Consider the following 57,671-nt stretch of genomic DNA (forward strand, 5'->3'; position numbering starts at 1 on the left):
AAGGTTTGACCCTCCCTATAAAACGCTGTAACTGTTATACAGTAAGGGTTCTAGCCTCTAATATTATTATCCCATATTTATATCAACTTGTTATAGTACTTATGTACGTATTACACAAAATTACTTTACGTAGTATGTTGACACGGGTTAAATTTGGGTTAAAGTAGGTTTTATAGAGTTTGGGTTAAACCCATAAATTTCCTAGAAGTCTTATATAGTATCAAAGCGGGTAACGCGATTCGAACGCGCGACATTCACCTTGGCAAGGTGACGCTCTACCACTGAGCTATACCCGCAACTTTCATCTAAAATCTAGAATCTCAGATATATTTTAATTTGTCAACCCCTAATTTAAATTTAGTGCTGAGTGCTTGGACTCAGCACAATGCAAGGGTTTCAGCCTATTTCTTCTGACTCTGCGGACAAGTTGCTCAAATTTTTACCAGAAAAAGATGCTGGCAAAGACTGCCCATTGTGGGGGTATGACTCGGTGAGATTAGAGCGCAATTGCCGCATCAGGGTAGCCATTTCTAGAGCGTTCATGGCGTAGTCCCAGCCATGATTAGCTTTAATCCCGGCTCGTTCTAAGGCTTGCTGCATAGTATCCACTGTTAAAATGCCAAAAATCACCGGCACACCAGTTTGAAAGCTAGCAGCAGCAATGCCCTTAGCAACTTCAGAAGATACATAATCAAAATGAGGTGTTTGTCCCCTGATCACAGCACCCAAACAAATTACAGCATCATAACGATGGGAAAGTGCTAGTTGTCTGGCTACCACAGGTACTTCAAAACTCCCAGGAACCCAAACATAGTCAACCTGACTCCCGTAGGGATCTGGGTCTACACCGTGGCGTTTCAAGCAATCTTGACAACCCTCCAGCAACTTCCCGGTAACGAGGTCGTTGAATCGACCAATAACCACTGCTAACCGCAACGGTTCCGTTTGAACAAAAGTTCCTTCAAAAACTGCCATGACTGCCTCTTCATCAACTATACAGTAGCCAATATACATTTCGTTTTTAAACGCCGAAGAGCAGGAGAGCACATTTAAGTTAATAGAACAAGAAAACCGGAAAATCTTGTTCTTGGCTCTTCTGCTCCTGTAGTTCCTATGCTGTTTTCAAGGGATACCAGCGATCGCTTAAACTACAAAAAAGTTCAATATACCCACTAGAAGCACTAAAGCAATCCAAACTCCAGAACCAAGCCACAGCAATTTTTTCGATTCCACCCAATTTTGCGGTGTAGCATAGGCAACAGGAACGCCGATCACCAATACAAAAGATGCCACAACTAAAGATATCAAAGCGAATTGAAATATTATGGTCATTTTCCTTCTCTCAAACTAGCACAAATAATTCTCAATTTGACACCTCCCCTGGTTGAAACACAGGGGATTTTAAACTGATGTTGCTACGCGGTCATCAGACAAGCTACGCAACGTTCACCATATGATTTAATAAATCATATTCTCCTGGGAGTGTCAAAGCTCCCCTACTCACCTTGACTAAGATTATACTTAGCTGTGTGACTAATTGAGTTGGCATCTTATGGGTTTTTCACCAATTTGTGGATGCTTTTTTTATTTTAACTGAACACAAATGCTTCGTAAATACTCATCGCTTTTTGTTAGGGATACGACAGGATAAATCCTGTTGAGCCGCGTTTCATCTCATGGGCTTTAGCCTAGGGGTTCTCACGCTCCCACTATGTTTTGATAGAATATCCTAAAGGGCGAAACTTAAATTTCTTACTTACTTGTTAAGCTAGCGGAAATTGCCTCACCAGAGTAACTCAATTTTAGTTGGTAGTGAGGGTTTGAGTCTTGCTCAGTCACGCTTGTTAATAACTATGGACTTAATTCTTTGTCACACAACCGCCGATTTTGATACACTAGCGGCTGCGGTGGGGCTTACCTGCCTGTTACCAGGCAGTAAGATTGTACTAAGCGGAGGCGCACATCCACCCGTCAGAGACTTTTTAGCACTGCACCGGAATGAGTATTCCCTGATTGAAAGACGCGCGGTTAATCCTGACAATATTCGTTCTATAAGAGTTGTAGACACACAACAGCGCCATCGTCTGGGTAAGGCTGCTGAATGGTTAGAATTACCCCATGTTAAAGAAATAATAGTTTATGACCATCATTTAAGTCAACATATAAACATCCCGGCCACAGAATCTCACATTGAACCCGTGGGGGCCTGTACAACTTTAATAGTCGAACAATTGCAGCAACAGCAAATTTCCCTGACTTTATCTCAAGCCACAGTCATGGCTTTAGGGATTCACGTGGATACAGGTTCATTAACATTTGACAATGCCACCCCTAGAGATGCCCTCGCCTTAGCTTGGTTAATGCAGCAAGGAGTCAGTTCATCAGTAATTTCCACCTATCTTGACCGGGGTTTATCCCCTCAACTACAGCAGCTATTAACCACAGCACTGGAAAAATTAGAATATTTTTGCTTACGCGGATATACTCTTGGCTGGGTAACACTGCAAACAGATGATTTTGTGCCGGGGTTATCAGGTTTAGCTTCGCAACTGATAGAATTAACGGAAATAGATGCCTTACTACTGGCAAACCAATACACTAATAAACCAGGTGACTTGCGTTCAACAATCATCGGACGCAGCCAAATTCCCGGTGTCAATCTCCATCTTTTATTCCAAATCTTTGGCGGTGGTGGACACTCTCAAGCTGCATCATTAAGTTTACGCCAAGTAGACACACAGCAAATATTACAACAACTTCTAGACAGCATCAAAGCCTCAATTCCTCATCCGCCCACCGCGAGGGACTTAATGTCCTCCCCTGTCCGCACCATTCGCCCCGACACCACAATTTCCCAGGCACAAAGCATATTATTACGCTATGGACACTCTGGTTTATCTGTAGTTGAAAGTCAGGGAGAATTAGTGGGAATTATTTCCCGACGGGATATTGATATTGCCCTACACCACGGATTTAGTCATGCACCTGTCAAAGGCTACATGACCACTAAAGTTAAAACAATTACACCAGATACCATCCTGCCGGAAATTGAAGCCCTGATGGTAACTTATGATATAGGACGCTTACCAGTATTGGAGAAAAATCATTTAGTAGGAATTGTCACCCGTACTGATGTATTGCGGGAATTACATCAAGCCCACCCAGAAAATAAATACACAATACAAAATACACAACACCAAATCAACTTTAATACTGAGTTACAAAGTCGCCTAGCCCCCCAACTATGGCAACTACTCACCGTAGCATCCCAAGCAGCCCAAAAACGAGGTTGGCATCTTTATCTGGTAGGCGGTGCTGTGCGAGATTTGCTGTTAGCTGAATCAGCCGCAGGAACATTAATGATTACAGATATAGACCTTGTAGTTGACGGCTTTCACCAAGCAGCAGATGTTGGTGCGGGAGTAGAACTAGCAAAAGCACTCCAGGAAATTTATTCAGGGGCGCGGTTAGAAATTCATGGTGCTTTTCAAACTGCTGCTTTACTATGGCACAAAGACCCTGAATTAAACTCATTATGGATGGATATTGCCACCGCTAGAACAGAATTTTATCCTTACCCAGCTGCAAATCCTGAAGTTGAAGCTAGTTCCATTCGTCAAGACCTATATCGCCGGGACTTTACCATCAACGCCCTAGCCATCCGCCTCACGTCTCCCCGTCCAGGAGAATTACTCGATTTCTTCGGCGGTTTACTAGATATACAAGCCAAGCAAATTCGGGTTTTACACCCCAATAGCTTTATTGAAGACCCTACCCGCATTTATCGGGGTGTACGGTTCGCTGTACGCTTTGGATTTGAGATTGAATCACAAACAAAAGAATTTATCCACTATGCCATTAACAGTGGCGTTTACCATCGCACCACCGAAACAAACATCAAAACCCCAGCCCTACAAACTCGACTCAAAGCAGAATTAAAATACATCCTCCAAGCCCCTTATTGGCAATCAGCCTTAGAACTACTCAATCAATTAGGGGCGTTGCAGTGTATTCATCCCCAACTCAACCTAGATAAATCACTTTTACGACAGTTGCGACTGTTAGAAGGTTGTTTACGAAGATTTGACCACCAACAAGCCCTGACACAATGGGAAATGCGCCTAGAAGCCTTAATTGCCCACTTAGAACCACAATATCGCGGGAAAGTAGCCCAGAATCTCCATCTACAAGAAAATGCTATTAAACGCCTGCAAAACTTAGATCAAGCCCAAACTAAGGTGATGGAATTATTACCAACTTGTCAGCATCCCAGTCAAGTAGTGCAATCACTACAACAGTATGACTTACCCATGCTGATTTTAATTGCTTTGCCGAGTCCGCGATCGCTAAGACAGCAGATATGGCATTATTTAAGAGTTTTAGCCAATGTACAGCCCATACTCAATGGTCATGATTTAAAGCAATTAGGCTACAAACCAAGCCCACAATATCGGCAAATCTTAGATCATTTACTCGCTGCCACCTTAGATGGAATAATTAAGGATAGAACTGGGGCTGAAGAGTTTTTAATCAAGCACTACCCTAATCACTGATCTCTAAACTGTATCAGGGTCAATATCTAACTCTCGCAGTTTGGCCGCCAAACGCTCGGCTTTTTGTGCCGCAAGTTCGGCTTTTTGTACCGCAAGTTCGGCTTTTTGTGCCGCAAGTTCGGCTGTCTCTTCCGGTGTCGGCACTAATTCCCCATCATGGGTAAAAAATCTTACCATTTCTTCATAAACTCCCAGATATAACCCTAGCTGGTGACTCCACAAATGTCCTTGTTCATTTGCTTCTAGCGGTTGATATTCTCCATCTACTAAATGAAATCCTGCCAACTCTAATGTGTATGGGTCATACCAAAAGTAATCAGGTGTGCGGAAAGTATCTTGATAAATTTGCTTCTTTAATTCTTTGTCTGTCTTGGCTGTGGAATTAGAAATAATTTCCACAATCACATGGGGATATTTACCGTCTTCTTCCCATACCACCCAGCTTTTGCGAGTTTTGCGTTCTGTTCCCAACACCACAAAAAAGTCCGGACCGCGAAAGTCTTGTGATTTGCGTTGATGGGGGCTGTAGTAAATAGTCAGGTTTCCCGCCGCGTAAAAATCATTTCTCTCTCGCCACAGCCATTTTAAGCATTTCAGCAAGAGCATCATTTGTTCTAAATGTAGTTCAGTTTCCAAGGGGGGTTCATCACTATATAAATCACCAGAGGGAAAGATCACATCATTACAGATGCCTGTTTGAGATTCTAATTCAACAGCAAGAGTCATAGAATGAGTCCGGCATCATACATTTATGGTTTGATTGTAGCAGGGTAATGGTGAGGGATGGACTGGCGTTAGCTGGTGGTAATCCCAGATGCGATTGGCCACACATCAATCAGATTCACTTTATCTAACAAGATGTATAAAATATATATGTTAAAAAAATTGGGAATTTATGATCTCTAGTTTTCCAGCAGAAGTCGCAAAGCGGTCAGGCAAGTTATAATTCTCTTGCGGAGCAACGTAACAAAAATTTATGAATAAACCTCTTTTACAAGCCTTTTTTGTGGGCAGAGCTGTGGCAGAAGTAATTAATGAGCGCTTAGAGGTGGCTATTACAGACGCTTTAAGCGATTTAGGCAAATTTGACGCCGAAGTTAGAGAGCAAATGCACCAGTTCACACAAGAAGTCCTGGAACGGGCAGAGCGAGCAGCAGAAGCTGCTAATGCTGGTGAAACCGCTTCTAGGGGCGGTCACTCCAGTTCTGATTCTGTTGACTTACAAGCAACCATAGATGAACTAAGGGCAGAAATTGCCCTCTTGCGAAATGAATTACAACGTTATCGCAGCAGTTCTGTATAAAGTTGTTTGTTTAGTCAGTACACATGACGCTGTGTTTTTTCATCCAACTGATTTGGTTAAAAACCAACGGTACAAAAAAAATATGGAAACAGGTTATTCAGATCAAGCATACCGTTGGAATCGGGAAAACTACTCTAGCAGACGGCGGTTTGTGGACATTTGGTCATTTGTCTTGACCTTAATGTTCAAGCTTTGGCGTTACAACAAATCTTGGAGTTACCCTGGTGGTGTCACTGAGACCAAACAAGTTGAACGACGCAAAGCCCAAGCCGTCTGGATTCGTAACACACTACTGGACTTGGGACCAACTTTTATTAAAATCGGGCAGTTGTTTTCTACCCGTGCTGACATATTCCCCGGCGAATATGTGGAAGAGTTGGCCAAGTTACAGGATAAAGTGCCTGCCTTTAGTTATGAGCAAGTAGAAACGATAATTGAGCAAGAGCTAGGCAAGAAAATTCCCGAATTATTCCAGAGTTTTGAACCTATACCCCTGGCGGCTGCTAGTTTGGGACAAGTACACAAAGCAGTACTACACACTGGCGAAGCAGTTGTAGTCAAAGTACAGCGTCCTGGACTCAAGAAGCTCTTTGAAATCGATTTACAGATTCTCAAAGGCATTACCCGTTACTTTCAAAACCATCCTAAATGGGGACGGGGGCGAGATTGGCTGGGGATTTATGAAGAGTGTTGCCGTATTCTCTGGGAAGAAATTGATTATCTCAATGAAGGTCGTAACGCTGATACATTCCGCCGTAACTTTCGCGGCTATGAATGGGTAAAAGTCCCTAGGGTTTATTGGCGTTACGCTTCACCTAAAGTATTAACTTTAGAATATCTCCCCGGAATTAAAATTAGTCAATACGAAGCTTTAGAAGCCGCTGGTTTAGACCGCAAAGTCCTGGCACGTCAAGGCGCTCAGGCTTACTTGTTGCAGTTGCTAAATAACGGCTTTTTCCATGCTGACCCCCATCCAGGCAATATTGCTGTTGGACCTACTGGGGATTTAATCTTCTACGACTTCGGTATGATGGGGCGAATTAAATCCGATGTGCGTGAAGGGCTAATGGAAACACTCTTTGGCATTGCTCAAAAAGATGGCGATCGCGTTGTCCAATCTCTGATCAATCTAGGCGCTATCGCACCTACAGAAGATATGGGACCTGTGCGCCGTTCTATCCAGTATATGCTGGACAATTTCATGGATCAGCCTTTTGAAAATCAATCTGTGGCCGCTATCAGTGACGATCTGTATGAATTAGCTTATAATCAGCCATTTAGATTTCCCGCCACCTTCACTTTTGTGATGCGGGCTTTTTCCACCCTGGAGGGGGTGGGCAAAGGCTTAGATCCGGAATTTAACTTTATGGAAGTTGCCCAACCATATGCAATGGAACTAATAACAAATATGAATGGTGCTGATAACAATAGCTTTATCAATGAGTTAAGTCGCCAGGCAGTCCAAGTTACTACAACTGCTTTTGGGCTGCCCCGGAGACTAGAGGATACACTAGAAAAATTAGAACGTGGAGATGTGCGGGTGCGTGTCCGTTCCATAGAAGCCGAACGCCTACTACGTAGGCAAAGTAATATCCAACTGGGCACAAGTTACGCTTTAATAATTAGTGGATTTACTCTTTCTGCCACAATTTTATTGGTTAATCGTTATGTATGGTTGGCCGTGCTAGCTGGTTTAATTGCCGCCGCAGTTTCCTTTATGCTAATTCGCTTGCTATCACGCCTCGACCGTTATGACCGAACCTATTAATGAATCGTTGTCAAAAATTATGAAACTTAACTTTACGGGTTCCACTGATCCGGGGCTTGTTCGTTCTAGTAACCAGGATGCTTATCATATCGATCCCAATGGGCGATTTTTTATTGTTGCTGATGGTATGGGTGGTCATGCAGGAGGCGAACAAGCAAGTCGCATCGCCACGGAGGAAATTAAAGAGTTTTTGCTCTCCCACTGGGATGCACCAGACCCCACTCCTACATTACTAGAAAACGCCCTCAAAAAAGCCAATCAAGCTATCATAGAAGACCAGCAACAGCACCCAGAACGATCTGATATGGGTACTACTGTGGTGGCTGTGATTTTTCGCTCTCCAGATTCTCCTTGGTGCGCTCATGTTGGTGACTCTAGGTTATATCGGTTTCGGGAATCTCAATTACAACAGGTCACAGAAGATCATACCTGGGTGGCTAGAGCAATCAAACTGGGTGAAATTACTGAAGAAGAAGCCCGAAATCACCCATACCGTCATGTACTGTCCCGTTGTTTGGGAAGGAAAGAGTTACATCAAGTTGAACTGCAACCTCTAGATATTAAACTAGGCGATCGCCTAATTCTATGTAGTGACGGTTTAACCGAAGAACTGAACAATCAGAATATTGCTGAACAGCTCCGCAATTCCCCAGTTTTGGAAAAAGCCTCCCTTGCCCTCATCGAAGCCGCCAAAGAAAAAGGGGGTCATGATAACATCACAATTGTGATGGTTTCACTATCAGAAAACCCTCCCCAATAGTGAACCTGTGCAATTTTGGATTTTTACCACCCAAAAGCGGATCAGGATAATTGATGTTTAATCCGTTTCTATGAAAACATAGTGGGAATTGAAAATCCAAAATTGCTAATTTGCTAACTTATATTTTTTGGTACATATACTTAACAATTTGTTCAGCCTGAGCATTTTTTTTATTTACAACCTGATAAAAATACTTTCAACCGACAACTTTATACACTGGAGGCTAACACTGCACAATTTAACTAGTTATACCGGCTAAGAATGATTTTTGCCCAAACCTCATTATAGCAAACCCTGGTTATACATCAATTGGTTGAAGTGCAAAATATCAAAGCCGGAATTTTACCCATAAGGATGTGGGCAATTGGCCAAACAATTGTTATCTTTCTTAATATAAAGATGCAACTGTATCCAACACATTGTCCATCTTATTATACCTTTGCTAATTCCGTAATAAATCTAAATTTCCCGCGTTGTTTTTCTCGGAGTATCTTATGAACCAACCAATCCAACTGTCTTTAGAACAGCAATTTAGTATCCGCTCCTTTGCTAACCAAGTACAGCACATGAGCAGCGAACAAGCTAAGGAATTTTTGGTCAAGCTTTACGAACAGATGATGGTCCGGGAAGCAACTTATCAAGAGTTGCTCAAGCACCAGTGGGGCTTAGATTCAGGTTCCACTATGGCATAGATTACTTTGGTTTGTGTGTCGCAGTGGGCGACCTCCTTCTCTTGCTCAGTTCCAAGGAGGAAAGGAGCCAGGGTTGCTGGGGCGTCAACTCACCTAGATAATCAAATACCAACCATGCCAAAGCTAAAGGCGTAATTTCCCATCCACTCATAATTATATTTTTTATAAATCAAGCTTACAACTAGATACACATTTTGCTTAACAAAATTTAACATCTAGCAAGTGTGAAACTGAGATGCAGCATTACTGGTTGAAATTGCCAGATTTGCCCGCCTATGTGATGCATTGTTTCACTTAGCCGATAAATCCCTGGCAATTGTTTCCAACCTAGCCAGAATTTTAGGTTTAATTTTTTCGTACTCACTTTTAAGTAAATCTTTACTCATTGTGGCATTGGCAGTTACTTCAGAACCTTTACTCATTGCTACCCACTGTTGCAATCGTTGGGGCTGGGCTGGGTCAATACCGGATTCTAAAACCTGAAAACAGCGTTGTGGTGCTTGCTTGGCAAAGAATAACAAATAATAAGAACCTGCTTGTGCTATTAGGGAAGCAATATCTTGACCAAGACTAGTTTTCATATCTAGGTAATAAGGTAACCATTTAGCACCATTTTGGCGATTGTAAATCACAGTAATCCAGAGCAGCATAGGATAGGGAGTAGCAATAAACAAAAATTGATTATAAACATGACAAATTAGGCGTTTAACAATTTCTTCCTGTGGTAGCATCACCCAGAGGGCTGGCAGCATCTTCCCATTGAACCGAATAGATTTCGGGAAAACAATATCAGCAATTGGTTTATTAGCAGGCCAACAAGCAGAGTTAACAATATCAAACTCATCCTTGGCTTTTTTCTTCGGCTCCAGCGCACAGCTATACAGTGAAGTGGTGTGCAGGCGAGCATCATATTCTAAAGACTCTAAAATCTGGAGAATATCACCGATGCTTTGGGGGCGATCGCTTGGTAATTTAGCCAAACAACTCATCACTAAACTTTGGGCTGGTTCGGGAATTTCCAGGTTAGGAGCAGCCTCAGCAAAGGAGAGTGGTTGTTGATGGTGATGTGTTTTATACCATGCACTAAACGACTTAGTTGATGGTGATAAAGGCATTTTGCCTGTCAGCATTTCAAACATCATCACCCCCAAACTGTAAATATCAGTGCGTTGGTCTAATTCCTGACCGTCCATTTGTTCAGGAGAGGAATAAGCCATGGTTCCTAAATAGTATTTACTCTGGTCGCTATCAGCCTGTAGTAACTTAGCAACCCCAAAATCTAGAATCTTGATTAATTCACCAAAACTAGGATCTTGAATGACTAAAACATTGCTGGGTTTGATATCACGATGAATAATGGGGTAAACCATACCATCAACCGGGATACCATCATGAGCGCTCTGCAACCCCAAGCAGATTTGACGCACCATATTCAAAAATCTGGGGAAAGATAGACTTTTTTGGTAGATAATGTGAGTGAGGCTATCTCCTTCTAAGTATTCCATCACATAGAAAGGAGTGTTATTTTCATCTAAACCGTAGTCCATAACTCGGACAATGTGGATGCTTTTTTGTCCCAATAAAGCACAGGTTTTCGCTTCTTGCTCAAAGCGCTTTCGGAACTGGATCTTTTGATTTTCTATGGACAGGGATAAAAACTTGACCGCTACAGGTACGCCACCCAACAAAATATCCTGAGCAAGATAAACCTTACCCATAGAACCACTACCAATTAACTTTTGAAGCTGGTAGCGTTGACTAAGTAAGCGACCAATGTTGGGGTCTGACATGGGGGAATTAAGACTTATATACTTCTAGTTTGCCTAATTTTCACTGAGTAAATATCGCCTGTCAAGGAAACACAAACAGTAAAGAACGATAGTTGATATTTTTCTAACTCGTTCTTGATAAGTGAACTTCTCCCAAAAGTATTTCACCAGGTGCGCCAGTGACAGCAGGTAAATTACCGGGAAGCCCCAGTTGTCGCCAGTGGGCTAAAACAGCAAAGGCGATGGCTTCTTTAAAATCCCCATTCAATCCTAGTTCATCTGTAGTCAAAACTGGTGCTGATGGCAGCAATAACTGTAACCTTTGCTTCAAATAAAGATTACGACTTCCTCCACCGCATAATAACACCTGCTGGGGCATTTGGGGTAAAAAGGTATGATAACTATGAGCAATAGAAGCGACTGTCAGTTCTGTGAGTGTAGCCAGTAGGTCAGCAGGGTTGAGTTGGTACGGCGCAGCATCTTGTAAACAGTGATGTAGGTAAGCCACACCGAATAATTCACGACCTGTAGATTTAGGGGGGGGTAGATGAAAATAATCTTGTTTCAGCCATTCTTCTATTAATGAATAGCAAGGAACACCATTAGCTGCCCAGTTACCATTTTCATCATAGGACTTAGCACCATTAGTTAAATGTTGTACTGCCAAATCCAGTAAACTATTTCCGGGTCCAGTATCCCAACCGCGAATTTTTCTCAGCCAGTCATCACTACGAGGCGGAATGTAAGTAACATTGCCAATTCCACCAATATTTTGAACACAACGCCCATGAAGAGAATCACTTAATAAAAAAGCGTCTACTCTCGGTACAAGGGGCGCACCATGACCACCGATATTTATATCGCCAACACGAAAATTACTCACAGTAGTAATTCCTGTCAGATGGGCAATTAAAGCACCGCGACCTAATTGTAAGCTATAACCTAGAGCGTGGGGAGAATTAAAATCCAAGACATTTTGAACTTCCTGTACGGCTGGTCGATGGTAAACAGTTTGACCGTGGGAACCGATCAAAGTTGCTGGCTGATGACCGACTTGGATATTTTCAGCAGCTTGAGCAAAGGCAAAGGCGATGGCATCATCTAATGCTGCCAATTCTGCCATGTCTATGGCAGCACCAGCGCCAAGGGCTAAAATTTTTCCTCTTAATTCAGGATTGTAGGGATAGGTTTCCCCTGCTAATAAAGAAACCTTCAAATCCACATCACTACCAGTAATCTCTACCAAAGCAGCATCTATACCATCTACGGAAGTACCGCTAATTAAACCGATAACACGAACAGGTACGGTAACTTTGATGATTTTGTCCATTGCAATAGTATACTCAATTTATATTACCGTTGTTTGCCAAATATTCAGTTCACACTGCCTACTGCCAAGAGTAGGATGGAAGGAAGAATCAATTAGCTTTCCTCGTCATGAATCAGGCTGAAACTTCCAACAACGAAAATACTCACAATCCCCTTCTCACCCTTAACTATGAACCAGCTTTGGCATCTTTGGGTGATGATTACTACGACGAGGTAATGGCGGCAGATTTTCCCCAAACCATACTACGCTGGCGTAATGATGCACTGCTACCTCTGTTAGGACTACACCCGCAAACAGTTACAGATCAAGATTTTATCCACGCCTTTGGTAAATTCCAGGGACGCAAACCATTTTTAGCATTGCGTTACCACGGTTATCAGTTTGGGGAATATAATCCTCACTTGGGTGATGGTAGAGGCTTTCTCTATGGACAAGTACGCGGTACTAATGGCGAATTGTACGACTTTGGTACAAAAGGTTCGGGGAAAACACCCTACTCTCGTGGGGGTGATGGAATGCTCACACTTAAAGGCGGAGTGCGAGAAGTGTTAGCAGCAGAAGCACTACATCAATTAGGAGTACGCACTTCACGCTGTTTAACAATGATTGAAACTGGTTTATCTCTATGGCGCGGTGATGAACCTTCACCTACTCGCTCATCTGTCATGGTGAGGCTGAATAGTTCTCATATACGTTTTGGCACTTTTGAGCGCTTGCATTATTTACAGCGACCAGATTTAACTACAAAACTCCTCGATCATGTAATTCAGTATTATTACTCTCATTTACTGAGGGAAAAAAATCAATATGTTTTATTTTATGCTGAATTAGTTAAACGGGTGGCAGAACTAGCAGCTCAGTGGATGGCTTCTGGTTTTTGTCATGCAGTTCTAAATACTGACAATATGTCAATTACAGGGGAAAGCTTTGATTATGGACCCTATGCGTTTATTCCCACCTATGACCCCTACTTTACTGCTGCTTATTTTGACTACTATAGACGCTACTGTTATAGTCATCAACCAAGCATTTGTCAGTTGAATTTAGAAATGCTCCAGGAAGCATTAAAGGCAATTATTGATCAAGCTGAAATGGAGTCAGCATTAGCAAAATTTAATGAGTATTACCAAAATCAATACCGCTTGTTAATGTGGAAAAAGTTAGGCTTTGAGCAGTTACAGTTACCAGCAGCAAATGAACTGTTAAATTTAACTATTCAGTTTTTACAAGATAGCCAAGTTGGTTATCATCATTTTTTCTCGGAAATAGCCCTTACCTTTGCTTCTCCATGGCGAGATGACCCAGCTTTAGTACTGAAGGGTTCCGATATTATACCAACCTCAGAAGTTTCAAATATTTTTGAGAATTGGTGTGTACTGTATCATAAAATTCTCAATTCTTTTGCACCGGAACACATGGATGTAATTGCCCAAACTCTGGCTGAGAACAACCCACAAACGGTGTTATTAAGACCAATTATCGAATCAGTTTGGGAACCTATCGCCCAAGAGGATAATTGGCAACCGTTTAATGATTTAGTACAGAAAATTCAGTCTAAAAGTTAGTAACGCTGGGCTGTTAAATAATTTCCAGTTTTGCATTAAAAGATGCTCATACTGTGGTCAGGATTAATTGAAACTACTAAATCAATCCCTAAGCGCGATTTTACCAACGGTGTAATGAATAATTCCGGGTGCAGCGATCGCCAAAAATAGTTGACAAATTCCTCAACTTGTGCATCAGACATTCCCGATTTACCAGCAGCGATCATTTGTTGTTCTGCTTGTTTACGCCATACCATGGAGTAATGGTAGTCAGTGGGATGTAACACTATTAAACTGTCTAATCGTTTCCACAGTGGCAGATAATCATTTAGTCGCCGATTCATATCACGAGCAAATCTCTGATCTTCATCTGTGGAAATTGGCGGCGGTGCATGATTAAATACATCATCGTTAATCGGTTGCACCCCCACAAACCAACCTTCAAACAAGACAATATCAATGTTTTTGACAATTTCTGGATTAGTGCGATCGCCTGCACCGTTGTATATAGATTTATCGAACCGGGGAACAGTAACTAAACTTTGACCCTGACGAATTTGATCCAATACTTGTAAACCTAAATCTATATCATGGGTTCCTGGTGGACCACGCCAAATCAACCTGGGGTCTTGTTGAGTTAAAACCAGGCGATCGCCATAAGTTTTATACAAGTCATCTAAAGATAGACTCAGAGTATTATATCCTAACTGTTGGAGAATCAAACCCAGAACCCGGCACATTGTGGTTTTACCAGTACCTTGTCCACCTAAAATTCCCTGAATTAGCGGTCGTCCCAATCCTTGACGATGTGATGCTATTTTTATACTCAATGGTAGCCATAAGTCCCACAACACCCCCAACATTTCTTCTGGTGGTTTATCTAGATGAGTGTGGCAAAATTGGTTAAAAGTTGGCAAGATAGAATTTAGTAAACCTGCCTTTGTAGTCTCTGTATCACTAGCCCAAAAATTCATAATTATGAACCAAGTTTAAATGACTCGACAAACATACTATAAATAAAACCCACCTTGAGAACATTTAGTGATTCAATCAAGAGTAATCGCTGAGACAAAAACCCAGGGCTGTAAAATATTCTACTAGTTACCTCTGTTAATACCACCAAAATACCAGCTATCACAATATCTAATAAACCTCTTTGTCCAGCTATAGTAGAAATTGCCGTTCCCAGAAAAAAACCAAAAAAGAAACTAATCAAGAGTAAAGACAAACGTCGCCAAGGATTTAAAAACCATTGCCCCAAACGCCTAGCAATGGAATCGAATAAATTAGTTAGACGAGTATTTTGCATAAAACTGTAACAATTTTCCAATTCTCATCTTAACAAGAGTAGGTAGGGAATCGAAGCAGTTGTATTGTTAACAATTCCAGAATTATATGGTGAAAATGAGATTTTTTATATACTACATATACTCAGCATCCCAGAGGATAACCTCAATTACCGATCCAGATCATAGGTTAATATTTGCTTAACCCTAGAAAAAGACTATTGCTAATAATTATCAATATGAGACTTACAGTATATCGTAACGCTATTATTGTAGCTTGTGCTTTGGGCTTGCTTGGGTTCATGGTGGGATGTTGGGAAATAAGTGTTTCTTTTGAAACCCTAGATTCTCATAAATCTTCTGCCGTTTCAGAAGATACAGAAAACCAGGATGTAATTACCTTAAATGCCAAAACTAACCAAACCAACAAAATTAAACTCAAAGACACTCACATTTTGACAGATCGTCAACACCCAACTGCTGATGATCAAAATCAGGGGAGTTTACGCATGAGTAATCAAACAGATCAGCCAGTGCGCCTGGCCTTACTAGCTCAACAATCCCGGAGAAAAAAATCTGGTGAGCAAAGTAACTATGATGTTCCCGCCCATTGGGATTTTGATCCCCAAGAAGGTAGTGAACAAGGATTGATTCTATCCTTACCTGATGAGGAACTAAAATTAGAAAAAGGAGATATTATAGTCGCCTTCGCACAAGATGGTTCTCGGCGTTACTGGGGTCCCTATGTTGTTGGGGAAACGTCTTTGCCTCAATGGAACACGGAAAAGCGAGAATGGTTATTGGTACTAAGTCCTTGACAAAAGGCGCGATCGCTCACTTCCCCGTTTTTTATGGAAGAACAAAAAACAGCTAGTCAACGACTTAAGACCATGACCAATGACCAATGACTAATGACCAATGAGAATAAAACTGAGTGTTCCGGGTACTGTTAACGAGTGTTACCACAATCTAATCAAAAGTCCAATCTTTGCGGTAACTATACTAATTCTGCTAACTTGGCTGGCTTATGGGTGGAACTTAGGCAGTGTAGGTTTAATTGATGAAACAGAACCATTATTTGCTGAAGCTTCCCGTCAAATGTTAGTTACAGGTGATTGGATCACTCCAGTTTTTAATGGACAAACTCGTTTTGATAAACCAGCCTTAATATACTGGTGTCAAGCCATGGCCTACTCAATTATGGGAGTTAACGAATGGTCTGTGCGCCTACCTTCAGCCATTGCAGCTGTTGGAGTCATCGCCTTAACCTTCTACACCGTACATTGGTATTTATCCACCAAAGACCAAATACAAAAAAAATTACACCCCACTCAGCCCAACTTAACAGCCTTGATTGCAGGTGCTATGCTGGCACTCAATCCAGAGATGATTGTCTGGGGAAGAACGGGTGTATCTGATATGATGCTCACCGGTTGCATAGCATCAGCATTATTATGTTTTTTTCTAGGGTATGGGGGTAAGCATGAGCAAAAGCCGGGATCTTTTTCAGCCCTATTCCCCAACAAGTGGTATTTGGCTTGTTACGTGCTAATTGCTGGAGGGATTTTAACTAAAGGTCCAGTGGGGTTTGTTCTCCCCGCATTGATCATTGGCGCATTTATTGTATATGTTGGCAAGGTTAGAGAAGTATTAACAGAAATGCGGATTCTTATGGGTATGCTGATTATTTTCTGTTTGTCAGCCCCCTGGTATGTTCTAGTCGCTTGGCGTAATGGTTGGGATTATATAAATTCTTTTTTTGGCTATCACAATATAGAACGTTTCACAGAAGTGGTGAATGGTCACTCAGCACCTTTGTATTTCTATTTTGCAGTGGTTTTAGTCGGTTTTGCGCCCTACTCTGTGTATTTACCCCTGGCAATAGCTAAACAGAAGTTTTGGCAGCGATCGCATTGGTTATCTCAACAACGCTCTCAACAATTTGGTTTATTTGCCTGCATCTGGTTTATTACTATTTTTGTTTTTTTTACCATCGCAGTTACCAAGCTTCCCAGCTATGTATTACCTTTAATGCCAGCAGTAGCTATTTTAATAGCCCTGTTATGGAGCGACCTTAACCAAGATCCGCCCTCCGTTTCCTTTTCTCTCAAACTCAGCGCCTGGATTAACATTATCTTCATCACAGCACTAGCAGCAGTACTCTTTCACATCAACTATGTCATCAATGATAATTCCGTTGCTCCCGGTTTCCTCACACTGATTCAAAAAGCAAATTTACCAACACTGGGGGGAATGATTTGGTTGCTTGGTGCCATAATAATTGCCGCTTTGACCATCCATCACCATTGGTACAAAATTATTAAAGTTAACTTACTCCTGTTTACGATGTTTTTAATTACTGTCCTCATGCCGGCTTTACTTTTGATGGATCAGCAGCGTCAACAACCCTTAAGAGAGTTATCTGCTTTCATAGTCCAAGAAAAACAACCACAGGAAGAATTAGTCATAGTTGGTATCAACAAAACAAGTGTAGTATTCTACACACAACAACAAGTAAATTATATTAAACTCACTCAGGATGCTGTAGAGCATATTAAAAATCGCACCTCTCAACCGGCACAACCACCTTCAATGCTCCTCCTCGCCAAACCTAAAGCTCTTGTGAAAATGGACTTACAACCAGATACTTATGATATTTTACACACCACAGATAGTTATCAGTTAATTCGAGTTAACTGGAAAAAAATCAACAAATTGGTTACAAACAAACAATATTCATCCACTCTTACCGGTCAAATGGCTCATTTTAAACCTAAAGCTTGATTAATCTGAGTTAATAAATCCTCCATTGAGATAGAACGGGGCAAAATCTGAGCGGTGGTCTCTTCTTTGCTCCTCACCGAGACACCACCTGGTAAGCGCTGGTTCCGCGAGGCTTGATGTGACCCTATACTAACTACAAAGTCCGCCAACTCACTCATGAAATTTTCTGGTGGAGAAATATGCCCCTGAGAACGTGTCACAGTGTGATTTAACCCTTCATCAATGATTAAAATCGGTGGTAAATCCCCTGGTAAATCCCCCAAAGTCTTTAATTTTGCCAGTAAATCCTGATCTACAGAAGAATCGCCCCAACAAATTAGCAGCAAATCAACACTTTGGTGAAGAATTTGTTGTAACACCTCGGTCCAAGAACGCCCCATAGCAGCCTTAAAACCGGCAGTCTGTAAATACTGAATTAAAGCCTGGAACCATTCAGCCCCCCGTTCGCTAGCCTCATGATTGAGTGAGGATTTTTTCACCTTTTTACCGCTAACGTCTTTACCGCGCATTTGTGGTGCATCATCTAGCATGGTTAAATCTACCACCAGAATACTGGGTGGACAACAAACACCAGAAGCAATTTGCAACACAGATAACAAAGGGTCTGGGGCGACACTCAAATTATTTTCATCTCCAGATGATGATATCAAACAAGGAAACACCGACAAACCAGGTATTTGTGAAGCAGCTAGAGTAGTAGCCACATCGCAAGTCACTAGGGGAATCTCAGCCAATATGGGATGTTGAATTAACCGTTCTAGATAACCTTCAGCCACAGAACCTGACGCATCCAGTAAAATTACATCAAACTTCCAAACCCTTGCCAAAAGTTCAGCTTGATCCAAATCATCAACCTCTATCACCCGGTGGTCTCCCAACGCAGGACGGGAGTCAACTGATTCTAAATTTGGTTCTACCAACCTCAAAATTCGCAGTGGAGTTATAGTTGGCGTGACTTGCTCATTGTCGAACCCCGAATACCCAACCGGTTGGGTGACTAAGTTTTCTAAAAGTGGTACTAAGTCCTGGTGCTTAACTGGTAAGTTGAGAAAACCATCGGAACCATTAGCAAAAGCTTGGTCTTTTTCCGCCCCGGTCGCCGTCACTATCACAGGAATGTATCTAGTTGCAGCATCTGATTTTAATAAAGTCAACACATCCCAACCGGAAAGTAAAGGTAATAAGGGATTTAAAAATATGGCTTTTGGTTGCAAGCGACGGGCTTTTTCCACTGCTTCGGTTCCTGAACGAGCAATTACCACCCGATAACCTAAACTTTTGAGTTGCTCAGTCAAATCTTCGATATATCTAGCCACAGCCTCCACTACCAGCACTAAGCGTTGTGAGCTTGTGGACTGATGTTGGGCAATTTTCCCCACGCGCTCACGTGGTACATTTGTATTTTCTCTGGTTTCAGACACTGGGATTTTACTATGTTCTCTAATTCCCATATCAGGACTTGTTAAACCCGTAGGTGGTGGACTGGGTGGGAGGAGTAAAGTAAATTGGCTACCCTTGCCTTCACGAGATAAAAAGCTGACATCACCCCCGTGGAGACGAGCTAAAGCCCTAGTTAAAACTAACCCCAAACCAGTCCCTTCAAATTGGCGAGTCAAAGGATTTTCTAGTTGTTGGAACTTTTGAAAAATTAAATGTTGCTGGTGTTCAGGAATACCAATACCCGTATCCCAGACTGTAAAAGCCACCCAACCTTCCCAACGACTTACCCGCAAACCAATTTCACCCGAGTTTTCTGTGAACTTAAAGGCATTAGAAAGTAAGTGTACCAACATCTGACGCAGGCGCAACTCATCCGCCACCATTTCTTCTAAGCCTGGTTCCAGGTCAAGGGCAAATTCAGGAATGGAACTTGTGCTTGGGGTTGGGGAGGCGTTGGCCTTAGTAGTTTGAGTGTGGATTGCTTTTGCTTCAGCGAGGGCGCGATCGCACACGGCCCGAATTTTTACAGGTACGAAGGCCAAATCCATCTGTCCTGTTTCCATGCGGGTTAAATCTAAAATATCATTGACCACACTCATTAAATGCCGTCCGCTTTGATGAATCAATCCCGCATAACGGGCTTGGCGCTCATTCAGTTCACCCAACTGCTGATCCACCAGCAACCGTGATAGTCCTAAAACAGCAGTTAGGGGGGTTTTTAGTTCATGACTAATACAAGCTAAAAATTCATCTTTTAAGCGATTTAGTTGAATTAAATCAGCATTTTTGGCTGCTAGTTCTTTACATATCTGCTGCTGTTCAGTGACATCAGTGGCCAATACTAACCATAGGTCATTAACTGGCAAAGTCCCCGCGGTTTGTTTCAAAGTAAACTCCCCAGCCAACATTTCTCGGAATAGCAGTTCTGATTTCTGACTATCTAAGGAAATCTTGGCAAACTGCCAAATCCGTTCCTGGCCACTTTGTACTTCCACAATACAAGTACAAGTACCCATGTGAGTATCCAAAAAGCAGCGATTGGATGTGTTCTTTGTGGCTTTTTGATCTGGTGGCGGAGGGATTTGAGACTGTAGTGATATTGATTGTTTTTTTGCGCCATGATTATTCCCCATGTCATGGGGAATAAATCTGGTTACTGGTTGACTGGCGTACTCTGTGGTTCCCTTAGCCAAAGCCGGGGCTAATATTGCTTCCACTTGTTGTCGGATGGTTTCTGGATCTTTTAATGCTCCTAATTGCTGCCACCAAGCCGGGTTTTTGGCTACTACTTCACCACTTCCGGTTTGCAGCATTAACGGCCAAGGTAGTAATTCTAATAATTGAACCAGTGATTTCTGTACTGGTTGACTTTGGTTTGTTGTTGGACTTGGGCCTTTGCTCCTACCAGCTGAAATCCCCATCCCTGACCACTGTGTTTCCTCCTGAGTTTTTGCTGTTGTGTTAGAGGTGTGAGGATGGTTTGAGGAAATATTGCGGGACTTTCTCTGGAAAACAGAAGTATATCTATTTTTCTTGCCATTGACTGCTAACTTTTCCTTAGCCAAGGCTCTTAAAAGACCTGCACTATTCAACAACCCTAGAAATTTGCCATCTGCATCAATCAGCGCCCAATCTAAGAGGGTGTGTGTTTGGGGCTGACCTCCCGTTAGGCTTAATTCCAGTTGGTAACGTAAAACCTGCTCAAACTGCTCCACACAATAACTTGCTGGTAATATCTTGATTGGTTCCATCAGGCTTTGATCCCAGGTTAACAGTGGCTGCTCCCAGTCCAAAACTTGATTTTCACTCGATGCTACCAATAATTTTTCTGTTAAGCGAGCAGATTGCACCAATCCCAAGGGGCAATGTTGCTGATTTACTACTACCAAGCGATCGCATTGCTCTTGCTCAAATATCTCCAGCACGATAGCTAGGGTACTTGTTTCTACGCACTTGGGTACGGTTGCGAGAAAGTCATAAAGCGGGTACTGTAGCATTGACATAAGGAATCTATTAGGCTCATTCTTCTTTGTGAAAGCTGGCTGCTTTACCATCACCAGTTGGTTAAATATTGTTCAAGCAGCAAACCAATATTCTTTCAGAAGACTCATTTCAGCGATTCTGGTTACAGTTTCAACGCCATGCAAACAATGAGCGAAATTCTTAACAGACAAGACTTATGGCGTTTACTCTTTGCCTGTGTCAGTGGTAATTTTGGGGTAATGAATATCCTTGTCAGTCCCTGACTGGTGTGGGAGTTCCTTTTTGAGCGTGACAACTACAACAATTATGGGGTCAAAGATTCGCTAATAAACCTTGAGCAATTATAATGATTTACAATGCGAAGATACTTTAAGTTAGTTTAAGTATCTGTGACAAGCAGTAAAATCAAAGGATCTATATCTGGAGAAACATACATAGGTGAATCATCAATTAAAAAATGTATTTTCATTAACAACACACGCTGAGGCAACATCCCACTAAGTTCTAGGACCCATGCCATTATACCTGGTTGTTTAACAGCCGCACCAGTAGAGCGTTTTGACGTGAGGCGTTATTTGTTTAATACACTGCTACACATCAACCTTAGAAGTGGATAACACTCCTAATATACATATTCCATCAATATGGGTCAGGGTGATTAATTAAGATATATAAGTACACATATGTTCATATGTTATGACTCATATTGATTTTTGTACCTGTTGCAATTAAGATCCTCCGGCTCACTAGCCACCAATCTGAGATTGATCAGGCGGGTACGGTGTTACCCTCATTACACCACCGATTAATTAAGCTGAAGATTGACCGCTACCATCATTGCTAAAATTTACTACCTACTGAAGTAGTGGCAACAATATCTTAATAAAAATTTCATTAGTCAATATTTTTCTGTATTTCCATGAGTACCCCAACCACCAAAGCAGTTCTTTCAGCAGATGACTCAAGTTGATCGGCAGGCATTGTTACAAAAGCTTAAAGCAGATTATCGGCGGATTCTTATAAATTACTTTACAGCAGACAAAACTCTGAAAGATGAAATTGATAAATTTATCAACGCCCTATTTTATGCTAATATTCCTGTGCCACAAATTATAGAATTTCACATGGAACTCATCGAAGACTTTTCCATACAACTAAGATTAGAAGGTAGGAGTGATGAAGCATTGCTTGATTACCGCCTAGCACTCATAGATATCCTAGCCCACTTGTGTGAACTCTATAGGTGTTCAATTCATAAATAAACGAAGTTCATAATAATGACTCAATCCAGAAAAACTTATGTCCTCAAGCTATATGTAGCCGGAAATACACCTAATTCCGTAAGAGCATTAAAAACACTTAAAAATATTTTAGAACAGGAATTTCAAGGGGTTTATGCTTTGAAAGTCATTGACGTGCTGAAAAATCCACAGTTAGCCGAAGAAGATAAAATCTTAGCGACACCAACATTATCTAAAATTTTGCCTCCACCAGTACGCAAAATAATTGGTGATCTATCAGACAGAGAAAGAGTTTTAATTGGATTAGACTTACTGTATGAAGAACTGAGTGAGGAATATTGGGAAGAATAAAAAAATCCTTAGTGATGTACATCCATAGCAGGCAAGATGTATTAAGCAGCAAATAGGATGCTCGCATTACAAGACGATCATTTACATTTGTATCTCACGTGTTTAAGAAATGCTATAACAAACTACCAATTTTAGTTTATTCATCTAAAAACAGGGTTCAACACCCATTTGTTAACAAGCAATGAGCGAAAAAGACCAAGCAGCACCAAACAACACCCTAATTACTGGGGTAGAAAAAATTCGCACGATGATAGAAGGCTTTGATGACATTAGCCACGGAGGTTTGCCCATTGGCAGAACTACATTACTGAGTGGTACATCTGGCACTGGCAAAACCTTATTATCACTGCAATTTATCTATAACGGGATCACCCGCTTTGATGAAGCAGGTGTATTTGTTACCTTTGAAGAATCCCCCAGCGACATTATTAAAAATGCCCAAATTTTTGGCTGGAATTTACAAAACCTAATTGAGGAAGGAAAATTATTCATTCTTGATGCTTCACCAGATCCGGAAGGTCAAGATATTGTTGGTAACTTTGATTTGTCGGCCTTGATTGAACGTTTGCAATATGCCATTCGTAAATATAAAGCCCAAAGAGTATCCATTGATTCAATTACCGCAGTTTTTCAGCAGTATGAAGCCATGGGGGTAGTCCGGCGAGAGATTTTCCGCCTTGTCGCCCGTCTCAAGCACCTGCACGTCACAACTATCATTACCACTGAACGCAGCGAAGAATACGGGGCTGTTGCTTCCTTTGGAGTGGAGGAATTTGTTTCTGATAATGTGGTAATTGTCCGTAATGTTTTAGAAGGAGAACGTCGCCGGCGCACAATTGAAATTCTGAAACTGCGTGGTACAACTCACATGAAAGGGGAGTATCCTTTCACAATCACCAATGAAGGAGTCAACATTTTCCCCTTGGGAGCAATGCGCTTAACCCAACGCTCCTCCAATGTCAGAGTATCATCTGGAGTCAAAACCCTCGATGAAATGTGCGGGGGTGGTTTCTTTAAAGATTCTATTATTTTGGCAACAGGAGCCACCGGCACTGGTAAAACTTTACTAGTCAGTAAATTTTTGCAAGACGGGTGCATAAATGGTGAACAAGCAATATTATTTGCCTATGAGGAATCCCGGGCTCAACTGTCTCGCAATGCCTATTCTTGGGGAATTGATTTTGAGGACTTAGAACGTCAAGGGCTATTGAAAATAATTTGTACTTATCCTGAATCAACAGGTTTAGAAGACCACTTACAAATTATTAAATCAGAAATTGCCATCTTTAAGCCAGCCCGCATTGCCATTGACTCCCTTTCAGCATTAGCCAGAGGTGTGAGCAATAATGCCTTCCGCCAATTTGTCATCGGTGTTACTGGTTATGCCAAACAAGAAGAAATAACCGGTTTTTTCACCAATACAACTGACCAATTTATGGGATCACACTCCATTACTGACTCCCATATTTCCACAATTACTGATACTATTTTAATGTTACAGTATGTAGAAATTCGCGGCGAAATGTCACGGGCAATCAATGTATTTAAAATGCGTGGTTCATGGCATGACAAAGGTATCCGTGAGTATAACATTACAGCTGATGGTCCAGAAATTAAAGATTCCTTCCGTCACTACGAAGGAATTATTAGTGGTTCCCCTACTCGGGTTAACGTCGATGAAAAAGCGGAACTCTCTCGCATAGTTCAACGTTTTGACAAAAAATCAAGTTCTGATTCTTAGATTGAGTGTCATGGTATATTCATTTTAAATTGATGCTCGTGCTATATTCTGTGAATAAGACAGGTTTTCTGCCGCTATTATTGATTTTTGTGTGAGGAGATGCGGTGAAAGGACAATACTTATTCTATAGTTTACTACCTAGTGTCACAGCAGCAGTATTAACGAGCCAGCCTGGATTGGCTCAAACGGTAAGTGGCGTAACACTTGCGTCTTCTCCTAGTGTCTTGACTTACACCGATGGTCGAACCTGGGTTACAGACAATATTTATAGTCAACTGCCTAATACTAAGACACAAATTTTTCCAGATATATTACCCCAATCTGGTTTAACTACATTTGATTTACAGTCTTCATTTAGTAAGAGTAACCCAGTTATCTTGACAAGAAGTACTGTTATACCCAATGAAGGTAAATTTTCCAGTTTCAGACATTGGTTAAATTCTGCCCCACAGCAGCCTCAAACACCAAGTCTCATTGCTAGTTCCCATCCAGAATTGAAAAAAACTGGTGTGGACACTTTTACCTTCCGCACAACCTCGGCTTTGGGAAAGATGGGTGGAGATTCAACTACTTTGCCAGTTGAAACCCAGTATGTTGTACCTGCTAGCACTGGTCAAATTCCCACACCACCACCAACTGTGGAAATTCCAGATTACCTAATTCCCAGTGCTAATCCTCTGCAATTTCCTACCAAACCAGAGGAAGTGACAGTAAAAGGCAATCAGCCGATTACACTAGAACAGGCGTTAGAACTAGCAAAGCGGAACAATCGTGAGTTGCAGGTGTCTTTACTGGAGCTAGAACGCTCTCAAGCGGCCCTGCGTCAGGCTCAAGCCGCTTTGTTGCCTAATGTTGGTCTAACTGCTGATCTTACTCGCAGCCGATCTGCCGCAGAACAGCTACAGCTAGAACGACAATTTGGTTCATCAGCACCAGTTGCAGAACCCACAACAGCCTTTACAGGTCAAGCTCAACTAACATATGAACTGTTCACCTCTGGCAGACGACAATCTACCATAAGACAGGCAGAGGAAGAGGTACGGTTTAATGAGTTAGCAGTGGAAGCACAATCTGAGCAAATTCGCCTCAATGTGTCCACAGAATACTATGACTTGCAACAAGCAGACGAACGAGTACGCATTGCCCGATCTGCTGTGGAAAATGCCCGGGCTAGTTTACGAGATGCTGAAGCTTTAGAAAGGGCGGGAGTTGGTACGCGATTTGATGTCCTGCAATCCCAAGTTAACTTGGCTAATTCTCAGCAAGAACTGACAAATGCTCTCTCTCGACAAGAAATCGCCCGTCGCACTTTATCGACCCGGTTAAATTTACCACAATCGGTAAATATTACCGCAGCCGACCCTGTGCAGTTAGCCGGTTTATGGGAGGAAGACCTAGAGAGTAGCATTATTTTAGCGTTCCAAAATCGCCCGGAACTACAACAGCAATTGGCAAGACGTAACATTAGTGAACAGCAGCGCCGACAAGCACTGTCTGCTCTTGGACCTCAAGTGAGTTTGATTGCTAGTTACAACCTGCTAGATCAATTTGACGACACTGTGAGTGTCACTGATGGCTACTCCGTGGGAGTCCGGGCTACTTTGAACTTGTACGATGGTGGAGCCGCCAAAGCCAGCGCTGCCCAAGCAAAAACTAATGTAGCCATCGCAGAAACGCAATTTACTGAACAGCGCAACCAAATTCGCTTTCAGGTAGAACAGGCTTTTGCCATCCAGAAGGCTAATTTGGAAAATGTCCAAACTGCCAATACCGCTTTAGAACAGGCTAGGGAAGCTCTGCGTTTAGCTCGCTTGCGATTCCAAGCCGGTGTAGGTACTCAAACTGATGTGATTAACTCCGAGAATGACTTAACCAGAGCCGAAGGTAATCGAGTTACAGCTATATTAGAATACAATCGCGCTTTGGCTCAGTTACAACGGGCTATCACTTCTAGGGCATTAGTTAAGTAAATTTTCCCAACAACTCATTATATCTTGGTTGCCAGCCCCCAGATTTATCTGTGGGGCTTTAAATTGATCAAATTGACAGAAGCTGCTGTTTGCTGTACACTTATTTGGTATGATTGCCAGTGATTGGGCTTTAAGTTTTACACAGTTTTATAGTAAAGGTATTCAACAGTGAGACAGATTTTTTTATCCTGGGTTCTGTGTGCTGTTTTGACTAGTGGTTTACTAATCGGCTCTGCCCATTCTCCTGCATTAGTTGTAACTCATGACAAAAGCGATTATACAATTGATAATCGGGGCTTTGGCAGTTTTCATCATGTAACTCAACCCCCTAATCAACTTCCCTGGAAGGAAAAAGATGTAGTTACAGATTCTTTACCTCCAGGATACGCAACAAGCAACCCTGAGCAATCCCTACTTTTCTTTGAGGAGGATGCCTATTCTGATAATATTAGTATTTGGATGAGACTTTTGTCCATTCCGGCAGGATATTATGATTTTGTTGTGTATGTTCTTTCCTCGGTTCTCGTTGTGGTTTATTTCTGCTATAACAAGCGTAAAAAATCAAAAATAACTATTAAAAAACATAGAAGGAGGAAGAAAAGAATCTGACAGTAAAACTGAAAAAAAATCGACCTTAGATTTTCATGCAAGTGTAAATTATTTAATTGGATAATGTTGATTCAGAGACTCGATGAATGCATTGCTAACTTGTGAGGTAACTTAATAGTAAAAATACTACCTTTACCTAATTTACTCTGTAGATTTATACTACCGTAGTGTGCTTGCACAATTGCCTGAACGATCGCTAGTCCTAATCCAGAACCGCCAGTGCTACGAGCGCGATCGCTATTCACTCGATAAAAGCGATCAAAAATCCGCGACAATTCTGACTGAGGAATACCAATACCTGTATCTTCAATTTGCATTACGGCATAGTGTTCACTACGCTCTAAACTAACTGTTACTTCACCACCAGATGGTGTGTATTGAATAGCATTGATAATTAAATTAGAAATCAAACGATAAAGCTGGTCTTGATTAGCGATAATATTGACAGGAGTGGACACCAGAATCTGAGATTTTAGGGTGATATTTGTTGAAATTGCTAATGCTGCAAACTCCTCTATTAAGTCACTAATAATATCATTTAAACAACAAATATCATAACTGATTGGCACAGGTTGACGGTCTAAGCGAGACAGTAATAATAAATCAGCCACAAGATTAGTTAGGCGTTGATTTTGACGTTGGATAGTTTGTAAAACTTCTCGCGCTTCTAATTCATCCAATTGTGATATCAAAAGTGCTGATTCTACAGTTGCTTGAGTTGCTGCTAAAGGTGTGCGTAACTCATGGGCTGCATCGGCTGTAAATTGCTGAATTTGTCTGTATGATTTATAAATTGGTTGCATTGCTAAACCTGCTAACCACCAACTAGTAAAACCAACTACACTAATCACAATTGGCGAACCAAAGGCTAAAATGAATTTAACCGCATCTAAATAGTTACGGAAATCTTCAATACTCCGCCCGACTTGAAGATAACCCCAATCTTGATTATCTTGGGTATGCAATGTCCTAGAAATTTGGTGATAAATCTTCCCTTGACTATCTTTAAGAGTTTGCCATAATTCAGGATTAAATTTTGAGGATATTCCTTCTGGATAAGCTCCGGCTATGGCAAATAAACTTCCAGAAGTATCATAAAAACGCACATAATAATGCTCTTTGTGAATAACGCTGAGGGTGTGACGATGGTAAGTTATTGGTTCAGAAAGACAACTCTTTCTTACTATGCAAATTTTGGGTAAAAGTCCATAGATGACTGGTTCTAATTGACCGGGTTGTTGTAACTTTAATTCAATACTATCATGTAGCGATCCGGCTACTGATTCTATTTCCTGGTCTAATGTCATCCAATGAGCGTGAGAAACAGCTTTATAAATACCAATTCCACATAAACTTAAAATCAGAGCCATAACTAGGGCATACCACACCGCCAAACGTAAACGGGTGCGCTGAAATAATCTATTTTGCTTCATCAGTGAGATTTAACCTATACCCCATACCATGTAATGTTTCAATCATATGTTCACAGCCACTATTAGCCAACTTACGACGTAGTAACCTCACTTGTGCTGCAACCACATTACTTATAGGTTCGGAATTTACTTCCCAAAGTTGATAGCGGAGTTGTTCAGAAGTGACTATGTGATTTTGGTGTTTCATGAAATATTCTAGTAGTTGAAACTCCTTCTTAGTTAAGGTAATTTCCTGTTGATTTCCTGCCGGATTTCTACTGAATACTTTACTCTTACCATAATCTAAGGTGAGATTTCCTACAGTTAATTCCTGGGGCTGAAATTGAGGCGATCGCCTTTGTAAAGCCCGCAGTCTTGCTAATAATTCTGCCATCCCAAAAGGTTTGACTAAATAATCATCAGCACCCGCATCTAATCCAGTAACTTTATCTGCCATACTGTCTTTAGCTGTCAGCATTAACACAGGCAGGGGATTACGCCGATAACGCAATTTTTTGCATAATTCTAAACCGGAAATACCGGGTATCATCCAATCAAAAATACATAATGTGTACTGAGTCCAACTATTTTCTAAATATGCCCATGCCTCATCACCATTCATTACCCAATCAACCAAATATTTATGTTGGGCAAGAGTTCGCTTAATAGCAGTACCTAAATCTGGTTCATCTTCCACTAATAACACTCGCATAAAATTAATCTCTTCTGATCTACTAATAACTTTTATTAAATTTTTTATAGTTCAGTTAAGGCTACAATTAATTTGTGAAGTTCTTAATAAGGACTAAAGTACTGACTACAAACGTGGGTATGAACAGCGTTTTAATGCGAAACCTAGCACGATGATTTCACTAATCACACCCGCAATCATTCCACAAGCTGCGGAAGTCGCTCCGCCATGTTTGGTAAAAATCAGACTGGCACATACGAATAATGTAAAACTTGCAGCAACTACTGTTGCTATATTGATGAACCAGTTATTACCTTTGTGAATAAGTAAGCCTTGACAAGTATTTTGCAAAGCTACGAGTAGAGGAAAGCATGAGAGTATTTGTATAACTGGACGAGATGCTTCTACAAGCAAGGAATTATTTCCCAAAAACTGACGCAGTAAAAATAATCCTTGATTTGTAAACCCCAGAAAAAACGGTATCAAAGTAAAACTTAACCCGACAATCATCACAAAAATAATAAGTGTTCGCTTCTTGGTTTCTTCATAAGCAGAAATTACCACTTGTTGAATCATGCGTGTACCATTGGCAATTGAAAGCATTAACCCCCAAGCCGCAGGCCATACAGCCAGGGCAATACTACCATCCAACGAACGAGCAATCAGACTTAAAAGTATAGCTCTTGCACCCCAAACTAAAAGCATGGTTGAGGCTAAAGGAAGATAGTAAAAGGTTACTCCGGCAAAGGTTTGAGGTAATTTCTGAGTTAGTGAATGTACTTGTTGGTCAAGAATAGAAATTGCCCTAAGACGCAAACACAACCATGTCACTAGTACCGCCTCAATGAGTATTGCCCCCATCATGGTGATACCTGCTAAAAATGCGCCATCTAACCTCAAGCTTACTCCCACAGTCAACGCCATAAATACCCAAATCAATCGTGCTACACTTGCCCAACCTACAGCTATACTTTTTTTAGCGCGGATGAGTAAACCTTGAAAAAATCGCCGCCAAGCAATGACGAAGGGCCAGAGAAACATTAATAAAAAAGTAGTTCTCCCTCGTGCAGCAATTGATGAGCTTACGCCAAAGACATTGAGTAGTAGCCAGTCATATAAAGGTTCCCAAGTGAGTAAAAGAAAGACAGCGCTGAGAGTGAGTCCAGCTGTGAGTGTAAACTGCCAAAGTGCGCGGCGAGATTTGGCTTGCGCTCCCAGTGCTGTGGAAGCATGAAGAATCATGATGATGGGGCTTTCCAGAAATACCGCTACCCCTTTGACGACCCCGACTCCGGCTAATGTTCCTTCGGGAAAGGTTAAGCGACTGAGTGCTGATGTTTGAAGTGGATCTCCCAGAGTCATTGCTACATCAGACAGGGAAAGTGGAATAAACTGTGTGAGTAGCGTGAGAAGCGATCGCCCGGAATTTATTTTACGGCCTTCCTGTTGTTGCTGGGGTGAGGTGTTCATGATATTCTTTTAGCACTGCTCAAAATACACTGGAGTTAGGGAACTAATAGCATTATCAAGATGTTCCCCTTGCTTGAGGGTAAATCCATGACGCTCAAGCCAGTCGGAATCATACACTGTCTCAAGGTATCTATCCCCTCTATCGGGATTAATCATTAAAATCCGCGCACCTGCCCCCAGTTCACGTGCCAGATGTAACCCACCTGCTACAATCGCTCCTGTGGATGCACCTAGAAGCAAACCCTCACGACGCGCCAGAATGTGACAAACTGAGTAAGCTAAATCTTCGGGAACAACATAAGCCCTATCAAGCAGTGACAAATCCAAATTTGGAGGAAAGAAAGATAAGCCGATACCCGTCATTGTGTATGGTTTGGCTGGTTTTCCCATAATTACTGAACCCAGCACATCAACACCAACAATGGGTATTTTGGGGAATTGCGAACGCAAATAACGAGCTATCCCCATTATCTGTCCGGCAGTGCTCACACCAACCACCACAGCATCAAGATCAGAACCAAAATGGGCTGCAATCTCGCGAGCCGTATAATGTGAATGTGCTTCCGTATTCAAAGGATTAAGGTGTTGACAAGGATACCACGCATGAGGTATAATTGCTGCCAATTCCTGGGCTTTTTTCATTCGTGCCTTTTGCATAGAACCTGACTCATCAGCCTCATGTAGTGGTACATCCACCAGTTCAGCACCATAAGCTTTCAGCATTCGTCTAAACGGTGGCGGAGTTTTAGCATCAACAACAATCATTACTCGATAACCTCGAACAGCTCCCACCATCGCCAGCCCAACGCCAAAATTTCCTGAGCTTGACTCTATAATCGTACCACCAGGTACAAGTAACCCTTCCTCCTCCGCCCGTGTCACCAGGTAAACTGCATTTTTCTCTTTAATAGAACCACCGGGATTACAACTTTCCAGCTTTAATAAGCATTCCGAGACACGACATACAGGGGAAATATTTTTGAGTTTGACAATTGGTACATTTCCTATCGCCTCGGTAACATCAGCAGCAGTAGTTTTTTGCCATTGACTATGATTTGCACCGGGAAAAATATTCTCTAAGGGTGATTCTAAGGGTGAATATTTTGTCAGTTGTTTCATATTAACCTTGTGAAAACAAAAAAAACGAAGAGTCAATCTATGTTTTATGTTGAAGTCTAAAAATGAAATTAAGATGAATTTTTAAAATTTATTTTGCATATTTTTCAAAAATTATAGCTTTTCCCAGTCTAATGAATTACAATAGCAAAGATAAAGCTGTGGATATACTCAAAGGTAAAAATGAAAGCCTATTCCCTAGACTTTCGCTAAAAAAAAATATTTGATACATACTCGGAATGTGGAATATAGCATTCCTTAAACACGTAAAATACAAATGTAAATGATCGTCTTGTAGTGCGAGCATCCTGTTTGCTAATGATGTACCTCACTTTGGCAAAATTCGCTACGTATAATCATGTATTTTCTTGATTGTGTTTTTGAATCATCCATAAATATGATTTGTGGCATTTTTGTATTTAATTGTACTTTGCTAATGGTAGTGTAATGTAAAAATACGGATTAATGAGTTTACGTGTAACTTGATGTGTTTTTTTATATATGATATAGTGATTTCAAGTTGGTAACATATCTTAAGAATTACATGAATTCTCTATCTTTACAAACAATCTCGGCTCAATTAGAAAGTCCCAATTTACGCGATCGCATGGTGGCTCTTGCCAGTTTGCGTGATATATCCCCAGAAGAGGCTGTTCCTTTAATTAAAAAGGTATTGAATGATGAATCGCTGCAACTGCGCTCAATGGCAATATTTGCCCTGGGAGTGAAGGCAACAACAGAATCTTATGACATTTTGGTGAGAATTTTGGAAAGTGACTCAGATTACGGCATTCGTGCCGATGCTGCTGGAGCTTTGGGATATTTAGGCGATGCTAGAGCCTTTGAGGCGCTGTCACGGGCATTTTATGAAGATACTGATTGGTTAGTACGCTTTAGTGCTGCCGTATCACTGGGTAATATTAAAGACCCACGCGCCCGTGATGTTTTAATTCAGGCATTGGATAGCAGCGAAACAGTTTTGCAAGAAGCAGCCATTTCTGCACTAGGGGAAATACAAGATATTGATTCTGTAGATAGTATTCTCCGCTTTGCCCAGTCTGATGATTGGTTAGTGCGCCAACGCCTGGCAGAAGCTTTGGGAAATCTTCCCACCAATAAGAGTGTTTCGGCTCTAAAATACTTAGAAAAAGATCACCATGCCAATGTTGCCGAAGCGGCGAGGATTTCTCTCAAAAGGCTGGAAGAAAAATGAAAACTAGGATGTTTAACACTTTATGAATATTGAAGAATTTTTTGAGTTAAGTGCTGGTAAATGGTTTTCCCATCGTACCAGCCACCATTTGGCTTTTAAACAATCTGAAGATGGCAAGTCAAACCTGGTGATTGAGAGTCTAGCAGCAGACCATCCAGAGGTCATCAAACTTTGTCAACAATACAATATTCCTCCCAGTGCTGCTTCTTCCGGTGCTAGAGTCACCTGGAATGGGACAATGGAATGGGACGAAGAAAAACACACTGGCTCTACTGTGTTAGTTGCCGTACCGGATGCAATGAATCCCCAGGAAGGAAAGTTACTGCGGGAAATGGGTTATGCGGAGAAAACTCCTGTTGCTGGCAGTTACAAAATGAGTAATGATGGCGCTTTGTCCCTATTTACAGAATACGAAACCATGTCTAGTGAAGAGCGCTTGTGGTTTGCTAGTCCCAACTTACGGATGCGGGTCAGTATCCTGAAGCGTTTTGGCGGCTTTAGTATGGCTTCCTTCACGTCGGAAATACGCCTGGGTGTCACTTCACCAGATGGGAAACCAACAGAGAATGCTAATTCAAAATCTAGTTAGGGTTGGCTGAAAAAGTTATTTGTAAGGGTAGGGAACAGGATTTTGAGGATTTCTCAAGTCTTATTCCCTGCACCTTTTAACTTCTCAGATACAATAACCTTTGATTTCGCCGGACCTAACTAATAATTGTTGGTGGGGGGGTGAAAAACCCCACCCTGATAGGAAAGGATGTAGTTTATATTTGTAAGAGGTTGGCGATCGCCTGGGGTAGTGGCAAGATAATCATGATCAACAAAGTCATTGCCATCAATCCCAAAATGTCACGTCCATTATCTAGGTCTGTGACATCATTCAAGGCTGGTTCATCAATCAAGGGGATAAATAATAAAACAATTGACCATAACAAAAACCCTGGCTGCACTAAAGAAAGTAGCAACAGTAAAAAGCGGGAAACTTGACCAATGATTATTGCGGTTTTTTGTCCAAACATGGCATGGACAATGTGACCCCCATCTAGTTGTCCCACAGGCATTAGATTCAAAGCTGTAACAATGATTCCCAGAAACCCAGCTATGGCTAGAGGGTGAAGATTAATAGCTGATGTTGCTGTTAAATTGCTGCCTAATGCTAACTTAGAAAGCAATGCCAATAAAATTGAAGATTTGGGATTTAAAGCCGCGGGGTTTAAAGGTCCGGTTGTGTCAGTAACGGGAACCACCTCCGAATGAACTAAACCCCAGATGAGTATAGGTAAAGTAATCACAAAACCTGCCAGTGGTCCAGCAATGCTGACATCAAATAAAGCCTTGCGGTGAGGAACTGGACTACGCATTTGAATAAATGCGCCAAAAGTCCCTAAAAAGAGGGGTAGAGGAATAAAGTAAGGCAGAGTAGCCCGGATTTTGTAGTGTCGGGCTGTCAGATAGTGACCTAGTTCGTGGATGCCTAAAATAGTCATTAGCCCCAAAGCATAGGGCAATCCTTGATACCAAACACTAGGATCAGATGCCAATAGTTTAGCATCAGCACCGGCAATGTTCGCTCCCACCAAAGTAGTAGTTACTAAAGTAGCCAATACTAACAATAAAGCTAATCCTGGACGCGTGATCTGTTCTGGATTGGTATTTTTAGCAGCTTGGGTATTGGGGACAAGTACAAAGAAAGGTTTACCGTTGAAACCTTCTTGAAAAATCAGCAAAAAGCGATCGCCAAATTCTGCTTCAATATTTGCCTTAATCTGCTGATAAGCTTGAGTGGGTGTTGTTCTGATCTGACCGCGACAGATTACAGCCTGGGGTCTGTACTCAATGTTGTGGATATAGTACACAGACCAGGGAAAACAATTTCTTAGTTGGGTTTCTTCCATTGGTTCTATGGGACGCACTGGTGATGGTTCTGCGGTAGTATGGGTAGCCTGGGGCTGGGTTTGTGTATCTCCTGGTGTTCTCCGACCCAATTGAAACAACAGCCAGTATAACAGAAGGCAGATAATTGATGGCCAAATGATCAAAGACGATGGCGGGGGTTGTTTTGTTCCGTACATCAACGTCCATCCGGTCAATATCAAAGCTGGAGTCATTAATACCAGCCACAGCAACCAAATCGGTGTTTGGGTGATATTAGCGACGCTGCGCTGCACTATAAGATAAGTAGCTAGTCCCAGTAGGAGGAGAAACCAAAATGTCATTTGCTTTTTAGTAATTTTGCCAAAATATCTAACTACAGTGTCGGTACCACAAACCACACTGCTAGACAAACTCCAAACCCCGACTTCATAATAGTTAACAGAACTGATGACCTCTTAAGTTTAAATTCTTAAGCAGTTACACTCTGTAACCCAGTTCTTACCACCCTTCTACTTCGACTACGCTCAGTACAAGAGTTTCGGTTTTTGTTCATGTGTCCCCTACCTCAACAGCCAAGTAAAACAGCTAAACAACCACGTCCGGTGTTAGATACCGTCTTTGCCTTTCCACCAAATCGGGACACATTAGGGGGAACCTCTTATCTTATTGTAGGAAAAGAAGGCAACATTCTCATAGATTGTCCTGCCGACGACCCAACAAATCAAGATTTTTTGCGATCGCACGGAGGGGTACGTTGGTTATTTATCACTCATCGAGGTGCCATTGGTAAAACAGCCAACATTCAGGAAACCTTTAGCTGTGAAGTTCTAATTCAAGAACAAGAAGCTTATTTATTACCGGGATTAACCCTCACCACTTTTACCCAAGAATTGACCATCAATTCCACATCTGGGGTAATTTGGACACCCGGACATTCTCCTGGTTCATCCTGCCTGTACTACAGTGATTTAGGGGGGGTCTTATTTTCCGGCCGCCATTTACTCCCCAACCAAAGCGGCGAACCAGTACTTTTTCGGACAGCTAAAACCTTTCACTGGGGTAGACAAATTAAAAGTCTTCAGTTATTACTACAACGTTTCCAACCAGAAACACTCCAGTATATTTGTCCCGGTGCTAACACAGGCTTTCTCCGGGGTAAAGGTGTAATAGACAATGCCTATCAGCGTTTGGCGAGTGCTGAGTGAAAAGTTAACTGGGTAGAAATTTATCCTCTACCCATTTACCATTACTTAGAACCCACTTCCGCCAACACTGAATTGGTTTTTATTAGCTCCACTGCGGCTTGATATTGCAAATCAGCCTCTGTGGCAATTTGTGTGCGGGTAATTGATTCTTGGGAAATTACCACATCTGGCTTAATTCCCAATTTATTAATATCCCGATGTGATGGGGTTTCATACTTAGCAATTGTCACCGCCAAGCCGGAACCGTCAGATAATTCAAACAAAGACTGAATTAAACCTTTACCAAAGGTGGTTTCTCCCACTAAAGTAGCACGATGGTTGTCTTGCAGCGCTCCGGCGAGAATTTCACTGGCGCTGGCGGTTCCTTGATTGACTAAGATCACTAAAGGATCATCTGTCAAAGCAGGTCCAGATGATTCAAAGCTGCCCTGAATACCCTGGCGATTTACTGTGTAAACTATAGTACCAGAATTTAACCACAAACGGGCAATTTCAATTCCTGACTGCAATAGCCCACCAGGATTGTTTCTTAAGTCTAAAATATAAGCAGCAGCCCCTTTTTTCTCCAGACTAGAAATAGCGTGTGCTAATTCCGTGTCGGCATTGGCGTTGAACTGAGTCAAGCGCAGATAGCCAATGGGCATACCTTGGGGAGAAAAACGCAGGTCAGCCACCACGGGATTAAGAGTAATGCGATCGCGCACTATTGTCACTTCTTTTTTGCCTACTCCATCCCGTTCAATCAACAGTGTGACCGAACTACCAATAGGTCCGCGCATCTTAGCTGCTGCTTGGTCAAGAGTCAAATTTTTTGTGGAAAGTCCTTCAATTTTGAGAATGCGATCGCGAGGTTTAATCCCAGCCATATCAGCTGGGGAATCTATGATGGGGCTGACTACTTCTAGCTTTCCTGTTTCTGGATTGAGAGCAATTTGTAAGCCTACCCCAGTTAACTCCCCAGAAGTATTGACCTGCAAGCTGCGGTACTGCTGGGGGTCTAGAAACCGTGTGAAAGGATCACCCAGAGTGTTGAGCATTTTTTCAATGGCTGCATAAGCTGCTTCACGGTTTTTTAGCGGCTTCTCCAGGGCTTTTTTCCTCGCTTGCGACCAATTTTGATGATTAAATGTCTCATCCAGATAAGCGCGATTGACAATGCGCCAAACTTCGGAAACGAGTCTTTGCTCCCCTGTTAAAGCTGCTGCTGAAGGAATGAAAGCGCCTATGGCTAACCAAAACGCCATTATTAAGGAAAATCCTAGCTTAAGAATTTGTTTCTGCATGAAAACCATCTCTAAATTCCACATAGTGCCAAATTGCTGAAAAATGCTGCCCAAAAATGCCTATTTACCTTTTTGTTGATGAAAACTATATCTCAACTATGTTACTTTTTTTATAGAAGTGATGCGTTTCTCTCATCAAGTTGTTGACAAACTGATGAGGCGCATTCCACTCAACAAACGATAAAATCTACTTGGTAACTAGCATTTTTGGTGCTGGGTTGCCAAGAGAAGGCAATATATTCCATATTTACAGAGTGTTAAGAAAATGAAAATTCTCATCACTCTGGTAACTCAAAGCCAAAGGAACAAAAACCCTTTGAGAAAATCCCAAAATTTTTAATTGGGAGATTGATCAACCGCAACCAATTTTAGGAAGTTGAGATTGTATGGCCAACGTTTACGACTGGTTTGAAGAACGCCTAGAAATAGAGGCGCTCGCGGAGGACGTAACCAGCAAGTATGTCCCCCCCCATGTAAATATCTTTTACTGCTTGGGCGGTATTACCCTCACTTGCTTTCTGATCCAGTTCGCCACTGGATTTGCTATGACCTTTTACTACAAGCCAACAGTGGCTGAAGCTTACTCTTCAGTAGAGTACATCATGAATGAAGTCAACTTTGGCTGGCTGATTCGCTCTATTCATCGCTGGTCTGCCAGCATGATGGTGTTAATGATGATTCTGCACACCTTCCGGGTGTACCTGACAGGTGGCTTCAAAAAGCCCCGGGAATTGACCTGGGTCAGTGGTGTAATCCTAGCTGTAATCACCGTTTCTTTTGGTGTGACAGGCTATTCCCTACCTTGGGATCAAGTGGGTTACTGGGCTGTAAAAATCGTTAGCGGCGTACCAGAAGCAATTCCAGTAGTGGGTGTTTTTATTTCTGATATGTTACGCGGTGGTTCTAGTGTCGGTCAAGCAACATTGACTCGCTACTACAGCGCTCACACCTTCATACTGCCTTGGTTAATCGCGGTGTTCATGTTGTTCCACTTCTTGATGATCCGCAAACAAGGTATTTCTGGTCCTTTGTAATCTGAACAACTAAGCCAAACTGGAAAAAGGCAAGGGCTTTTAGTTTCCAAATGCAAATATTTGTTTTAAACTGATGAGAAATCAACAATTAATAACTCATAAGCGACAATAAGAACAGAGATTTGTATTGGAAGCTAAAAGCTGTAGACAGCCTACATCTGACGGCTTTGACAAATGCTTTAACTGAATTTGAGCAGGAGAGCGTATTTAAACATGGCAACCCAAAAAAAACCCGATCTGAGTGATCCTCAGTTAAGAGCTAAACTGGCTAAAGGCATGGGTCACAACTACTATGGTGAACCCGCTTGGCCTAATGACCTACTGTATGTGTTTCCAATTGTGATCATGGGTTCATTCGCTTGTGTTGTGGCTCTAGCTGTGCTAGACCCGGCAATGGTAGGTGAACCAGCAAATCCTTTTGCTACACCTTTGGAAATTTTACCAGAGTGGTATTTGTATCCTGTATTCCAAATTTTGCGATCGCTTCCTAACAAACTTTTGGGAGTGTTAGCAATGGCTTCTGTACCCCTGGGACTAATCCTGGTTCCTTTCCTGGAAAACGTCAACAAATTCCAAAATCCCTTCCGTCGCCCAGTGGCAACTACAGTGTTCCTATTTGGAACTCTTGTTACCCTGTGGTTAGGTATTGGTGCTGCTTTACCATTAGATAAATCTTTCACATTGGGATTATTCTAAACTAAGCAGCAAATAGCCTTTGACACCTGTAGTTTCAAGAGCATCTCCCCAAATTGCCGCAGCAATCAACAGTAAAGTATACTGGGAAGGCTAGTATTCCTTTTGGCAGATGTAATTTTGATACCTACAGGTGTCAATTTTGGTGAGCATCTAGTACAACTAGTACAGAAATTATTGACAAATTGTATATTTCGGTCAAGGTCAATGCTTAGTATATTGGAGCAAGACCATCTGACGGTGAAGAGCGAACTAGAGCGCCTCAACTACGTACAACAATGGTTTGAGCAATTCTATCTTAAATATTTGGCTCAATTTGGCTGGTCTAAACACCAACTTTATCGCCTCCACCTAGCATTAGCAGAGGGTTTTACCAACGCAGTTCGTCACGCCCATAGTACCTTACCACCAGAAACCACCATAGAAATTGAAGTCAGTCTGTGGATTGACAGACTAGAAATCAGAATTTGGGATCAGGGACAACCTTTCAATCCTGATGCTATCTCAGAGCCACAGCCCGGTACTCTGCAAGTGGGGGGATATGGATGGTTTCTACTGCGACGCTTGGCTGACCATGTTGTTTATGAACGCAGTGCAGATGGTAAAAATTGTTTACTGATGGTTAAATATAACAATCCCATTTAGTTGCTGATGAGTAGAAGTGGAGAAAAAACCAAAACATAAAACTAACAACCAAACTGATCATGTGTTCGTGTTCTTGGAAATTTTTGCTCGCGAAGGTGGGATTCAATCCTATGTCCAAGATATTATCCGTGCTTATGGGGGATTGAGTGCTGGTTGTAGAGCGGAAGTTTTTTTGTTGCGCGATGGCCTTGACCAGTCAAATCTTTGGGAATACGATAATTTAAAATTTCATTACTTTAAAAATAAGTCGCCCAAAATGGGAAGGCTAAAAATGATACTTGCTCTGGTGATGTGTCTGTGGCAAAAACGCCCCCAGCAGGTTTTTTGTGGTCATATTAATTTAGCTGTATTGATTAAAACTATTTGTCAACCCTTGGGTATTCCCTACACAGTCCTCACCTACGGTAAAGAAGTTTGGGAACCACTAAACAACAGTGAAAAAAAAGCTTTAGCATCAGCAAATGCTATTTGGACAATTAGCCGCTACAGCCGCGATCGCGCTTGTGCTACTAATAATCTAGACCCGACCAAAATCAAGATGCTACCTTGTGCTATAGATGGGAATAAATTTACACCTGGTGCTAAACAGCCAGAATTATTAGAAAAATATGGCTTAAGTGGTGCTAAAGTGTTAATGACTGTGGCGCGACTATGGTCAGGAGACATTTACAAAGGTGTAGATGTAACTATCCGCGCACTACCCCACATCGCCGCGGTTTTCCCAGAAGTAAAATATTTAATTGTTGGTCGCGGTGATGACCAACCACGACTAGCCCAGCTAGCAGAAAGTTTAGGCGTGAGCGATCGCGTAGTTTTTGCCGGTTTTGTACCCACAGAACAGTTAATACCACACTATCGCCTCGCTGATGCTTATATTATGCCCTCTCAAGAAGGCTTTGGTATTGTTTATTTAGAAGCTATGACCTGCGGTGTACCAGTGTTATCTGGTGATGATGATGGCTCTGCTGACCCCTTACAAGATGGTAAACTCGGATGGCGAGTACCCCATCGTGACTCAGCAGCAGTGGCAACAGCTTGTATAGAAATTTTACAAGGAAACGATCAGCGCTGTAATGGAGAATGGTTACGAGAACAGGCGATCGCTTTATTTGGCCTATATCCCTTTCAACAGCGTTTACAACAACTGGTTTTATCCCCGGTCATAAGCCCATAGTTTCAGACCTAATTAATATTTCTTGACCTTTGGTAGTTGACTTGACGGCTTTTAACTCTCCGGAAAAATCGCTATCTTAGAAATAGAGCAAGACAATATTTGAAACCATGAGCTTTAAATCTTTACAATTTAGTCTTGAAAATCTCCGCCCTTGGCTGACTCTGTTAGCAGTTTTCTGGTTGTTAGCATCATTAGGCTTGGGCTGGTTGGTGAATTCCTTATTAATTATCTTTGGCTTGTTCCTATTAACACCCGTTGTTGCCTTCTTGGGTTTTCGCTGGTGGCTACAACGTAATTTAGTCACTGACCAGTGTCCTGTGTGTAATTACCAATTTACAGGGTTAAATAATACTCAGTTACAATGTCCTAATTGTGGAGAGCAATTATCAGTCCAACAAGGCCATTTTCAGCGCTTCACACCAGAAGGAACAATTGACATTCAAGCAATTGAAATAACAGCCAAATCTCTGGAAGATTCCAAGTAACACAGTAAGCTGTTACTATAGTGAATTTTCCCCAACTGATGTACATCATTAGGGTGTAAAGCAAACAGGATGCTCGCGTTACAAGATTTTTACATTTGTATCTTACGTGTTTCAGAAATACTATATAATCCCATCATGATATCATACACTCCCAGCCATGTCAGAACTTTTAAACAGAATTAAAAACTTTTGAAATCAAACTTAATAACAACTATCCCTGTTTTATGGTAGATATCATTTTAAATTATCAGACACAGGGATCATGACTCATTTTGGATTGATATGTCCTGCCGCATCTGGTCACCTTTACCCCATGACCACCCTAGGCTATGAACTGAAATCTCGTGGTCATCGCGTCACATTATTTGGCATACTTGATGCTCAACCCAAAACACTAACAGCAGGATTAGAATTCACAGCCATTGGCCAGTCTGAGTTTCCTGCTGGAGCAATGGCTGAATTATTTACCCAGCTAGGAAAACTCAGTGGATACGCTGCATTGCAGTATACCATCAATTTCATACAGAAAAGAGCAGACATATTCCTCCGCCAAGCCCCTACAGCCATCAAAAAAGTTGGTGTGGAAGCACTACTAGTAGATCAAGTTTCACCAGAAGGAGGAAGTATTGCCGAATTACTAGATATTCCCTTTGTTAGCGTCTGCAATGCCATGATGATTAACGAGGATATCAGCGTTCCGCCTTTTAACACTTCTTGGAATTACAGTACTAGTGTTTGGGCACAGGTACGCTACCTAGCAGGTTATACCTTACTAAACCGTATCAGGCGACCAATCAGGGAATTAATCAATCAGTATCGCCAAGAGTGGAACTTACCACCACACTTTAATTCCAACGATTACTACTCTCAACTAGCTCAGATCAGCCAACAACCTCAAGAGTTGGAATTTCCCAGGAAGCATTTACCCGCTTCCTTTCATTTCACAGGACCATACCACAACCCACAAACTCGCCAATCAATTCCTTTTCCATTTGAAAAACTAAGCGAGAAGCCGTTAATTTATGCTTCCCTGGGAACAATACAAAATCGCTTATTATCAATTTTTCAGCATATTGCCGAAGCCTGTCATGGTTTGGATGCTCAACTGGTAATTTCTCTTGGTGGTTCTGCTAATCCAGAGGTTTTGCAAGGTTTACCAGGAAACCCCTTAGTAGTTGGTTATGCACCCCAACTGGAATTACTGCAACAAGCCTCTCTGACAATTACCCATGCAGGAATGAATACCACCTTGGAATCTTTGAGCAATGCAGTCCCAATGGTTGCTATCCCCATTACTAATGATCAGCCTGGTGTAGCGGCGCGTATAGCTTGGGCGGGATGTGGTGAAGTTGTCTCCCTGAGACGGGTAAATGTGACTAGATTACGAACTGCTATCCAAAAAGTTTTAACACAAGATTCTTATCAAAAAAACGCTTTGAGATTACAACAAGCAATTAAGCAATCTGGAGGAGTGACCAAAGCAGCAGATATTATTGAGCAGGTAGTATCTACAAGGAAACCAGTATTGGTAGAAAAAATACCCAAAAGTTAGCATATTAGTATGGTAGGTCAGACTAAATTCCTGACTACGAACCCGCCAGAGTTATAGACATTAAATCCAATTGGCGAGCAAAAATTTCATCAATTGGTAACATCTCTCCGTCAGTAGTCATAAATTTATGGTCTTTTGTTGCTCGAATAATTGAACCATCTTCTAAAGTATATTCAAATACATCTTGTTCACCGCGATTATGCCATTGTGCTATGGGTTGAGTGTAAATGTTACCATGACTATCAACGCTGTACACATGACACTCAATGGCTTTTTCTACAATCTCCCCAATGGGTATCAAGCCATATTCTACTGTTAAAATCTCAGTATCAGCACTTAAACAATATTCAGCAAATTTTAACATTTGCTCGAATAACTCTTCTGCTACTTGTTTTTTAACCCCATTCTTAGCCGCACCATCTACAAATTTTTCTCGCTGCTTTTGCATTTCAGCCACTTTCTTTTTACCCATCGCCCGGCGCAGCAAGTCCGCTTGTCCTAGGGAATATCCAGCCATATCTTGAGCAATTTTCATGATTTGCTCTTGATAAACCATAATTCCATAGGTTTCATTCAGTACCGGTTCCAGTATGGCGCTTTGATATTCTATTGTTTCTTTTCCATGTTTACGGTTAATAAACTTAGGAATGAGTCCCGCATCTAGGGGTCCAGGTCGGTATAGTGCCAAAATAGAAGAAATATCTTCAATATTAGAAGGCTTTAAATCTCGGACTATCTGACGCATCCCGGAAGATTCTAATTGAAATATTCCCTCTAATTCCCCAGCTTCTAACAGTTCATAGGATTTTCTCACATCTTGGGGTAATGTGGTATGTTCCCCTTTAGCCAAAATTTTCTGGGCTTTTCTTTCCTGACCTGTGATCTCATCTGGGTCAATTTGAAAGCCACGGTTTTGTGCAATTAAATCAATGGTTTTTTGAATCAGGGTCAGATTACGTAAACCTAAAAAATCCATTTTTAACAAACCCATTGATTCCAAATCTTCCATAAAATACTGGGTAATCACAGAGCCGTCATTATTCTTTTGAAGGGGTACAATTTCATCTAAAGGTTCAGCCGAAATCACTACACCTGCTGCATGAACACCAAAAGTTTTGTTAGTTCCTTCAATTCGCATGGCCATATCAACCCAGTGGCGAACCTTGGGGTCATGATCATATTTTTCTTTAAATTCTGGTGCTGGGGTTGCATCGGAAATCATCACTTTCAATTTAGTGGGTTTACCGCGCACTACAGGAATTAATTTAGCCATTTTATCCGCTTCCCCATAGGGAATATTTAATACTCTGGCTACATCTTTTAAAACTGCTTTGGAAGTTAAGCGGTTAAAAGTAATAATTTGAGCAACTCTATCTTTACCGTATTTTTCTGTTACATATTCAATTACTTTATCCCGCTTTTCAATACAGAAATCTGTATCAATATCAGGCATAGATTTACGTTCTGGGTTTAAGAATCGCTCAAATAGTAACCCATGATGTACCGGGTCAATGTTGGTAATTCGCATGGCGTAAGCCACCAAAGAACCAGCAGCAGAACCACGACCAGGACCCACGGGGATGTTATTATCTCTAGCAAATTTGATATAATCCCAAACCACTAAAAAATAGGTAGAAAAACCCATCTTTTGTAACATTTTTAATTCATATTCCAATCTTTCCTTATAGACTGGATCAACCTCATGACGGGATTTGCGATTTAACCTTTCTAAAAGTCCTTGCCAAGCTACTTCTTCCGCGTAAGTATCAGCGGTGTGACCAGAAGGAATGGCGGGTGTGGGGATTTTAGGATCCCCCATAATATCATATAATCCCACTTTATCCGCCACTTCTTCAGTGGTGGCTATGGCTTCAGCAATGACATCATCTGGTAAATGATCCCGGAATAGTTGCTTCATTTCTGCGGCGGATTTAAGATATTCTGTGCCGCTATAACGCATTCTTTTATCTTCACTAATTAGCTGGCCAGTTTGAATACATAACAAAGCGTCGTGTGCTTCCACATCAAAACAAGATATAAAATGGGAATCATTAGTAGCCACAAATTTAATTTCTAATTCCCTGGCAATTTTGATAATTTCCACATTAACAATGCGGTCTTCTGGCGAACCGTGGTCTTGAATTTCTAAATAATAATCATCACCAAATACTTGTTTATACCACTTGGCAACTTTACGGGCTGCATCTGGTCTACTACTGAGAATGGCTTGGGGTATTTCTCCACCTAAACAAGCACTGGTGACAATTAAGCCTTCACTGTATTGTTTAAGTAAGTCTTTGTTAATACAAGGACGGGCAAAAATTCCTTTACCTTGCACTCCTTGCAGGTGGGAAATAGTGGTAAGTTTAACTAAATTTTTGTAACCTTGGGTATTTTTAGCTAAAACAACTTGATGATATTTCGGGCGACGTTCTTGTTTTTCAATGTCGCCATTAATAATATACATTTCGTTGCCGATAATTGGCTTAATACTTTTACCTCGGCAGATTTTAATTAATTCTATAGCACCATACATGACACCATGATCAGTGAGGGCGATGGCTTTCATGTCTAATGCGATCGCCTGATCTATTAATTCCGGTAGCTGGCTAGCTCCATCAAGTAAACTGTAGTCACTGTGAATATGTAATGGCACAAAAGACATATAGTGATATACAAATGTAAATGATCGTCTTGTAACACAAGCATCCTGCTTGTTAATATCGTCTTGTAACACAAGCATCCTGCTTGTTAATATCGTCTTGTAACACAAGCATCCTGCTGGTTAATCATGTACCTCATTTGAGGAAAATTCGCCATATCATAAAGCGTGTTTTTGCAAATCTCCCAGGGAACATACTTCTAAGGCTCTAGCATGGGTAGCCGAAAGCACAACTGGGGGAGCAACACCAGCATTTAACGCCTCTTGCCAACGAGCAGCACATAAACACCAGCGATCGCCAGGTCGCAGTCCAGGGAAATTAAATTGGGGAACAGGTGTACTCAGGTCATTACCCTGCAACTTAGTAAACTCTAGAAATTCTGTTGTTACTTGGGCGCAAACAACGTGCATACCAAAATCCTGACCCCCGGTATAACAAAACCCGTCCCGATAATAGCCAGTCATGGGAGATGTGCAACAACTTTCTAATTCTGTTCCTAGTACATTTTTTGCTTCTACCATAGTCAATTCCTAATTCTTGCCATCAAGTTAAGATTCTCGTAACACATATCCCACTCCTCGCACTGTTTGAATGAGACGTTTGTGATTTTCATTTTCGATTTTTAGGCGTAAATAGCGGATGTAAACTTCTATTACATTAGATTCCCCCATAAAATCGTAACCCCAGACATTTTCCAAAATTTGTTCCCTCGTTAAAACTTCGCGGGGGTGTTCCATTAAGTACCTTAACAGTTCAAATTCCTTCATGGTTAATTCAATTGAGCGTCCGTTTTGTATAACGCGACGAGTGGCCGTATCTAAAACCAGATCCCCAAAACGTAACTCTTCTGTACTCTCAACATCAGGTTTTAAATAAAGGCGAATCAACTTTAAAAAATCTTCTGAGCGATAAGGCTTGAGGACGTAATCATCAGCCCCGGCTTCTAAACAAGCTACCCGGTCATCCACTGTATCTCTGGCCATGAGTACCAAAACAGGGGCGCACATCCCAGCACTTCTAATATTCTTACATAATGATAGACCAGATTCTCCTGAGAGCATCCGGTCTATAACAATCAAAGCAGGTTGGCGATGGCGGCAATATTGTAAACCGCTTGCGGTGTCGTGAGCTAAAATTGCTTCATAACCCGCTTCTCGCAAATCAAAGCAAAGCTGATTTGCCAGACTTTCGTCGGTTTCAATCACCAAAACACAGGGACGACTTTGAGCTATTGTGGTCATGATTAAAGGGAATTTTGCATTAATTTTGCACCGATAGCGAATTTTGCCCAAGTGAGGTACATCATGAGCAAGCAGGACTTGCGTTACAAGACGATCATTTACATTTGTATCTCACCTGTTTAAGAAATGCTATTCCTTCTCTTTGGGTGGTTACTAGGGTAACTCAACTGATGTAGGTTTAGCCGCATGTGGTAAACCCCAACCAAGTTTTTCTCGCAAAATCCGGAAAAATTCCCGCCGTTGTAGGCGAATAAATCGGATACTGTAGGGCGATCGCTCCAAATGTACCCGATCTTCTGGAAAAACATAACATCCGCCATTACCATCTACCACCATCACCAAGCGAGGAATATTGACCGGGTAAATATTCACCGTTTCCGTATCTGGAAATACCAAAGCCCTAGAGGCTAGGGAGTGGGGGCAAATAGGTACTAACTGCAACACAGGTACACCAGGAGTGATCACCGGACCACCAGCGCTCAACGAATAAGCAGTTGAACCTGTGGGGGTAGAAACTATCACCCCATCGGCAGCAATATCTACTGGTGCGTGTCGCCCCACAGCAATTTCAAAATGGCACATAGACGTTAATGGTTCTCTATGTAACACCATTTCATTTAAGCACAGAGCTTCCCAAAGTACAGTTTGTTGACGAAACACCTTAACAGTGAGCATGGACTGTTCTTCAATTTCATACTCACCCGCCATGGCTTGTTCTATTGCTTGGGGTAGTCGATTGACATATGTTTCCGTCAAAAAACCCATGTGACCAGTATTCACCGTTAACAGTGGAATACCAGCAGGAGCCACTTGACGAGACGCTGCCAAAACCGTACCATCTCCCCCCAAAACCACGGCAAACTGCATTTCTGAGTCAAAACCAGGGGGAGTTAGTCCTTCAATTGGGGTGTGGCATACAGGACTTTCTGGGTTAGAGTAGCCCAATATGCCACCGATACTAGTGGTGACAATTACATTCCAACCGGCTGCGGTTAGCTTGTCTTTTAGTTCGATGGCGATGCGAGCCGCTATCGGTTTAACGTCGTTGTAAATAATGCCTGCTTTCGGCACACTTAAATATCCAAGTTTTAGCGATGCTTACTACTTATGTGATCCTGACATATTTTGGAGAAACTAGTCATATACTCTTTTGTTAACTAATGGTAACAAATACATAACTGGAGATTGTCTCTCAACCAAGGCTTATCAACCAATGCACGAAGATAAATTCCTCGCGCACCATTTTTTCTGATTGGTATGTATGCCATGAGGAAAGTATAGCATTAGTTGATAAACTTTAGCACATGATTAACTAGCTAACTTCCTTAGAAGATTGTTTAAAAGGGGTCTTTTTGGGTTTCTCTTTTTTCTTTCTAGACTTGTTTTTCTCATAGTCTAACTCTTTGAGCTTTCTCATAATCCGACTGAAATATTCTTCCAGGTAGCTTTCCAGAGTTGTGGTTTCTCCCTTGTCCAAGCCAAAGACTTGGTATACCTCATCCATGGGCGCGTTCAAGGGTCTACCACTAGCCAAGACTTCTGTAAACTCCAGTCTGTCCGCAACATTCCATCCCCACTGAAAAAAGCGGATCATACCACGTATAGCACGCAATAAGTTAATGGGCATTCGCGTAATTTTGGCTTCTTTTCCAGATAACCGCTCACACAGACTGATGATTTCCTCAGCAGTCCAAGGGCGAGTACCCACCACGGGGAAAGCTTTGTTCTTTGTTTCTGGCACACTCAAACTGCGAATAGCAAACTTAGCGATGTCCTGTGTATCCATGTAAGCCACTGGCGAGGAACTACCAGTTACCCAAACTGGTTGACTTTCCAAAATGGGGATACCATATTGACCAATTAAGCCCTGCATAAAGCCAGCCAGGCGTAAAATTGTGTAATTTAGCCCAGAATCAGCTAAAAAAGCTTCGGTGCAGCGCTTAATTTCCATCAGTGGCACTTGTGGATACTTATCCGCATCAAGAATAGAAAAGAATATAAAACGTTCTACACCCGCGCTTTTTGCTGCTTGAATTAATGCTACCTGTCCATCCCAATCAACTTGTTTAATGGTGAGGGATTCCGTAGCACGAGATGTAGCAGCATCAATAACCGCGGTGATACCTTCCATGGCCGCCGTCAGGCTTTCCGGGTTGCACAAATCTCCCCATACCAATTCAGCACCCCATTCTTTGAGAAATGCGGCTTTTTTCTGACTCCGTACCAGACAGCGTACTTTATGCCCCTCATCGATAGCACGACGAGCCACTTGTCTTCCTAGGGTGCCAGTGGCACCGACGATTAATAAATTCATGAGGGTAGTAATAACTTTTTTAACTTTTATTAAAAGAATCTTAACAGAATTAGTTGTCTAAACAAAAGTTTACATTAATTTAATCAAGTTATGGCATACAGAGACCATCACCAGTCTGGGAAACAGGAAGGAAGATCACTTGAATGTCTCCCTCCCAGTTCCCAGTCCTTTGTTTTCAGCCTCTAAGGATTATTCTTCTGCGCCCTGAATTTTCAGTAACAAAGCACCTAAAGCCCAACCCACGAAAATTAAACCGAAAGACAATAGCGCTGCATTTAGAATTTCGCCGCCCATTAGTGTGATTCTCCTTTGCAATTAGCAGTGATTCTCAAGGTTTCCCTAGAGATGTTCTGTTGTTTGGGTTGTTTGGTTAGATTGGAGTGATGACTCTAATCTGATTTTCACCATTGACACTCCCCCCGCCTAAATGCGGGGGATTCTGTACTCCACCTTGCCACTGGCTCTAATAGACTTTCGCCTAAAAGAGTAGAGGTCGCAAGTCCTACAGCGTTACTTTGGAACTGCCCGCCCCTAGCTTGCCTAGCAAGATTTAAAATATTAATTGCTGCATTTTTTCACAATGCGCCCACAATTACTGCATTGTTCACTTGTGTAATGTTGCGATACAGCAACATCTATTTTACCAAATTTACCAGCAAAATACTCACTTCGGCAAAGTTCGCTATAAGCAAAAAAAATAGTAAATATGACAAGAGAAAATACTCCGCGTTTAGCGCTGACACTAGGAGACCCGGCTGGTATTGGACCAGAAGTGATTTTAAAAGCTTTGGCAGACCCTCAGTTTAGTCATAAATGCGACTTGACAGTAATAGGTAGTAAAAACTTGCTCCTAGAGGTTTATCAACAGTTAAATTCTACTGATTTAGCCAATCCCAACCAATTACAAGTTCTAGATGTACCATTAAAACCGGAAATTACCCAGGAAATTATGATGGGTAGGGGTAATGCTGCTAGTGGTGCGGCAAGTTTTGCTTATTTGGAATATGCGATCGCCCGCACCCTGTCCGGTGAATTTGATGGTATTGTTACAGCCCCCATTGCCAAATCTGCCTGGCAGTTAGCAGGTTACAACTATCCAGGACAAACAGAACTGTTAGCAGAAAAATCAGGTGTTGATCGCTTCGGGATGTTATTTGTCGCGCGATCGCCTCACACTGGTTGGACTCTCCGCACCTTATTGGCTACCACACATATTCCCCTATGTCAAGTAGCCCAAACATTAACACCAGAGTTATTGACGAAGAAATTAAATTTATTAGTAGATTGTTTAGTACAAAACTTTGGCATAAAAAATGGCAAAATTGCGATCGCTGGCTTAAATCCCCACAGTGGCGAACAGGGACAACTAGGAAATGAAGAACAAGATTGGTTAATTCCCTGGTTAGAACAACAAAAAATAAATCATCCCAACTTTCTACTCCAAGGACCCATACCACCAGATACAATGTGGGTTAAGCCTGGTCAAGCTTGGTATGGTAATTCTTCAGTTCACAATGTCGCCGATGCTTACCTAGCCCTGTACCACGACCAAGGTTTAATTCCCGTCAAGTTGATGGCTTTTGACCGTGCGGTTAACACTTCTATTGGTTTACCTTTTGCGCGTACTTCACCAGACCACGGTACAGCATTTGACATTGCCGGTCAAGGAATCGCTGACGCTACAAGTATGAAAGCAGCCATCGAGTTGGCGACCGAGTTAATCAGTCAAAAATTAATGGTGGGTAGTGTAGATTCATGAGTATTTCCTCTTCCTACTTCCCAGTCAAATACCCTCCTTACATTCAGCCTCAAACCAGATCAAACATCACCTATGACCTACACCCCTTCTAAACTACTTTCCTTTGAGAAATTTATTGCCCAATATGCTGACAATACCCGCTACGAATTAATCGACGGAGAACTAAGAGACATGGAAACTACAGGTGATCATGAAGTTGTAGCTGGTAGCATTGCGGGTAGGATCTATGTAGAAATTTTTAATTCTAATTTTAACTGGTTAATTCCCAAAACTTGCTTGATCAAACCACTTCCAACTGAATAATAATGATCGTCTTGTAGTGTGAGCATACCTGCACTATACTTAGACTACGCTCAGTACTAAGCGATCAGTACAAGTCCTGCTTGCTGCTGATCAAACCCTTCTTTACTTAATACAGTCCCCCAAGGATGTATCTGTATTCTAGCTCTCCTCACCAAAAACAGGAGGCCATAATTCAGCAATAGGTAACTCCCAATCCGGAAACAGTTCCGGTAAGGTCAAAGTATCACCCGTAGTTAAAACTATAGGTTCATTTTTACGCCCGTAAACCGTGACTGTTTCTGTGTCAGGATCAATTAAGATACCAATTACCGCGCCTAAGTGAATTAAATTGACAATTTTATCAACTAAAGGCTTAATTCTATCACTTTGGGATTTAATTTCTACTACTAAATCTGGAACAATTTCCCCAAAATAACGCGGGCTTTGGCGCAGGCGTGCAGCACGAACAAAGGAAACATCCGGGGCGGTGAGATTGCTATCAGGTAAAATAAAACCCCCAGCAGAATCAAATACCCTCCCCAACCGACGCGGATTAATCCAAGCAAACAGAAAAGCAATTAAGCGACTGCTAATTTCACTAGAAACAATATCTGATGGACCCACAACAGAAATTTTGCCATTTTGCAATTCAACATCGTAATCTAAGCCGGCTTGACTCAAAGCCATTTGGACTCGTTCGACATCTTTGATTGTCAGCATTGGCATACAAATTATTTAATGTTCAAATAAATCTTTAAATTGCAACAAATCTAAAGTGACTAAAGTCGGTAAAACTTGGAAGCATTCTTGAGCAATTTCCCAGCGATCTTCTCGTTTGAGCATAGCCATGAGCTTTTGTTGTACGCCGAGTAAGTAGCGGACATCATTAGCAGCATAATTCAGTTGGACTTCAGATAAATTAGCAGCATTACCCCAATCGGAACTTTGGGCGCTTTTATCTAACTCTATCTGTTCCAACTCCAGAACCACATCTTTTAGTCCGTGACGATTGGTGTAGGTACGAGCCAGCTTACTAGCAATTTTTGTACAAAAAACAGGTTTGACTTGAATTCCCAGGTTATGGCGCAAAGTAGCCAAATCGAAACGAGCGAAGTGAAAAACCTTCAGCACATTCTCAGATTCCAAAAGTGTTTTTAAATTTGGGGCTGCGGTTTGACCCCTGGCTATGCGAATAGCTGTTACTTGACCCTCGATATTGCATAACTGTACCAAACACAAGCGATCGCGCTGGGGTAATAATCCCATAGTTTCCGTATCTACAGCGATGGTATGGGATTTTAAATACTCAGCCAGAACAGCTGCGCTCAAGTCGCCATCGCCTACGTGAAAATCTTGTAATGTCATGACTCAATAATAAATACAGTGTTTGTTAAAAAACAATACCATGAGACACCACCTTATTTGTGTAAAAATTCAGCACCTACTATTTAGTACTAATTAGTACTCAGGAAAATTTGGGTCAAGTAAACTTCTCCTTGCTGATTAGTAGCCACACCAATCCCCGTGAGGTCGTAATTACCTCGAATATTCTGCAAATGTCCGGGACTTTCCAACCAGCCAGCAACAGCTTGACTAGCTGGGTTGTTGTATCCCTGATTAACCGCGACATTCTCAGACGCACTTTTGTAGCGAATGGGAATAGCAGAAACTCGCTGTTCAAACCCCTGATGGCTAAAAGGTACTTTACCATTAGCCATGTTTTGGCTGTGAATTCGTGCTTGTTGAGTAATATGTGCATTTAAAATCAACTTTGGCAACTTATGAGAAACTCGATATCGGTTGATATCGTCAAAAACTGATTTTTCTAGAGCATTAGTTTCCAAAGTATTAGTTAATGTAGCTGCTTGACTGAAAGAAATTAATAACGGTTGATTAGGAGGGGTTTGTTGTCTAGAAGTTTTACCTGTGATGGTAAAGTTCATTAATCCACTCGTAAGGACAAGCGTACTGAAAGCGATGCCAAAAGCAGGTTGTCTGAACATGGACAGTGGCGTGATGTTTTTACTTGTTAGACTTATACTCTAATTTCTTGTTCTCATAACATATAACAGGATACTATTTATAACTGCTCTAACCCAGTCATTTTGGCAAATACCTTACAGAAAAAATTAGTGAGCCATTTTTTTGATCAATATTTAAGCAACTCACCCTCAAGTAGGAGGCTATCATGGCGATTCCTTATTTTTCATTATTTTTCATTAAGTTTTTAACCGATGAAGGCGATATTAGGCCCATTTACACGTTCCAATACAACCGAGTTTGTAGCTGAAACTTGGCAAAGAACGGCGATGGATTGCTTTTGAAATGAATGAGGACTATATTAAGTTGAAATGTAAGATTTGCTTAAATCTCGCCATTCACCTGCATTTGATGAACTTGGTCGGCTAACTCTTGGCGGGCTTGGTCATCTAGCCTATCAATAGCTAACATTCCCATTAGAATAACCTCTTTTAAGGTTAGACGTGTCGAATGTGCCTGTTTTTGCACAATATCCTTGATAATTGGACTGACACCAATTGCTGTACTAGCTCTAGCCACAGAATAACAAAGAAACATTGATTACTTAGCCTAAATCTTAGCACTTCCTTTAGTCTTTTCACGGGCATTTTTTCTTTAGCCACCGGTAATCATGGGTGAGTGGTTGAGAATTTGATTTAACTTACCACTGCGATAACCTTCTAAGTCAAGGGTGACGTAGATAAATCCTAAATCCTGAAAAGCAGACACTAGTACCTGTAAATCAGTATTTAAAACAAAATCCTTGATATCTGCTGGTAACAATTCAATCCGGGCTGTATCTCCTTGAGAACGCACCCGCAAATTCTGCCAACCCAGCTTACGTAAATAAATTTCTGCTCTCCCCACCCTTTGCAACTTGGCGATGGTAATTTCTTCACCATAGGGAAAACGAGAACTAAGACAAGGTTGGGCTGGTTTATCCCACCAAGGTAAACCGAGTTGTTGTGACAGTAGGCGGACTTCAGCTTTGGTTACACCCACCTCTGCTAAAGGCGATCGCGCTCCTCTTTCTTGGGCTGCTTGAATTCCTGGGCGATAATCATGTAAATCATCAGCATTAACCCCATCCACCACATAGGGATAACCCAACTGCAACGCTAGGGGTTTGAGAGTATCATGCAGTTCACTTTTGCAAAAATAACAACGGTTGACCGGGTTAGAAGTGTAATTGAGATTGTCCATTTCATGAGTTTGAACAACTTTATGGGCAATTCCCATGGTTGCGGCTTGGATTTTAGCATCTTCTAACTCTTCTGGTAAAAGAGAGGGTGAAACAGCAGTCACAGCTAAAGCGCCATCGCCCAATACATCATAAGCAATCTTGGCAACCAAAGTACTATCAATACCTCCTGAGTAGGCAATCAAAGCCTGCTCCATTTCGCGAAATAAAACTTTTAATTGCTCAAGTTTTTCTGTTAACATAATTCCCCGATGTGGGCAAAACTTCATACCACTATCCAATTCTATCAAAAATAGAAATTGAATTTCTTGATGGCTTCAAGGCTTTAATTTACCCGGTTTATAGCGAATTTTGCCCAATTCAGGCACATCATGAGCAAGCAAGACTTGTGCTACAAGACGATCATTTACATTTGTATCTCACGTTTTTAATAAATCCTATATACTCATTGCTTTGCAATACTTAGCTACTAAGTTAGCTAAAAGAGATAAATCAATGGGTTTAGAAATATAATCATCCACTCCAGCCGCTAAACAAGTTTCGCGATCGCCCTTCATTGCCATTGCTGTTTGCACAATTACCGGAATCTTCTGATACTTCGCTTCTTCTCGTAGCTGCTGCACCAGTTGTAAACCATTTCCATCTGGTAGACGAATATCCATTAAAATCACCATTGGGTTTACCTGTGTCAGGGCTGACCACATTTCCGCAGCATTTTTTACCCAAGTCACTGTATATCCTAATGTACCGAGATAAATGCGGATTAGCTCGCCGTTGGCTAAATCATTTTCTACCAACAAAATATCTAGATAAGTTTGTGCTTTCTCATCCTCCTGATATACCTCCTGGTCAACAGGCCTGATCTGGTCTACATCTTCCTGATATTTCCCTGCTTCTCCCGCAGGTTTCATAGGGAGGATAATAGTAAAACGAGAACCCTGATCCACTTGTGATTCCACTTGCAGCCAACCACCATGAATTTCCGCCAACTTCTGAGTTACCGTTAACCCCAAACCACTACCTTCACTCCGGTGAGCCACAGGATTAGCAATTTGAAAAAATGGTTCAAATAGTCGCCTTTGGTTTTCTGGGGAAATCCCAATACCAGTATCCCAAACTATAAAATGTATAAATTCATCTTTAGGCAAAACTTCTAAACCCACAGTACCCGTGTTGGTAAACTTAAAGGCATTGGATAGCAAATTCCACAGCATTTGTTTAACTCGGAGGGGATCTGCCGCTAAAGTTGTGACATCAGGGTGCAATATTAGCTGTAGTTTCAAGCCCTTGTTAGCGGCCTTCTCTTTGACTAGTGATAAAACATTGCGACATAGTTCTGGTACATTGATACTTTCCCATTCCACTTCCAGCTGATTGGCTTCAATTTTAGAGAGGTCTAGGATATCGTTGATCAGCGTTATTAAATGTTTACCGCTAGACTCAATGATTTTTAAATACTCTTGGTGGTTTTCTCTACTGGAGTCGTAGCCTTGGGCTAAGATTAATTGGCTGAAACCAATGATAGAACTTAGGGGTGTGCGAATTTCGTGACTAGTGTTGGCTAGAAACTGGTTTTTCAGTTGATTACTGCGTTCTAGCTGTTGCGCGTGTTGCTGCAAAGATTGTATTTTTCTGGTTTGTACTAGTGCAGTCACACACTGCTGAATGGCTCGCCTCAGCAATTGGGTCATCAGTGAAGATGGCCATGGTGTGAGTGATTTTCCGTGGGATTTTGACCCGGTCTGAGAGATGATTAGCCAACCAATCACAGACCCCACATCATCAGTTAAGCTTTGGACATGATTTGGTTGTTGGCTCTCCATCTGCTGTAAATCTTGGGTGGCTATCACTGCTTGTAATTGCCATTGCAGCTTTTGACCTTTATTCTCTATGGATATAGATTGTGGGGATGGTGGAGAAGAAACATAACAAATCTGAGCCATGTTGGTTTGTGGTTGAAGCAGAGCGATCGCCACCGTAACACTATTCAAAGCCATACCAAGCTCGTTGACCAAAGTTTGGAAAATTTCTGCTTCTGTAGTTTTAGACTGTGAAACGTTGCTACAAAGGGAAAGTAAGCAATCGCTCAGGCGACTTTGCAACCGGTTCAAGCTGCGTTCTAGCCACAACTCGGCACGAAGTTGCTGCATTGTTGTCAAAAGTGTTGGCGTTTCATTTGCGGATGAGTTTTGTTCTGGTAAGCTTGAATATTGCTGCATGGTCAACTAGACCGTTGAACAAGTTTGGCGTGGCACAAAAAAGAAAACAAGATTTTATGTATATTAACTCACAATTGCCTTTTGAGTTGTAGACGATCAATTATAGTGTCAATAGTCTATAGCAAACAAAAATTGTCTGCAATCACCCTGATCACCTTTGTGAGAAGGAAATATTAAGATAAAACTAATGGATACACAAATTGCCCAACTCATCGTTAATGGTATTGCAGTAGGAAGCATTATTGCTTTAGCATCCGTGGGACTAACTCTGACCTACGGTATCTTGCGGTTATCTAATTTTGCTCACGGTGATTTTCTCACTTTAGGAGCTTACTTAACTTTATTAGTCAACGCAGGTGGCATAAATATTTGGCTATCCATGATTTTGGCAGCAGCGGGAACAATAGCAGCAATGGTGCTTTCCGAAAAACTCTTGTGGTCAAAAATGCGCTCTATTCGTGCTACTTCTACTACGCTGATTATTATCTCTATTGGACTGGCCTTGTTCTTACGTAATAGCATTATCTTTTTCTGGGGCGGCCAGAACCAAAATTACAATTTACCTGTAACCCCGGCTTTGAATATTTTTGGCATCAGAGTACCGCAAAATCAACTACTGGTCCTGGGGTTAGCTGTGTTAGCCATTTTGGCACTGCACTATCTCCTACAAAACACCAAAATTGGTAAAGCGATGCGGGCTGTTGCTGATGATCTAGATTTAGCTAGAGTTTCTGGGATCAATGTAGAACAAGTCATCCTGTGGACTTGGATTATTGCTGGTACATTTACCTCCTTGGGTGGCAGTATGTATGGATTGATTACAGCTGTGCGCCCAAATATGGGTTGGTTTTTGATTTTACCCTTATTCGCTTCAGTGATTTTAGGCGGTATTGGTAATCCCTACGGAGCGATCGCCGCGGCTTTCATGATTGGTATAGCCCAAGAACTCAGCACCGTCTGGATAGGTTCACAGTATAAGCAAGGTATAGCGCTGTTAATGA

At 41.7% G+C, this 57,671-nt stretch carries 50 protein-coding genes, 1 tRNA gene and 3 pseudogenes (1 of these 54 running past the window's edge); 25 read left to right on the forward strand and 29 right to left on the reverse strand.

Features of this window, described 5'->3' with window-relative positions; translation table 11 throughout:
- Positions 1 to 224: 224 nt before the first annotated feature.
- From NWP17_RS11155 to psbZ, 3 genes are all read right to left on the reverse strand, one after another.
- Positions 225 to 296: transfer RNA gene (locus NWP17_RS11155), tRNA-Gly, on the reverse strand.
- A 100-nt stretch (positions 297 to 396) separates the two neighbouring features.
- Positions 397 to 975: a 6,7-dimethyl-8-ribityllumazine synthase gene (ribH, locus tag NWP17_RS11160; RefSeq protein ID WP_280654986.1), complete on the reverse strand. Its 579-nt coding sequence runs from the start codon at positions 973 to 975 to the stop codon at positions 397 to 399.
- 168 nt (positions 976 to 1,143) lie between these two features.
- Entirely contained in the window at positions 1,144 to 1,332 is a 189-nt protein-coding gene (gene psbZ / locus NWP17_RS11165; RefSeq protein WP_280654987.1) for a photosystem II reaction center protein PsbZ, read from the reverse strand.
- A gap of 521 nt (positions 1,333 to 1,853) precedes the next feature.
- Here psbZ and NWP17_RS11170 point away from each other — a divergent pair.
- Positions 1,854 to 4,553, forward strand: a complete 2,700-nt coding sequence (locus NWP17_RS11170; RefSeq protein WP_280654988.1) for a CBS domain-containing protein — start codon at positions 1,854 to 1,856, stop codon at positions 4,551 to 4,553.
- Between the two features lie 3 nt (positions 4,554 to 4,556).
- Here the strand turns inward: NWP17_RS11170 and NWP17_RS11175 are convergent, their stop codons facing one another.
- Entirely contained in the window at positions 4,557 to 5,279 is a 723-nt protein-coding gene (locus NWP17_RS11175; RefSeq protein ID WP_280654989.1) for a Uma2 family endonuclease, read from the reverse strand.
- A 250-nt stretch (positions 5,280 to 5,529) separates the two neighbouring features.
- Between NWP17_RS11175 and NWP17_RS11180 the strand changes: the two genes are divergently transcribed.
- The 4 genes from NWP17_RS11180 (at position 5,530) to NWP17_RS11195 (ending at position 9,076) form a co-directional block, all read left to right on the forward strand.
- Positions 5,530 to 5,856, forward strand: a complete 327-nt coding sequence (locus NWP17_RS11180; protein WP_280654990.1) for a DUF6825 family protein — start codon at positions 5,530 to 5,532, stop codon at positions 5,854 to 5,856.
- Positions 5,857 to 5,938: 82 nt separating this feature from the next.
- Positions 5,939 to 7,624, forward strand: a complete 1,686-nt coding sequence (locus NWP17_RS11185) for an ABC1 kinase family protein (RefSeq protein WP_280654991.1) — start codon at positions 5,939 to 5,941, stop codon at positions 7,622 to 7,624.
- 19 nt (positions 7,625 to 7,643) lie between these two features.
- Positions 7,644 to 8,384 carry a Stp1/IreP family PP2C-type Ser/Thr phosphatase gene (locus NWP17_RS11190; protein ID WP_280654992.1) on the forward strand — a complete coding sequence of 247 codons (741 nt, stop codon included), beginning with the start codon at positions 7,644 to 7,646 and terminating at the stop codon, positions 8,382 to 8,384.
- A gap of 494 nt (positions 8,385 to 8,878) precedes the next feature.
- Positions 8,879 to 9,076, forward strand: a complete 198-nt coding sequence (locus NWP17_RS11195) for an NblA/ycf18 family protein (RefSeq protein WP_280654993.1) — start codon at positions 8,879 to 8,881, stop codon at positions 9,074 to 9,076.
- A gap of 290 nt (positions 9,077 to 9,366) precedes the next feature.
- Here the strand turns inward: NWP17_RS11195 and NWP17_RS11200 are convergent, their stop codons facing one another.
- Entirely contained in the window at positions 9,367 to 10,866 is a 1,500-nt protein-coding gene (locus tag NWP17_RS11200) for a serine/threonine-protein kinase (RefSeq protein ID WP_280654994.1), read from the reverse strand.
- Between the two features lie 103 nt (positions 10,867 to 10,969).
- Complete coding sequence (locus NWP17_RS11205; RefSeq protein WP_280654995.1) at positions 10,970 to 12,175, reverse strand: anhydro-N-acetylmuramic acid kinase; 1,206 nt, start codon at positions 12,173 to 12,175, stop codon at positions 10,970 to 10,972.
- A 107-nt stretch (positions 12,176 to 12,282) separates the two neighbouring features.
- On the opposite strand from NWP17_RS11205, the gene NWP17_RS11210 reads away from it, so the two are divergent.
- Positions 12,283 to 13,740 (forward strand): protein adenylyltransferase SelO, encoded by a 1,458-nt coding sequence (locus tag NWP17_RS11210; protein WP_280654996.1) that lies wholly within the window; start codon positions 12,283 to 12,285, stop codon positions 13,738 to 13,740.
- Positions 13,741 to 13,775: 35 nt separating this feature from the next.
- Here NWP17_RS11210 and NWP17_RS11215 read toward each other — a convergent pair whose 3' ends face one another.
- On the reverse strand, positions 13,776 to 14,693 hold the full coding sequence (locus NWP17_RS11215) for a glycerate kinase (RefSeq protein ID WP_280654997.1): 918 nt from the start codon (positions 14,691 to 14,693) through the stop codon (positions 13,776 to 13,778).
- Positions 14,694 to 14,695: 2 nt separating this feature from the next.
- Positions 14,696 to 15,028, reverse strand: a complete 333-nt coding sequence (locus tag NWP17_RS11220; RefSeq protein WP_280654998.1) for a DUF565 domain-containing protein — start codon at positions 15,026 to 15,028, stop codon at positions 14,696 to 14,698.
- A gap of 216 nt (positions 15,029 to 15,244) precedes the next feature.
- On the opposite strand from NWP17_RS11220, the gene NWP17_RS11225 reads away from it, so the two are divergent.
- Together NWP17_RS11225 and NWP17_RS11230 are read left to right on the forward strand one after the other, a co-directional pair.
- Positions 15,245 to 15,823: a hypothetical protein gene (locus NWP17_RS11225; protein ID WP_280654999.1), complete on the forward strand. Its 579-nt coding sequence runs from the start codon at positions 15,245 to 15,247 to the stop codon at positions 15,821 to 15,823.
- 100 nt (positions 15,824 to 15,923) lie between these two features.
- Positions 15,924 to 17,789: an ArnT family glycosyltransferase gene (locus tag NWP17_RS11230; protein WP_280655000.1), complete on the forward strand. Its 1,866-nt coding sequence runs from the start codon at positions 15,924 to 15,926 to the stop codon at positions 17,787 to 17,789.
- On the opposite strand, the gene NWP17_RS11235 is transcribed toward NWP17_RS11230, so the two are convergent.
- Together NWP17_RS11235 and NWP17_RS11240 are read right to left on the reverse strand one after the other, a co-directional pair.
- Positions 17,768 to 21,232 carry an ATP-binding response regulator gene (locus NWP17_RS11235; RefSeq protein WP_280655001.1) on the reverse strand — a complete coding sequence of 1,155 codons (3,465 nt, stop codon included), beginning with the start codon at positions 21,230 to 21,232 and terminating at the stop codon, positions 17,768 to 17,770. The two genes, NWP17_RS11230 and NWP17_RS11235, sit on opposite strands and share 22 nt — an antisense overlap.
- Positions 21,233 to 21,591: 359 nt before the next feature.
- On the reverse strand, positions 21,592 to 21,732 hold the full coding sequence (locus NWP17_RS11240; protein WP_280655002.1) for a hypothetical protein: 141 nt from the start codon (positions 21,730 to 21,732) through the stop codon (positions 21,592 to 21,594).
- A 427-nt stretch (positions 21,733 to 22,159) separates the two neighbouring features.
- Here NWP17_RS11240 and NWP17_RS11245 point away from each other — a divergent pair.
- From NWP17_RS11245 to NWP17_RS11265, 5 genes and pseudogenes are all read left to right on the forward strand, one after another.
- Positions 22,160 to 22,474: pseudogene (locus NWP17_RS11245) on the forward strand (circadian clock protein KaiA); the annotation flags it as partial.
- Between the two features lie 15 nt (positions 22,475 to 22,489).
- Positions 22,490 to 22,804, forward strand: a complete 315-nt coding sequence (gene kaiB / locus NWP17_RS11250; RefSeq protein WP_280655003.1) for a circadian clock protein KaiB — start codon at positions 22,490 to 22,492, stop codon at positions 22,802 to 22,804.
- Positions 22,805 to 22,985: 181 nt separating this feature from the next.
- Entirely contained in the window at positions 22,986 to 24,545 is a 1,560-nt protein-coding gene (gene kaiC / locus NWP17_RS11255) for a circadian clock protein KaiC (protein ID WP_280655004.1), read from the forward strand.
- Positions 24,546 to 24,649: 104 nt separating this feature from the next.
- Positions 24,650 to 26,515: a TolC family protein gene (locus NWP17_RS11260; protein ID WP_280655005.1), complete on the forward strand. Its 1,866-nt coding sequence runs from the start codon at positions 24,650 to 24,652 to the stop codon at positions 26,513 to 26,515.
- 168 nt (positions 26,516 to 26,683) lie between these two features.
- Positions 26,684 to 27,124: a hypothetical protein gene (locus tag NWP17_RS11265; RefSeq protein ID WP_280655006.1), complete on the forward strand. Its 441-nt coding sequence runs from the start codon at positions 26,684 to 26,686 to the stop codon at positions 27,122 to 27,124.
- A 71-nt stretch (positions 27,125 to 27,195) separates the two neighbouring features.
- On the opposite strand, the gene rppB is transcribed toward NWP17_RS11265, so the two are convergent.
- The 4 genes from rppB to NWP17_RS11285 form a co-directional block, all read right to left on the reverse strand.
- Positions 27,196 to 28,557: a two-component system sensor histidine kinase RppB gene (gene rppB / locus NWP17_RS11270; RefSeq protein WP_280655007.1), complete on the reverse strand. Its 1,362-nt coding sequence runs from the start codon at positions 28,555 to 28,557 to the stop codon at positions 27,196 to 27,198.
- The gene (gene rppA / locus NWP17_RS11275; protein WP_280655008.1) at positions 28,544 to 29,248 is read right to left on the reverse strand and encodes a two-component system response regulator RppA; all 705 of its coding nucleotides are present in this window, start codon (positions 29,246 to 29,248) and stop codon (positions 28,544 to 28,546) included. Before rppA ends, rppB begins: the two co-directional genes overlap by 14 nt.
- Positions 29,249 to 29,353: 105 nt before the next feature.
- Entirely contained in the window at positions 29,354 to 30,697 is a 1,344-nt protein-coding gene (locus NWP17_RS11280; RefSeq protein ID WP_280655009.1) for a hypothetical protein, read from the reverse strand.
- Positions 30,698 to 30,706: 9 nt separating this feature from the next.
- Positions 30,707 to 31,816 (reverse strand): cysteine synthase family protein, encoded by a 1,110-nt coding sequence (locus tag NWP17_RS11285; RefSeq protein ID WP_280655010.1) that lies wholly within the window; start codon positions 31,814 to 31,816, stop codon positions 30,707 to 30,709.
- A 541-nt stretch (positions 31,817 to 32,357) separates the two neighbouring features.
- Here NWP17_RS11285 and NWP17_RS11290 point away from each other — a divergent pair.
- Positions 32,358 to 33,026 carry a HEAT repeat domain-containing protein gene (locus tag NWP17_RS11290; RefSeq protein WP_280655011.1) on the forward strand — a complete coding sequence of 223 codons (669 nt, stop codon included), beginning with the start codon at positions 32,358 to 32,360 and terminating at the stop codon, positions 33,024 to 33,026.
- A 22-nt stretch (positions 33,027 to 33,048) separates the two neighbouring features.
- Positions 33,049 to 33,615, forward strand: coding sequence for a phycobiliprotein lyase (locus tag NWP17_RS11295; protein WP_280655012.1), 567 nt, complete (start codon positions 33,049 to 33,051; stop codon positions 33,613 to 33,615).
- A 175-nt stretch (positions 33,616 to 33,790) separates the two neighbouring features.
- Here the strand turns inward: NWP17_RS11295 and NWP17_RS11300 are convergent, their stop codons facing one another.
- Positions 33,791 to 35,242, reverse strand: coding sequence for a site-2 protease family protein (locus NWP17_RS11300; protein WP_280655013.1), 1,452 nt, complete (start codon positions 35,240 to 35,242; stop codon positions 33,791 to 33,793).
- 210 nt (positions 35,243 to 35,452) lie between these two features.
- Between NWP17_RS11300 and NWP17_RS11305 the strand changes: the two genes are divergently transcribed.
- Entirely contained in the window at positions 35,453 to 36,106 is a 654-nt protein-coding gene (locus NWP17_RS11305) for an MBL fold metallo-hydrolase (protein WP_280655014.1), read from the forward strand.
- A 41-nt stretch (positions 36,107 to 36,147) separates the two neighbouring features.
- On the opposite strand, the gene ctpA is transcribed toward NWP17_RS11305, so the two are convergent.
- On the reverse strand, positions 36,148 to 37,398 hold the full coding sequence (gene ctpA, locus NWP17_RS11310; protein ID WP_280655081.1) for a carboxyl-terminal processing protease CtpA: 1,251 nt from the start codon (positions 37,396 to 37,398) through the stop codon (positions 36,148 to 36,150).
- 377 nt (positions 37,399 to 37,775) lie between these two features.
- On the opposite strand from ctpA, the gene petB reads away from it, so the two are divergent.
- The 6 genes from petB to NWP17_RS11340 all read left to right on the forward strand — a co-directional run bounded on the left by petB (position 37,776) and on the right by NWP17_RS11340 (position 42,972).
- Positions 37,776 to 38,423, forward strand: coding sequence for a cytochrome b6 (gene petB, locus NWP17_RS11315; RefSeq protein ID WP_280655015.1), 648 nt, complete (start codon positions 37,776 to 37,778; stop codon positions 38,421 to 38,423).
- Between the two features lie 213 nt (positions 38,424 to 38,636).
- Positions 38,637 to 39,119, forward strand: coding sequence for a cytochrome b6-f complex subunit IV (gene petD / locus NWP17_RS11320; protein ID WP_280655016.1), 483 nt, complete (start codon positions 38,637 to 38,639; stop codon positions 39,117 to 39,119).
- Between the two features lie 204 nt (positions 39,120 to 39,323).
- Positions 39,324 to 39,761 (forward strand): ATP-binding protein, encoded by a 438-nt coding sequence (locus NWP17_RS11325; protein WP_280655017.1) that lies wholly within the window; start codon positions 39,324 to 39,326, stop codon positions 39,759 to 39,761.
- A gap of 16 nt (positions 39,762 to 39,777) precedes the next feature.
- Positions 39,778 to 40,935 (forward strand): glycosyltransferase family 4 protein, encoded by a 1,158-nt coding sequence (locus tag NWP17_RS11330; RefSeq protein WP_280655018.1) that lies wholly within the window; start codon positions 39,778 to 39,780, stop codon positions 40,933 to 40,935.
- Between the two features lie 107 nt (positions 40,936 to 41,042).
- On the forward strand, positions 41,043 to 41,420 hold the full coding sequence (locus NWP17_RS11335) for a hypothetical protein (RefSeq protein ID WP_280655019.1): 378 nt from the start codon (positions 41,043 to 41,045) through the stop codon (positions 41,418 to 41,420).
- Between the two features lie 262 nt (positions 41,421 to 41,682).
- Positions 41,683 to 42,972, forward strand: a complete 1,290-nt coding sequence (locus tag NWP17_RS11340; RefSeq protein ID WP_280655020.1) for a glycosyltransferase — start codon at positions 41,683 to 41,685, stop codon at positions 42,970 to 42,972.
- A gap of 34 nt (positions 42,973 to 43,006) precedes the next feature.
- Here NWP17_RS11340 and NWP17_RS11345 read toward each other — a convergent pair whose 3' ends face one another.
- The 7 genes and pseudogenes from NWP17_RS11345 to NWP17_RS11375 form a co-directional block, all read right to left on the reverse strand.
- Complete coding sequence (locus NWP17_RS11345; protein ID WP_280655021.1) at positions 43,007 to 45,637, reverse strand: DNA polymerase III subunit alpha; 2,631 nt, start codon at positions 45,635 to 45,637, stop codon at positions 43,007 to 43,009.
- A gap of 156 nt (positions 45,638 to 45,793) precedes the next feature.
- Entirely contained in the window at positions 45,794 to 46,156 is a 363-nt protein-coding gene (locus NWP17_RS11350; protein WP_280655022.1) for a DUF2237 family protein, read from the reverse strand.
- A gap of 27 nt (positions 46,157 to 46,183) precedes the next feature.
- Complete coding sequence (gene nblR, locus NWP17_RS11355) at positions 46,184 to 46,876, reverse strand: response regulator transcription factor NblR (RefSeq protein WP_280655023.1); 693 nt, start codon at positions 46,874 to 46,876, stop codon at positions 46,184 to 46,186.
- A 153-nt stretch (positions 46,877 to 47,029) separates the two neighbouring features.
- Positions 47,030 to 47,947 carry an NAD(+) kinase gene (locus NWP17_RS11360; protein WP_280655024.1) on the reverse strand — a complete coding sequence of 306 codons (918 nt, stop codon included), beginning with the start codon at positions 47,945 to 47,947 and terminating at the stop codon, positions 47,030 to 47,032.
- Positions 47,948 to 48,188: 241 nt separating this feature from the next.
- On the reverse strand, positions 48,189 to 49,190 hold the full coding sequence (locus NWP17_RS11365) for an SDR family oxidoreductase (RefSeq protein WP_280655025.1): 1,002 nt from the start codon (positions 49,188 to 49,190) through the stop codon (positions 48,189 to 48,191).
- A gap of 189 nt (positions 49,191 to 49,379) precedes the next feature.
- Entirely contained in the window at positions 49,380 to 49,484 is a 105-nt protein-coding gene (gene petM / locus NWP17_RS11370; protein ID WP_006199111.1) for a cytochrome b6-f complex subunit PetM, read from the reverse strand.
- Between the two features lie 107 nt (positions 49,485 to 49,591).
- Positions 49,592 to 49,856: pseudogene (locus NWP17_RS11375) on the reverse strand (hypothetical protein); the annotation flags it as partial.
- A gap of 40 nt (positions 49,857 to 49,896) precedes the next feature.
- On the opposite strand from NWP17_RS11375, the gene pdxA reads away from it, so the two are divergent.
- Both pdxA and NWP17_RS11385 read left to right on the forward strand, forming a co-directional pair.
- Positions 49,897 to 50,949, forward strand: coding sequence for a 4-hydroxythreonine-4-phosphate dehydrogenase PdxA (gene pdxA, locus NWP17_RS11380; protein ID WP_280655026.1), 1,053 nt, complete (start codon positions 49,897 to 49,899; stop codon positions 50,947 to 50,949).
- A 72-nt stretch (positions 50,950 to 51,021) separates the two neighbouring features.
- A pseudogene (locus NWP17_RS11385) lies at positions 51,022 to 51,240 on the forward strand (Uma2 family endonuclease); the annotation flags it as partial.
- 150 nt (positions 51,241 to 51,390) lie between these two features.
- On the opposite strand, the gene NWP17_RS11390 reads toward NWP17_RS11385, so the two are convergent.
- The 6 genes from NWP17_RS11390 to hrmK all read right to left on the reverse strand — a co-directional run bounded on the left by NWP17_RS11390 (position 51,391) and on the right by hrmK (position 56,670).
- On the reverse strand, positions 51,391 to 51,957 hold the full coding sequence (locus NWP17_RS11390) for a Uma2 family endonuclease (RefSeq protein ID WP_280655027.1): 567 nt from the start codon (positions 51,955 to 51,957) through the stop codon (positions 51,391 to 51,393).
- A gap of 9 nt (positions 51,958 to 51,966) precedes the next feature.
- A complete protein-coding gene (locus tag NWP17_RS11395; RefSeq protein WP_280655028.1) occupies positions 51,967 to 52,596 on the reverse strand; it encodes a ribonuclease H-like domain-containing protein in 630 nt (209 codons plus the stop codon).
- A gap of 89 nt (positions 52,597 to 52,685) precedes the next feature.
- Complete coding sequence (locus tag NWP17_RS11400; protein WP_280655029.1) at positions 52,686 to 53,234, reverse strand: CAP domain-containing protein; 549 nt, start codon at positions 53,232 to 53,234, stop codon at positions 52,686 to 52,688.
- 361 nt (positions 53,235 to 53,595) lie between these two features.
- Positions 53,596 to 53,808 carry a hypothetical protein gene (locus tag NWP17_RS11405; protein ID WP_280655030.1) on the reverse strand — a complete coding sequence of 71 codons (213 nt, stop codon included), beginning with the start codon at positions 53,806 to 53,808 and terminating at the stop codon, positions 53,596 to 53,598.
- A gap of 57 nt (positions 53,809 to 53,865) precedes the next feature.
- Complete coding sequence (gene larE, locus NWP17_RS11410; RefSeq protein ID WP_280655082.1) at positions 53,866 to 54,693, reverse strand: ATP-dependent sacrificial sulfur transferase LarE; 828 nt, start codon at positions 54,691 to 54,693, stop codon at positions 53,866 to 53,868.
- 195 nt (positions 54,694 to 54,888) lie between these two features.
- Complete coding sequence (hrmK, locus tag NWP17_RS11415) at positions 54,889 to 56,670, reverse strand: hybrid histidine kinase/response regulator HrmK (RefSeq protein ID WP_280655031.1); 1,782 nt, start codon at positions 56,668 to 56,670, stop codon at positions 54,889 to 54,891.
- Positions 56,671 to 56,857: 187 nt separating this feature from the next.
- Here hrmK and NWP17_RS11420 point away from each other — a divergent pair, with 187 nt between their 5' ends.
- Positions 56,858 to 57,671, forward strand: the 5' portion of a protein-coding gene (locus NWP17_RS11420) for a branched-chain amino acid ABC transporter permease (RefSeq protein ID WP_280655032.1). It continues 53 nt past the right edge of the window; the window shows 814 of its 867 coding nt (coding positions 1–814); its start codon is at positions 56,858 to 56,860; its stop codon lies beyond the right edge, outside the window.

The organism is Chrysosporum bergii ANA360D (assembly GCF_029891735.1).
Lineage (GTDB): Bacteria > Cyanobacteriota > Cyanobacteriia > Cyanobacteriales > Nostocaceae > Umezakia > Umezakia bergii.

Excerpts from the sequence above, each read along its gene's own strand:
- ribH (WP_280654986.1), bottom strand. The coding sequence starts at position 975 with ATGGCAGTTTTTGAAGGAACTTTTGTTCAAACGGAACCGTTGCGGTTA.
- psbZ (WP_280654987.1), bottom strand. The coding sequence starts at position 1,332 with ATGACCATAATATTTCAATTCGCTTTGATATCTTTAGTTGTGGCATCT.
- NWP17_RS11170 (WP_280654988.1), top strand. The coding sequence starts at position 1,854 with ATGGACTTAATTCTTTGTCACACAACCGCCGATTTTGATACACTAGCG.
- NWP17_RS11175 (WP_280654989.1), bottom strand. The coding sequence starts at position 5,279 with ATGACTCTTGCTGTTGAATTAGAATCTCAAACAGGCATCTGTAATGAT.
- NWP17_RS11180 (WP_280654990.1), top strand. The coding sequence starts at position 5,530 with ATGAATAAACCTCTTTTACAAGCCTTTTTTGTGGGCAGAGCTGTGGCA.
- NWP17_RS11185 (WP_280654991.1), top strand. The coding sequence starts at position 5,939 with ATGGAAACAGGTTATTCAGATCAAGCATACCGTTGGAATCGGGAAAAC.
- NWP17_RS11190 (WP_280654992.1), top strand. The coding sequence starts at position 7,644 with ATGAAACTTAACTTTACGGGTTCCACTGATCCGGGGCTTGTTCGTTCT.
- NWP17_RS11195 (WP_280654993.1), top strand. The coding sequence starts at position 8,879 with ATGAACCAACCAATCCAACTGTCTTTAGAACAGCAATTTAGTATCCGC.
- NWP17_RS11200 (WP_280654994.1), bottom strand. The coding sequence starts at position 10,866 with ATGTCAGACCCCAACATTGGTCGCTTACTTAGTCAACGCTACCAGCTT.
- NWP17_RS11205 (WP_280654995.1), bottom strand. The coding sequence starts at position 12,175 with ATGGACAAAATCATCAAAGTTACCGTACCTGTTCGTGTTATCGGTTTA.
- NWP17_RS11210 (WP_280654996.1), top strand. The coding sequence starts at position 12,283 with ATGAATCAGGCTGAAACTTCCAACAACGAAAATACTCACAATCCCCTT.
- NWP17_RS11215 (WP_280654997.1), bottom strand. The coding sequence starts at position 14,693 with ATGAATTTTTGGGCTAGTGATACAGAGACTACAAAGGCAGGTTTACTA.
- NWP17_RS11220 (WP_280654998.1), bottom strand. The coding sequence starts at position 15,028 with ATGCAAAATACTCGTCTAACTAATTTATTCGATTCCATTGCTAGGCGT.
- NWP17_RS11225 (WP_280654999.1), top strand. The coding sequence starts at position 15,245 with ATGAGACTTACAGTATATCGTAACGCTATTATTGTAGCTTGTGCTTTG.
- NWP17_RS11230 (WP_280655000.1), top strand. The coding sequence starts at position 15,924 with ATGAGAATAAAACTGAGTGTTCCGGGTACTGTTAACGAGTGTTACCAC.
- NWP17_RS11235 (WP_280655001.1), bottom strand. The coding sequence starts at position 21,232 with ATGTCAATGCTACAGTACCCGCTTTATGACTTTCTCGCAACCGTACCC.
- NWP17_RS11240 (WP_280655002.1), bottom strand. The coding sequence starts at position 21,732 with ATGGCATGGGTCCTAGAACTTAGTGGGATGTTGCCTCAGCGTGTGTTG.
- kaiB (WP_280655003.1), top strand. The coding sequence starts at position 22,490 with ATGACTCAATCCAGAAAAACTTATGTCCTCAAGCTATATGTAGCCGGA.
- kaiC (WP_280655004.1), top strand. The coding sequence starts at position 22,986 with ATGAGCGAAAAAGACCAAGCAGCACCAAACAACACCCTAATTACTGGG.
- rppB (WP_280655007.1), bottom strand. The coding sequence starts at position 28,557 with ATGAAGCAAAATAGATTATTTCAGCGCACCCGTTTACGTTTGGCGGTG.
- rppA (WP_280655008.1), bottom strand. The coding sequence starts at position 29,248 with ATGCGAGTGTTATTAGTGGAAGATGAACCAGATTTAGGTACTGCTATT.
- NWP17_RS11280 (WP_280655009.1), bottom strand. The coding sequence starts at position 30,697 with ATGAACACCTCACCCCAGCAACAACAGGAAGGCCGTAAAATAAATTCC.
- NWP17_RS11285 (WP_280655010.1), bottom strand. The coding sequence starts at position 31,816 with ATGAAACAACTGACAAAATATTCACCCTTAGAATCACCCTTAGAGAAT.
- NWP17_RS11290 (WP_280655011.1), top strand. The coding sequence starts at position 32,358 with ATGAATTCTCTATCTTTACAAACAATCTCGGCTCAATTAGAAAGTCCC.
- NWP17_RS11295 (WP_280655012.1), top strand. The coding sequence starts at position 33,049 with ATGAATATTGAAGAATTTTTTGAGTTAAGTGCTGGTAAATGGTTTTCC.
- NWP17_RS11300 (WP_280655013.1), bottom strand. The coding sequence starts at position 35,242 with ATGACATTTTGGTTTCTCCTCCTACTGGGACTAGCTACTTATCTTATA.
- NWP17_RS11305 (WP_280655014.1), top strand. The coding sequence starts at position 35,453 with ATGTGTCCCCTACCTCAACAGCCAAGTAAAACAGCTAAACAACCACGT.
- ctpA (WP_280655081.1), bottom strand. The coding sequence starts at position 37,398 with ATGGTTTTCATGCAGAAACAAATTCTTAAGCTAGGATTTTCCTTAATA.
- petB (WP_280655015.1), top strand. The coding sequence starts at position 37,776 with ATGGCCAACGTTTACGACTGGTTTGAAGAACGCCTAGAAATAGAGGCG.
- petD (WP_280655016.1), top strand. The coding sequence starts at position 38,637 with ATGGCAACCCAAAAAAAACCCGATCTGAGTGATCCTCAGTTAAGAGCT.
- NWP17_RS11325 (WP_280655017.1), top strand. The coding sequence starts at position 39,324 with ATGCTTAGTATATTGGAGCAAGACCATCTGACGGTGAAGAGCGAACTA.
- NWP17_RS11335 (WP_280655019.1), top strand. The coding sequence starts at position 41,043 with ATGAGCTTTAAATCTTTACAATTTAGTCTTGAAAATCTCCGCCCTTGG.
- NWP17_RS11340 (WP_280655020.1), top strand. The coding sequence starts at position 41,683 with ATGACTCATTTTGGATTGATATGTCCTGCCGCATCTGGTCACCTTTAC.
- NWP17_RS11345 (WP_280655021.1), bottom strand. The coding sequence starts at position 45,637 with ATGTCTTTTGTGCCATTACATATTCACAGTGACTACAGTTTACTTGAT.
- NWP17_RS11350 (WP_280655022.1), bottom strand. The coding sequence starts at position 46,156 with ATGGTAGAAGCAAAAAATGTACTAGGAACAGAATTAGAAAGTTGTTGC.
- nblR (WP_280655023.1), bottom strand. The coding sequence starts at position 46,876 with ATGACCACAATAGCTCAAAGTCGTCCCTGTGTTTTGGTGATTGAAACC.
- NWP17_RS11365 (WP_280655025.1), bottom strand. The coding sequence starts at position 49,190 with ATGAATTTATTAATCGTCGGTGCCACTGGCACCCTAGGAAGACAAGTG.
- petM (WP_006199111.1), bottom strand. The coding sequence starts at position 49,484 with ATGGGCGGCGAAATTCTAAATGCAGCGCTATTGTCTTTCGGTTTAATT.
- pdxA (WP_280655026.1), top strand. The coding sequence starts at position 49,897 with ATGACAAGAGAAAATACTCCGCGTTTAGCGCTGACACTAGGAGACCCG.
- NWP17_RS11390 (WP_280655027.1), bottom strand. The coding sequence starts at position 51,957 with ATGCCAATGCTGACAATCAAAGATGTCGAACGAGTCCAAATGGCTTTG.
- NWP17_RS11395 (WP_280655028.1), bottom strand. The coding sequence starts at position 52,596 with ATGACATTACAAGATTTTCACGTAGGCGATGGCGACTTGAGCGCAGCT.
- NWP17_RS11400 (WP_280655029.1), bottom strand. The coding sequence starts at position 53,234 with ATGTTCAGACAACCTGCTTTTGGCATCGCTTTCAGTACGCTTGTCCTT.
- NWP17_RS11405 (WP_280655030.1), bottom strand. The coding sequence starts at position 53,808 with ATGTTTCTTTGTTATTCTGTGGCTAGAGCTAGTACAGCAATTGGTGTC.
- larE (WP_280655082.1), bottom strand. The coding sequence starts at position 54,693 with ATGTTAACAGAAAAACTTGAGCAATTAAAAGTTTTATTTCGCGAAATG.
- hrmK (WP_280655031.1), bottom strand. The coding sequence starts at position 56,670 with ATGCAGCAATATTCAAGCTTACCAGAACAAAACTCATCCGCAAATGAA.